General features: G+C 66.9%; 39 protein-coding genes and 2 pseudogenes (2 of these 41 running past the window's edge). 27 read left to right on the top strand and 14 right to left on the bottom strand.

Features of this window, described 5'->3' with window-relative positions:
* On the top strand, positions 1-194 hold the end of the coding sequence (gene rtcR / locus BFF94_RS00780; RefSeq protein ID WP_128850060.1) for an RNA repair transcriptional activator RtcR. 1,426 nt of this gene lie to the left of the window's left edge; the window shows 194 of its 1,620 coding nt (coding positions 1,427-1,620); the start codon falls outside the window, past its left edge; its stop codon occupies positions 192-194.
* Between the two features lie 46 nt (positions 195-240).
* Here the strand turns inward: rtcR and BFF94_RS00785 are convergent, their stop codons facing one another.
* Entirely contained in the window at positions 241-825 is a 585-nt protein-coding gene (locus BFF94_RS00785; RefSeq protein WP_128850058.1) for a nuclear transport factor 2 family protein, read from the bottom strand.
* A gap of 128 nt (positions 826-953) precedes the next feature.
* Between BFF94_RS00785 and BFF94_RS00790 the strand changes: the two genes are divergently transcribed.
* The 3 genes and pseudogenes from BFF94_RS00790 to BFF94_RS00800 form a co-directional block, all read left to right on the top strand.
* Positions 954-1,496, top strand: coding sequence for a MarR family winged helix-turn-helix transcriptional regulator (locus BFF94_RS00790; protein WP_128850056.1), 543 nt, complete (start codon positions 954-956; stop codon positions 1,494-1,496).
* Positions 1,497-1,862: 366 nt separating this feature from the next.
* Positions 1,863-2,006 (top strand): annotated as a pseudogene (locus BFF94_RS00795) (flavin reductase family protein); the annotation flags it as partial.
* 6 nt (positions 2,007-2,012) lie between these two features.
* Positions 2,013-2,156: pseudogene (locus tag BFF94_RS00800) on the top strand (DUF2848 family protein); the annotation flags it as partial.
* A gap of 66 nt (positions 2,157-2,222) precedes the next feature.
* Here the strand turns inward: BFF94_RS00800 and BFF94_RS00805 are convergent.
* Positions 2,223-2,849, bottom strand: a complete 627-nt coding sequence (locus tag BFF94_RS00805; protein ID WP_128850054.1) for a LysE family translocator — start codon at positions 2,847-2,849, stop codon at positions 2,223-2,225.
* 233 nt (positions 2,850-3,082) lie between these two features.
* Positions 3,083-4,003: a LysR family transcriptional regulator gene (locus BFF94_RS00810; RefSeq protein ID WP_128850052.1), complete on the bottom strand. Its 921-nt coding sequence runs from the start codon at positions 4,001-4,003 to the stop codon at positions 3,083-3,085.
* A gap of 108 nt (positions 4,004-4,111) precedes the next feature.
* Between BFF94_RS00810 and BFF94_RS00815 the strand changes: the two genes are divergently transcribed.
* Entirely contained in the window at positions 4,112-5,194 is a 1,083-nt protein-coding gene (locus BFF94_RS00815) for a tartrate dehydrogenase (RefSeq protein ID WP_128850050.1), read from the top strand.
* Positions 5,195-5,371: 177 nt separating this feature from the next.
* Positions 5,372-6,682: an MFS transporter gene (locus BFF94_RS00820; RefSeq protein WP_128850048.1), complete on the top strand. Its 1,311-nt coding sequence runs from the start codon at positions 5,372-5,374 to the stop codon at positions 6,680-6,682.
* A gap of 73 nt (positions 6,683-6,755) precedes the next feature.
* Here the strand turns inward: BFF94_RS00820 and BFF94_RS00825 are convergent, their stop codons facing one another.
* Positions 6,756-7,670 (bottom strand): hypothetical protein, encoded by a 915-nt coding sequence (locus BFF94_RS00825; RefSeq protein ID WP_128850046.1) that lies wholly within the window; start codon positions 7,668-7,670, stop codon positions 6,756-6,758.
* Between the two features lie 447 nt (positions 7,671-8,117).
* Between BFF94_RS00825 and BFF94_RS37710 the strand changes: the two genes are divergently transcribed.
* Positions 8,118-8,567, top strand: coding sequence for a GNAT family N-acetyltransferase (locus tag BFF94_RS37710; RefSeq protein ID WP_246637216.1), 450 nt, complete (start codon positions 8,118-8,120; stop codon positions 8,565-8,567).
* Here BFF94_RS37710 and BFF94_RS00835 read toward each other — a convergent pair.
* On the bottom strand, positions 8,479-8,976 hold the full coding sequence (locus BFF94_RS00835; protein WP_128850044.1) for a nucleoside/nucleotide kinase family protein: 498 nt from the start codon (positions 8,974-8,976) through the stop codon (positions 8,479-8,481). The two genes, BFF94_RS37710 and BFF94_RS00835, sit on opposite strands and share 89 nt — an antisense overlap.
* Before the next feature lie 214 nt (positions 8,977-9,190).
* Between BFF94_RS00835 and BFF94_RS00840 the strand changes: the two genes are divergently transcribed.
* From BFF94_RS00840 to BFF94_RS00870, 7 genes are all read left to right on the top strand, one after another.
* Positions 9,191-11,347, top strand: coding sequence for a two-partner secretion domain-containing protein (locus BFF94_RS00840; RefSeq protein ID WP_128850042.1), 2,157 nt, complete (start codon positions 9,191-9,193; stop codon positions 11,345-11,347).
* 11 nt (positions 11,348-11,358) lie between these two features.
* Complete coding sequence (locus tag BFF94_RS00845) at positions 11,359-13,137, top strand: ShlB/FhaC/HecB family hemolysin secretion/activation protein (protein WP_219138968.1); 1,779 nt, start codon at positions 11,359-11,361, stop codon at positions 13,135-13,137.
* 11 nt (positions 13,138-13,148) lie between these two features.
* Positions 13,149-14,081, top strand: coding sequence for a peptidylprolyl isomerase (locus tag BFF94_RS00850; RefSeq protein ID WP_219138846.1), 933 nt, complete (start codon positions 13,149-13,151; stop codon positions 14,079-14,081).
* Positions 14,082-14,219: 138 nt separating this feature from the next.
* The gene (locus tag BFF94_RS00855; RefSeq protein ID WP_246637197.1) at positions 14,220-29,624 is read left to right on the top strand and encodes a two-partner secretion domain-containing protein; all 15,405 of its coding nucleotides are present in this window, start codon (positions 14,220-14,222) and stop codon (positions 29,622-29,624) included.
* Positions 29,621-30,244, top strand: a complete 624-nt coding sequence (locus tag BFF94_RS00860) for an Imm5 family immunity protein (RefSeq protein WP_128842727.1) — start codon at positions 29,621-29,623, stop codon at positions 30,242-30,244. The genes BFF94_RS00855 and BFF94_RS00860 overlap by 4 nt, the downstream gene beginning before the upstream one ends.
* A gap of 1,294 nt (positions 30,245-31,538) precedes the next feature.
* Positions 31,539-32,471, top strand: a complete 933-nt coding sequence (locus BFF94_RS00865) for a hypothetical protein (RefSeq protein WP_246637198.1) — start codon at positions 31,539-31,541, stop codon at positions 32,469-32,471.
* Between the two features lie 90 nt (positions 32,472-32,561).
* Positions 32,562-33,383, top strand: a complete 822-nt coding sequence (locus tag BFF94_RS00870) for a hypothetical protein (protein ID WP_128842725.1) — start codon at positions 32,562-32,564, stop codon at positions 33,381-33,383.
* Positions 33,384-33,516: 133 nt separating this feature from the next.
* Here the strand turns inward: BFF94_RS00870 and argG are convergent, their stop codons facing one another.
* The 3 genes from argG to BFF94_RS00885 form a co-directional block, all read right to left on the bottom strand.
* Complete coding sequence (argG, locus tag BFF94_RS00875; protein ID WP_128842724.1) at positions 33,517-34,854, bottom strand: argininosuccinate synthase; 1,338 nt, start codon at positions 34,852-34,854, stop codon at positions 33,517-33,519.
* Positions 34,855-35,182: 328 nt separating this feature from the next.
* Entirely contained in the window at positions 35,183-36,253 is a 1,071-nt protein-coding gene (locus tag BFF94_RS00880) for an FUSC family protein (protein ID WP_219138847.1), read from the bottom strand.
* A gap of 147 nt (positions 36,254-36,400) precedes the next feature.
* Positions 36,401-37,948, bottom strand: a complete 1,548-nt coding sequence (locus BFF94_RS00885; RefSeq protein WP_219138849.1) for a sensor domain-containing diguanylate cyclase — start codon at positions 37,946-37,948, stop codon at positions 36,401-36,403.
* 591 nt (positions 37,949-38,539) lie between these two features.
* Between BFF94_RS00885 and BFF94_RS00890 the strand changes: the two genes are divergently transcribed.
* The 4 genes from BFF94_RS00890 to BFF94_RS00905 all read left to right on the top strand — a co-directional run bounded on the left by BFF94_RS00890 (position 38,540) and on the right by BFF94_RS00905 (position 42,615).
* Positions 38,540-40,075 carry an amino acid permease gene (locus BFF94_RS00890; protein ID WP_219138850.1) on the top strand — a complete coding sequence of 512 codons (1,536 nt, stop codon included), beginning with the start codon at positions 38,540-38,542 and terminating at the stop codon, positions 40,073-40,075.
* Positions 40,076-40,337: 262 nt separating this feature from the next.
* On the top strand, positions 40,338-40,583 hold the full coding sequence (locus BFF94_RS00895; RefSeq protein WP_128842355.1) for a DUF3717 domain-containing protein: 246 nt from the start codon (positions 40,338-40,340) through the stop codon (positions 40,581-40,583).
* Between the two features lie 180 nt (positions 40,584-40,763).
* Positions 40,764-41,681 carry a LysR family transcriptional regulator gene (locus BFF94_RS00900; RefSeq protein WP_128842356.1) on the top strand — a complete coding sequence of 306 codons (918 nt, stop codon included), beginning with the start codon at positions 40,764-40,766 and terminating at the stop codon, positions 41,679-41,681.
* A gap of 124 nt (positions 41,682-41,805) precedes the next feature.
* Positions 41,806-42,615 carry an alpha/beta fold hydrolase gene (locus tag BFF94_RS00905; RefSeq protein ID WP_128842357.1) on the top strand — a complete coding sequence of 270 codons (810 nt, stop codon included), beginning with the start codon at positions 41,806-41,808 and terminating at the stop codon, positions 42,613-42,615.
* A gap of 37 nt (positions 42,616-42,652) precedes the next feature.
* Here BFF94_RS00905 and BFF94_RS00910 read toward each other — a convergent pair whose 3' ends face one another.
* Together BFF94_RS00910 and BFF94_RS00915 are read right to left on the bottom strand one after the other, a co-directional pair.
* On the bottom strand, positions 42,653-43,006 hold the full coding sequence (locus BFF94_RS00910; RefSeq protein WP_128842358.1) for a hypothetical protein: 354 nt from the start codon (positions 43,004-43,006) through the stop codon (positions 42,653-42,655).
* Between the two features lie 226 nt (positions 43,007-43,232).
* Positions 43,233-43,853, bottom strand: a complete 621-nt coding sequence (locus tag BFF94_RS00915) for a TetR/AcrR family transcriptional regulator (RefSeq protein ID WP_128842359.1) — start codon at positions 43,851-43,853, stop codon at positions 43,233-43,235.
* A 93-nt stretch (positions 43,854-43,946) separates the two neighbouring features.
* On the opposite strand from BFF94_RS00915, the gene BFF94_RS00920 reads away from it, so the two are divergent.
* Complete coding sequence (locus BFF94_RS00920) at positions 43,947-45,191, top strand: glycosyltransferase (RefSeq protein ID WP_219138852.1); 1,245 nt, start codon at positions 43,947-43,949, stop codon at positions 45,189-45,191.
* Between the two features lie 15 nt (positions 45,192-45,206).
* Here the strand turns inward: BFF94_RS00920 and hutC are convergent, their stop codons facing one another.
* From hutC to BFF94_RS38540, 4 genes are all read right to left on the bottom strand, one after another.
* The gene (gene hutC / locus BFF94_RS00925; RefSeq protein ID WP_128842360.1) at positions 45,207-45,902 is read right to left on the bottom strand and encodes a histidine utilization transcriptional repressor HutC; all 696 of its coding nucleotides are present in this window, start codon (positions 45,900-45,902) and stop codon (positions 45,207-45,209) included.
* A gap of 182 nt (positions 45,903-46,084) precedes the next feature.
* On the bottom strand, positions 46,085-47,212 hold the full coding sequence (locus tag BFF94_RS00930) for a porin (protein ID WP_219138853.1): 1,128 nt from the start codon (positions 47,210-47,212) through the stop codon (positions 46,085-46,087).
* A gap of 177 nt (positions 47,213-47,389) precedes the next feature.
* The gene (locus BFF94_RS00935) at positions 47,390-47,704 is read right to left on the bottom strand and encodes a hypothetical protein (protein WP_128842361.1); all 315 of its coding nucleotides are present in this window, start codon (positions 47,702-47,704) and stop codon (positions 47,390-47,392) included.
* Positions 47,705-47,913: 209 nt separating this feature from the next.
* Positions 47,914-48,279 (bottom strand): hypothetical protein, encoded by a 366-nt coding sequence (locus BFF94_RS38540; protein WP_246637199.1) that lies wholly within the window; start codon positions 48,277-48,279, stop codon positions 47,914-47,916.
* Here BFF94_RS38540 and kdpA point away from each other — a divergent pair.
* The 8 genes from kdpA to BFF94_RS00980 form a co-directional block, all read left to right on the top strand.
* Positions 48,259-49,962, top strand: a complete 1,704-nt coding sequence (kdpA, locus tag BFF94_RS00945) for a potassium-transporting ATPase subunit KdpA (RefSeq protein WP_128842362.1) — start codon at positions 48,259-48,261, stop codon at positions 49,960-49,962. The genes BFF94_RS38540 and kdpA overlap by 21 nt on opposite strands.
* Positions 49,963-49,972: 10 nt before the next feature.
* Positions 49,973-50,674 carry a potassium-transporting ATPase subunit KdpC gene (kdpC, locus tag BFF94_RS00950; protein WP_219138854.1) on the top strand — a complete coding sequence of 234 codons (702 nt, stop codon included), beginning with the start codon at positions 49,973-49,975 and terminating at the stop codon, positions 50,672-50,674.
* 56 nt (positions 50,675-50,730) lie between these two features.
* Positions 50,731-52,779: a potassium-transporting ATPase subunit KdpB gene (kdpB, locus tag BFF94_RS00955; RefSeq protein WP_164497722.1), complete on the top strand. Its 2,049-nt coding sequence runs from the start codon at positions 50,731-50,733 to the stop codon at positions 52,777-52,779.
* A gap of 80 nt (positions 52,780-52,859) precedes the next feature.
* On the top strand, positions 52,860-54,545 hold the full coding sequence (locus BFF94_RS00960) for a DUF4118 domain-containing protein (protein ID WP_219138855.1): 1,686 nt from the start codon (positions 52,860-52,862) through the stop codon (positions 54,543-54,545).
* Positions 54,542-55,294, top strand: a complete 753-nt coding sequence (locus BFF94_RS00965) for a response regulator (protein WP_128842364.1) — start codon at positions 54,542-54,544, stop codon at positions 55,292-55,294. Before BFF94_RS00960 ends, BFF94_RS00965 begins: the two co-directional genes overlap by 4 nt.
* A gap of 303 nt (positions 55,295-55,597) precedes the next feature.
* Complete coding sequence (locus tag BFF94_RS00970; RefSeq protein ID WP_128842365.1) at positions 55,598-56,371, top strand: ABC transporter substrate-binding protein; 774 nt, start codon at positions 55,598-55,600, stop codon at positions 56,369-56,371.
* A 175-nt stretch (positions 56,372-56,546) separates the two neighbouring features.
* Complete coding sequence (locus BFF94_RS00975) at positions 56,547-57,236, top strand: ABC transporter permease (protein ID WP_128842366.1); 690 nt, start codon at positions 56,547-56,549, stop codon at positions 57,234-57,236.
* Positions 57,233-57,671: the 5' portion of an ABC transporter permease gene (locus tag BFF94_RS00980; protein WP_128842367.1), read on the top strand. 275 nt of this gene lie beyond the right edge of the window; the window shows 439 of its 714 coding nt (coding positions 1-439); the start codon lies at positions 57,233-57,235; its stop codon lies beyond the right edge, outside the window. The genes BFF94_RS00975 and BFF94_RS00980 overlap by 4 nt, the downstream gene beginning before the upstream one ends.

A 57,671-nucleotide genomic window follows, 5' to 3' on the forward strand; every position in this document is an offset into this window, starting at 1 on the left:
ACCGTGCGCAGCTCGAACGCGTGCTCGACGTGTGCCGCGTGTCGGCGAGCCTGTCGGAAGCCGGGCGCACGCTGTTCGCGGTGTCGCGGCAGAGCAAGAAGCAGCCGAACGATGCGGACCGGCTGCGCAAGTATCTCGCGCGATTCGGGCTGGATTGGGAGGCGATGCGGCAGGCGCTTGAAGCGGTGCGTTGACGGTCGGCAATGCGAGGCGCGCTGTTGGTCGGCCGCGTTCCAACCGTTACGTCGAAGCAGCTGCCTGCCGGAACGGCGCCAGAAATGCCCAGTCCGGCTGCGCTGCCGCGACATCCGTGAGCCCGCGCGCGAACGCATGCGCCGGCAGCCACGGATACCCGAACGCCGCATGCAGCACGTCGAGCTTCAACGACTGCGGATCGTCGATCGTATCCATTCGCGCGATATGAATGTGCAGCGCGGCAATCCGAGCAACGTCGTCGTCGTCGCATGAGAACTGCCAGCGATACGTGCCATGCCCGATCCGCAATGCGCCGTTGTCCTTCTGCCGCATCACGACGAGCCACGGCATCCCGCTGACGCCGTGCTGGTCGACTTCCGGTTCCGTGCAGAGGTAGTAGGTCCGGCACCGCTCGAACCGCTCGCCGAATTCCTCGACCAGCGTGCGCGCAATGGCGGCCGCGCCCGTCACGCGCGGCGGAAAATCGATATCGTCGTTCGCGAGCGAGAAGCTCAGCTCGGCGTCGGCCGCGAAGCAGTCGGCGATCAGCGCGGGCCGGTTCAGGTCCTTCGCGCGCAGATAGCATTCGAGCAGCGCGCGAACCGGCGCGGGATGAAGCGGGAAGGGCATGGGCAAACCTCCTGTAGCGGGAAATCGGGACGCATGCGGCCGCCGGGCCTGGTCGGGAGCACATGTGCCTTTGTCGTATAATTTCGTTCCAAAGCTAAATTCGCATGACCGCACGGAGCGTCGACGTCATGGCCAAGCAGCAAGAGGAGTCCGTTCTGACCATTACCAACCCGGCCTGCCTGATCGATGGCACGGACACGGAATTCCGTCACCTGATCAACGGGCTGCTGCCGTTCGCGGCGCGCCTGCTGTCGGTACGCGACGGCTTCGGCTCGCTGATCGGCCTCACCGGCATTCAGTATTCGCTGCTCGTGTCGGTCGCGCATTTGTCGCACGACGACGTCGTGACCGTCAACCGCCTCGCCGATCACCTGCACCTGAGCGGCGCTTTCGTCACGATCGAAACCGGCAAGCTGAAGAAACTCGGCCTGATCGACAAACGCTCGGACCCCGACGACAAGCGCAAGATGCGGCTCACGGTCACGCCGGCCGGTTCGAAGCTGCTGAAGACGCTGACGGAAAACCAGCAGCGCATCAACAACGTGCTGTTCGAGGGCGTGACGAAGACCGAATTCAAGGCGCTCTGCTCGGTGATCGACCGCCTCGTTACCAACGGCGACCGCGCGACGCTCGATCTCGCGCACCTGATCGCGCGCCAGGAAAAAGGCTGACGCGCGCCGGCCGCAGGCCGGCTCCTGTCGACCACGCGTGGATCGACGGGCGTCGTCGCGCTGTAGTCCATATAGATCGGACGGGATTGCATCGAAGGGGCTCTGGAAAGCGGTGTCTCTCGCGGGTCGCGAGAGCTCGGGGAATACGGTAGCCGAGTGTACGTGGACATTTTCGGGCGCCGCGCAACATCCATTCCGCCAGTAGGGCTGTCTTTCAAACAAAGCTTTCAAGGTCAAGGTTTACGGCAGCTTGAATTCACCTTCGTGTCTGCATTTAATAAAAACTAAATAACAAAGCTAAATCGCGGTGCTTTGTTGGGCTGGATTCCGTTGCGGAATCCAGCGATGCAACCCAACGAGGACGAAATGAGCGGGAACCCTGCCGGAACCAGCGCGAGCGCCGACGAGCAGCGGTGCTTTCGCACCGCGCTGTCGATGTTCGCGACAGGCGTCGCTGTGATTACCGCACGGCGCAAGGAGGGGATGCCGATCGGCATCACGTCGGCCGCATGACGCGGCACCGCGATGCTGTGCGGCACGCTTGCCGCGATCGGCGGCATCCGGCCGGCCGAGCGGTTCGAGGTCGAGCTGGAGGATCCGGTGCTGGGCCGCACGCTGCGGCATGCGTATGCGGTGGACACGCTGCCCATCGCGGGCTGATGCGCTGGAAGAGCACGTGCTCGAGCGCGGCAGATCGCGACGATCGCCGCGCTCGTCGCGCGTGCATTAGCGCTGCTGCACGGCCACGCGCAGCCCGAGCGCGATGAAGATCGAGCCGATGATCTTGCCCTGCCAGCGCATGAGCCACGTGAGCCGCTTCACGATGCGGCCGAGCGGGCGGATCGAGCACGCGATCAGCGTCGTGTAGAGCGAGCTGAGCACGACGAAGATCAGCCCGAGCACCGCGAATTGCACGAACGTCGAGCCGCGTTCCGGATGTACGAACTGCGGCATGAACGCGAGGAAGAACAGCGCGGTCTTCGGATTCAGCACTTCGGCGGGAATCGCCTGCAGGTACGCCGTGAGCGGCGTGACGGGCGACACCTTCGGCAGCGACGGATCGGACGGCTTCTCCAGCAGCGCGCGCACGCCGAGATAGAGCAGGTATGCGGCGCCCACCAGCTTCACGACATTGAACGCGAGCGCCGACGTCATCAGCAGCGCGGACAGCCCGACGGCCGCGAACAGCGTGTGCACGAAGTCACCGCTCGCGACGCCGAGGCCGGTCAGGATGCCGGTCTTGCGCCCGCCCTGCACGGTGCGGCTCAGCACGAGCAGCACGGCGGGGCCGGGGATCAGGAACAGGCCCAGAACGACGGCGGTGAAGGTGGTCAGCGTGGTCAGGTCGAACATGGGCGGCTCCGGCAGGTTGGCGCAGCGGCGGGGGATCGGGGCATTGTATTCGGTTCGGCGCGCGGCCGCAGACGCGGCCCGGGTACCAGCCCGGCTGCCCCGCCGGCGGTCGTGTGTCGCGATGCGCCGCGCGCGGCGTCTGCAACGGCCGCCGAGGATCTTGAACACGCCGCGCTGGCTGCCGCGAACTAGGCCTGCCATTCACGCGCTGCGACGAACGAATTGCCGGCGCGCTATGCGCCTTTCAACCGCCCCAACTCATCCGCCAGAAAATCGACGAACGCGCGAATCCGCGCGGACATCTGGTGACGCTGCGCGTACACCGCGTAGATATCGGCGCTCGGCGTTTCATGATCGGGCAGCACGACGACCAGACGCCCGTCGGCGAGATAGTCGCGCAGATCCCATTCCGCGCGCATCAGGATCCCGTGCCCGTCGAGCGCCCACTTCACGGCGATCTCGCCGTCGTTCGTCGTCAGGTTGCCGTTGATCCGCACGGCTTCCGTGTGGCGCGCCGTGCCGCGCCCGCTCGTCAGGCGCCAGACGCCGTAACCCTCGTCGCCTTGCCGGATGCCGATGCAGTTGTGCCGCGTCAGGTCGTGCGGCGTGCCGGGAATCCCGTGCCGCGCGAGATACGCGGGCGCCGCGCATAGCAGCCGGCGGTTCGGTGCGAGCCGCCGCGCGACGACGCGCGTGTCGGGCGGCTCGCCGAAGCGGATGCACACGTCGAACGCGTCGTCGGTGAGCGGCGGCGGCATCACCGACAACTGCAACTGCACCGTCACTTCCGGATAGCGCGCGACGAAGCGCGAGATCGCGGGGCCCACGTGGCTGCGCCCGAAGCCGAGCGTCGCATTCACGCGCAGCAGCCCCTTCGGTCGCTGCTTCGCGCTGCCGAGCAGTTCGCCCAGCTCGTCCATCTGGTCGAGGATCCGGCGCGCGTAGTCGAGATACACGTCGCCTTCGGGCGTCAGCATCATCCGCCGCGTCGTGCGGTTGACGAGCGTCACGCCCGCGCGCCGCTCCATCTGCGTGAGCCGCTTGCTGACGGCCGCCGCGGTCAACCCGAGTTCGCGCGCGGCCGCGCTCAGGCTACCCGACGCGGCCAGCGTCGAGAAGAAGCCGAGATCGGCCGGCTGGACGGTATCCGCCATGACGGGATTCGTGAATTGAAGTTAAAGATGCTTTGAGTATAGCCCCGGTTACTGCACTTCCAGTTCGGTAAAGTGCGTTCACGCTCACGATCAATCGAGGATGTCCGCATGAAGACGTACCGTATCGCAACGATTCCCGGCGACGGCATCGGCAAGGAAGTTGTGCCGGCCGGCAAGCAGGTGCTGGAAGCGCTGGCCCGCGGCAGCGACCGCTTTGCGTTCGAGTTCGAGGATTTCGACTGGGGCGCCGATTACTACCGCCGGCACGGCGCGATGATGCCGGCCGACGGCCTCGACGCGCTGCGCGGCAAGGACGCGATCCTGTTCGGCTCGGCGGGCGACCCCGACGTGCCCGACCACGTGACGCTGTGGGGCCTGCGCCTGAAGATTTGCCAGGGCTTCGACCAGTACGCGAACGTGCGCCCGACGCGCATCCTGCCCGGCATCGACGCGCCGCTGAAGCGCTGCGGGCCGGACGACCTGAACTGGGTGATCGTCCGCGAGAATTCCGAAGGCGAATACGCGGGCGTCGGCGGCCGCGTGCACCAGGGCCATCCGATCGAGGCCGCGACCGACGTGTCGATCCTCACGCGCGCCGGCGTCGAACGCATCATGCGCTTCGCGTTCCGGCTCGCGCAGTCGCGTCCGCGCAAGCTGCTGACCGTGATCACGAAGAGCAACGCGCAGCGGCACGCGATGGTGATGTGGGACGAGATCGCGAAGCAGGTCGCGCAGGAATTCCCCGACGTGACGTGGGACAAGGAGCTCGTCGATGCGGCGACCGCGCGCATGGTCAACCGGCCGGCGTCGCTCGACACGATCGTCGCGACCAACCTGCACGCGGACATCCTCAGCGATCTCGCCGCCGCGCTCGCCGGCAGCCTCGGTATCGCGCCGACCGGCAACATCGATCCCGAGCGCCGCTATCCGTCGATGTTCGAGCCGATCCACGGTTCCGCGTTCGACATCATGGGCAAGGGGCTCGCGAATCCGGTCGGCACGTTCTGGTCGGTCGTGATGCTGCTCGAGCACCTCGGCGAGACGGCAGCCGCCGCGCGCGTGATGCAGGCGATCGAGGCCGTGACGGCCGAACCGTCGCTGCACACGCGCGACCTCGGCGGCAGCGCGACGACCGCGCAGGTGACGGCGGCCGTCTGCGAGCGCGTCGCGAACGCGGCGGTCGCGGCCTGACGATAACGGCGGCGCGCATGCGCAACCGGTAGCCGGCCGCCGCCCGTTCAACGCCCCCGGATTTTTCCGCCCGCGACTCGCGCATCCGACGCGAGCCGGGCGCCGGCCTCCTGCTCGATGGTAGCGCCGGCGAGCATTCACAAACAGAGCACGGCTCGACCTCGAAGGAGGAGACACATGCAAGCGGATCTGGAAACCCGCGTCGCGCGGAAACTGATGTGGCGCATCATTCCGTTCGTGATGCTGCTTTATTTCGTCAGCTTTCTCGATCGCGTCAACGTCGGCTTTGCCGCGATGACGATGAACCAGGCGATCGGCCTGTCGCCGACCGCGTTCGGGTTCGGCGGCGGCCTGTTCTTCATCGGCTACTTCCTGTTCGAAGTGCCGTCCAACCTGATCCTTCACCGCGTCGGCGCGCGCATCTGGATCGCGCGCGTGATGATCACGTGGGGCATCGTGTCGGCCGTGTCCGCGTTCGCGGCCGGGCCGACGAGCTTCTACGTGCTGCGCTTTCTGCTCGGCGTGGCCGAAGCCGGGTTCTTCCCCGGCATCATCCTGTACCTGAGCCTGTGGTTTCCCGCGAAGCAGCGCGCGGTGGCCGCCGCGTGGTTCATGGCGGCCGCGCCGATCTCGACCGCGATCGGTTCGCCGCTATCCGGCGCGATCATGCAGATGCCGCCGATGTTCGGGCTCGCCGACTGGCAGATGCTGTACATCGTCGAAGCGCTGCCGGCGGTCGTGCTCGGCTTCGTCGTGCTGAAGTGCCTGACCGATTCGCCTTCGAAGGCCGCGTGGCTGCGGGCGGACGAGCGCGACTGGCTGATCGCAAAGCTGAAAACCGAAGCCGACGCGCGCCACACGCATGCCGGGCACACGGCCGGCGCATGGCAGGCGCTGCGCGATCCGCGCGTGCTGGCGCTCGCGCTGATCTATTTCGGCACGTCGGCCGGGCTGTACACGCTCGGCCTGTGGGCGCCGCTGATGGTCAAGCAGTTCGGCTTCACCGCGCTGCAGACGGGCTTGCTCACCGGGATCCCGAGCATCGCCGCCGTCGTCGCGATGATCGGGTGGGCGCGGCATTCGGATCGCACCGGCGAGCGCACGTGGCATGTCGTGATTCCGTGCGTGCTCGCGTGCATCGGCTTCGTGTTCGCGGGGCAGGCGAGCACCGCGCTGCTGACCGTGCTCGCGCTGGTCGTCGTCAATATCGGGATCAGCGCCGCGAAGGCGCCGCTGTGGGCGATGCCGAGCGCGTTCCTGTCGGGGGCCGGCGCGGCGGCGGGAATCGCGATGATCAACTCGATCGGCAACCTCGGCGGGTTCGTCGGGCCGTTCGCGATCGGCTGGCTGAAGCACGCGACGGGCGGGTATGCGGCGGGGCTCTATGTGGTGGCCGGCACGCTCGCGGTGTCGGCGGTCGTCACGCTGATGCTGAGCCGGAAGGCGTCGCAGCAGGCGCTCGTGTCGGGGGTGCGGCACAACCATTGAGGGCGGTGTGCGGGGGCAGCGGGCTCGACTTTACGCGAGCCCATGCGCCCGCACGAAGCGCGCGATGCAGGCGCTATCGAAGCATCGAGTCGTCACAAATCCTGCCGCCGATCCGCAGAATCTCGTTCTCTTGCGCGGCAGACGCACTTGCGTGAATCAACGTAGCCCCCCGGCAAAAAGTGAACGGAGTGTCCTGTGGATACATGGGATCGTGACCAATGCCATATACGCCGTTTTCCAACAATATTCCCCACTGCTTTTTCGTCAACTGGTCGACCAAAAATTTCCTGTTCTGGTTGATATAGTCAGTCAGCGATGCATTGCAAATTGCCTGGAATTCCTCCACGACTCGGTCAATAACCAATTTTCCATCTGGATTGAGTGCGTCTGTCACCCGTATTGCTGCGAGCCCTCTGCTGAGAGATGAACCATCGGCCTGGAGGCGCTGCTGCAGTTGCTTGGACGCCTCGCGAGTTCGGGTCAGGATCTTCGATGCCGATTTGACTCTTTTGCACTCGACATAGATTCTTCTATTCTCGCAATGAGCCACTAGGTCTGCGATACCGGTCAAGTCCACCGGATATCCGCCCCGGAGAAATCGAGCCGCGACGGTCAGTTCAAACACGAAGTCTCGTGAGCTATCGGTGGGAACATTCCATTTGAACGCTTGGCCGCCAGTGACCTTCTTCAGCCTCGTCAGGAAATCGGTCGAATCCAAGTTTTCCAACGCGCGCCAGATACGTATCAGGTCGCCCGCTTCTCGCAGGGCATGGACCAGCTCATGCAGTTCCTTGTCCCCGTACTCGCTTGCCTCCGTCTCGAGGTATCGGTTAATCGTGCGTTTATAGGCCGCGAAGCGGTTTCCCGGCAAGATGAGTCCGAGGGATTCAAGCCAGTCGCAGGCATCGTCCAGTTCTGCAGCGACATGTTTGCTTTCTCCTGCGACGATATCGAAAGGCAGGATTTGTTGGGGAATTTGATTCGTCATTTTGGACGATGAGAGAAGTGAGCGCGTGGATTTTATTCGAGCATCTGTCGCGTCACTCTATACGATTACGTGTCGCGTCATCTAAACCGACACACGGTTCCGAGTGTGAAAAGGTGATTTGTATCAGAATGCCTATGATGCAATTCGCTCAAATGTTCTCAAAGCCGTCATAGGTGAACTGTGCGCCCGATGCATCGCCCCCCAAAACCTCGATGGCCGTGAGACATGAACCGACGCGATTTCGTCACTGTCGAGCAGGTAAATGCGCTGCCGGCCAACCAGCTGGACGCATGCGATTTCTCGTTCGAGATCGTCAGCGAGCTGAACGCGCCTTATCAGAACCTGCTCGACTGCCGCGCGGTTCCGGTGCGTTGCAAGGATTACGGCTTCGATCCTGACGGCTGGGCGCAGGAAGCTTCGGGCAGGCAGGCGCTGTTTCGCGCGGACATGAATGGGCGGCTCGCCGGGTTCGTCGCGATTTCTGAAAGCTGGAACGGCATGGCGGAGATTGGCGAGATCGCCGTCGATCGAGCGTGCCGGCAGCAAGGCGTCGGGCGCTTGCTGTTGTCGGCCGCGGAAACTTGGGCGCGGAACCAGCGCTTCGATTGCATGAGACTGGAAACCCAGTCGAACAACGTACAGGCGTGCCGCATCTATGCGTGTGCAGGCTTCATCCTCGGCGGCATGCGATCGCATGCTGTACGCAGGCGGGGAGAACGACGGCGAGGTCGCGTTGTTCTGGTACAAGGCGTTGGGCACCTCCGCGATCGACGGGCAGTGAACAGCCGGCACGACGCGCGCGTCGAAGCTATTTGTCCAGCGCGACGACGCGCCACGCGATCTCCGTCGCGCACGCGTCTACCGACATGTGTGACGTGTCGACCAGACAGTCACTGAAGGTTCGCGACGCATAGCCTTCGCGATACATCTGCGCGACGCGTTCCCGCTCCCAGTCCGTCAACACACGCTCCCCTCGATTCGATCGCGCGACCGCTTCCGGCGGCGCCAGCGTCACGACGAACAGACGCGCCGAGCGCGCGTCGCACGCAGCGCGCAGCCGCGCGAATTCCACTTCGCCGATCGGATAGGCGACCACAAGAAAACGTTTGCGCGTATCGGTTATGCAGCGAACGAGGCGCTCCAGCGCGATCGCCCACTGCACGTCGAACGGCGCATTTTCCGGCGCGTCGTGATCGTCGCCGTCGATGAAGCGGGCGTCGGGCAGCGCTTGCGCAAGCGCGGCGCCGATCGTCGATTTACCGCTGTTGATCGGACCGTTGAGATGAATGACGGTGAGGGGAAGCATGGTGGCGCGCGGGATCGACCGAGGCTGAATGCAGGGACACGGCAATTATAAATGTAAGGATCGTGAAAGAAAATTTTCACGTGATTCCTCTAAAGAAAGCCGTCGCGCCGCCGTTAGCGTTCAGCAGAAGCACAAAAAGCATTACGGACTGAAAACCACACGACCAAACAACCGAGGACCGCGCGGCCGGTGAAGCCGCGCGGATGACCACAAGATGGCACGCTGTAATTCGATACGGCGCGCGGGCACTGGGAGCCTGCGCGTGATCTTCTTTTGCCTGGCCGCGGCGGGTGCGCTGCCGCGCGCAGCGTCGGCCGCCGGCATCGTGCCGGACGGCGGCACGTCCACGCACGTGTCGATCGGGCCGAACGGCCGGCAACTCGTCGATCTGGCGCCGGCCGTCGGCGGCGTGTCGAACAACACCTATTCTTCGTTCAACGTGACGACGGCCGGCGCGACGCTGAACAACGTCGGCGTCAATGCGCGCACGATCGTCAACCAGGTGACGAGCACGAACCCGAGCCTGATCGAAGGCCAGATCGCCGTCGCGGGGTCGCGGGCGAACGTCGTGCTGGCCAATCCGAACGGCATCACCATCAACGGCGGATCGTTCGTCAACACCGGGCACGTCGCGCTGTCCACCGGCAGCGTGAGTTTCAACGACCTGCAGATCGCGCCCGGCATCTATCAGCGCAACGTGCTGCTCGACACCGCGACCGGCACGATCGTCGTCGGCCCCGGCGGCCTCGCGAGCGCGCTGATCGGCCTCGACCTGATCGCCAGGAACATTCGCATCGAAGGCCCGCTGAACAACACGTTCTCGTCGCCGACGGCCGGCGTGCGGCTGCTGGCCGGCCGCGGTCGTGTCGAGCTGAACACCGGGCTGTCGCCGACCGACAACGCGAACGACTGGCTCTCGCGCAAGGCGACGATGAACCCCGACACGGCGTCGTCGTATGCGATCGACATCACGGCCGCCGGCAGCCTGACCAGCGGGCGCGTGCAGCTGATCGTCACGGATCGCGGCCCCGGCGTGCGCAGCGCCGGCCCGCTGAACGCGTCACTCGGCGATTTCACGCTGACGTCGAATGGCAGCGTCGAGCTGTCGAACACGAAGATCGACGTCGCGCGCGACTTCAGCGTCACCGCGCAGGGCGGCATCGCGCTGGCCGACACGCAGATCAAGGTCAACGGCGGCAGCGCGAGCGTCGCGTCCGCCGGCGCGATCATGTTCGCCGGCAGCAGCCTGCTCGCGTCCGGCGGCGTGAAGCTGACCGGCGCCGGGATCGCGCTCGCGCCCGACGCGGCGCAGGCGGGCTCGACCATCGCGTCGTCGCAAAGCGGCGTCGTGCTGAAGAGCAGCGCGGATATCGCGAACGTCGGCTCGCTCGTGCAGGGTCAGGCCGCGATCGACGCGGATGCCGATTCGGCCGGTGCCGTCACGCTGAACGCGGCTGGCCGCATCCTGAACCAGTCGCTGCCGCAGACGCGGCTCGGCATCCTGTTCGGCGTGCAGGGCGACGTGTCGCTGACGGCGGGCGCGGATATCGTCAACCAGAATGCGCGGATCCTGTCGAACCAAAACGTGTCCGTCGTCGCCGGCGGCGACGTGAACAACGTCGTCGACCACAGCACCGGCGAGCAGAACGGCGCGGTGGTCGGCTTCTCGGAGCGCGGCGGGCGCTTCCTGTTCCTGCAGCATCGCAGCGACGGCTTCACGGTCGATTACGGCGCGCTCGCGGATGCGACGAAGCTCGCATACATCACCGCGGATGCCGGCGACGTGACGATCCGCGCCGCGAACGTGACCAACATCGGCGGCTCGATCCTGTCGAACGGCGGCGCGATCGAGATCGCCGCACGCGACCGGCTGCTGACGCAGGCCGTGTTCACCGGGCAGGCGTCGTACCGGCGCACGTGCTTCGTGTTCTGCCGCGCGAGTGCGTCGTCGAATGTGCGGGCGCTCGGCGGCATCATCGAGGCCAACACCGACATCACGCTGAAGGCCGGCACGCAGATCACCAACACCGGCGGCACGGTGCTCGCGCTCGGCAACCTCACGCTCGACGCGCCGAAGACACTCGCGCATGGCGTGGCGGGCTACACCGCGATCAACCGCGACCACGACCTGAAGGCGTGGTTCGGCAATCGCTGGGCGGCGATCTATGCGGCCGATACGGGCGGCATCTTCACCGGCGGGTCCGGCAAGGTACGTCTGACCGGCGAGGCCGACATCGAGGGCGGCGCCTTCAACGCGCCTGACGGCGTGTCGGCGGCAGGCGGCGTGGTAACGATTCGTCCGCCGGGCCGCCAACCGGTGACGATCGGCAACGGCAATCACCTGGGGCTCGTGTCTTGGTTCGGGCTGTGACGGCTCGTGCGCTGCTACTGGCCCGCGCGCTCCTGCTGACTGCAGGCGCGGCGTCGCTGCACGCGCATGCGCAGCTCGCGGGCGGGATCCCGCCGGGCATCGCCGCGCCGCGCGTCGAACAGGATCCGGCGCAGCGGCTGCTGCAGGAGCAGCGCGACCGCCAGCGCAGCGAAGAGATCGCACAGCCGCCCGCGCAGATCGCCGTGCCGGAACAGCCGGCGATGCCGAACCTGCCGGCCGATGCCGATGTCGAGACGCTGCCCGATGTCGCGCCGACGTTCCGGATCGACCATGTCGAATTCACCGGCGACACGATTCTCGGCCAGCCCGAACTCGACCGCATCGCCGCACCGTTCATCGGCAAGCAGCTCGGGCGCAACCGCATCAACCTGCTGCTGCGCCGGCTGACGGAAGCCTTCATCTCGCGCGGCTTCATCACGACGCGCGCGTACCTCGGGCCGCAGAACCTCGCGTCCGGCACGCTGAAGATCAACCTCGTGCCCGGCCGCGTGGCCGCGCTGACGCTGAACGGCAAGCCGCTACGGCCGCGCGACCCGGACGAGAAGTGGTACGAGGTGCGCGGCGGGGGCCTGCTGACCGAAGCCGGCACCGCATGGGCGTTCGCGAGCGGCCCGGGCGACCCGCTGCGCCTGCCCGATCTCGAGCAGGGCGTCGACCAGATCAACCGGCTGCGCCGCAATCAGGCCGAGATCCAGATCCTGCCGGGCGAGACGCCGGGCGATTCGATCGTCGCGATTTCGAACCGCGCCGGCGATCGCCTGCATTACGACTTCGGCGTCGACACCTACGGCAGCTCGCAGACGGGCAAGATGCGCTACCGCGCGGGCGTCGAAGCCGACAACGTGATCGGGCTGCAGGAATCGCTGTCGTTCAACTACGTCGGCACGACCGACACGAACGCGGTGGTGTTCTCGGCGGCGGTGCCGTACGGCTACCAGACCTTCAGCTACACGGTGTCGATGTCCGAGTACCAGCAGGCGATCGGCGACGTCGCGCTGCTCGAAGGCCGCACGTTCAGCCAGATGCTTGGCTGGAACGACGTGCTCGTGCGCTCGCCGCGCGGGCGCGTGAGCGTCGACGTGACGCTCAACAAGCTGCGCACCGAACGCGACTTGAACGGCCTGCCGCTGTCGCCGCAGAACCTCACGGTGCTGCGTGTCGGGCTGAACGGGCTCGTGCGCTTCGCCGCGCGCGGCCAGGGCGCCGCGGCGACCTGGGACGTTGGCGTGTCGCAGGGGCTGCCGTGGCTGTCGGCCACTCACGACCCGGCCGACATTGGCATCGACGACGCGCACAGCCAGTTCACCAAGCTCGACGCGACCGCCACGCTGCAGATGTCGCTCGGCACGCTCGCGGGCTCCGTCTGGGCCTATCGCGGCACGTTGCGCGGCCAGTACAGCCGCGTCGCGCTGTTCGGCAACGCACAGATCTTCCTGGGCGGGATGAGCTCGGTGCGCGGCTTTACCGAAGGCGGGATGGCCGGCGACAGCGGCGTTTACCTGCGCAACGAGGCCGCGTGGCAGAACGTGCCCGCGTGGCGCGACGCGCGCATCGAGCCGTACGTGTTTCTCGACGGCGGCAAGGCGCACCTGAACGCGCAGGGCGGCTGGCCGACGCTCGTCGGCGCCGGTGTCGGCGCGCGCGCGCAATGGCGCCTGAAGAGCGGCACCGTGTCGACCGAGGTGCTGCTCGGGCAGGCGCTCGCGCAGCCGGCGGCACTCGGCAGGAAAGCCACCGTATTGCTGGCCACACTCAACTGGACCGATTGAAGGGGAACCTCATGCATCGCTTGTCGAACCGTAGTGCCGTTGCAACCCGCTCGACCCTGTCCGCGCACGTGCGCCACCTGGGCCTCGGGCTCGCCGTCGCCGCGCTCTGCGGCGTGGCCGCGCCGCATGCGCACGCGGCGACCAAGACGGCCCGCAAGGCCGCCGACGCGGCGCTCGCCGCTTCCGCGCCGCTGCCCGCCGATGCGGTGGCGAGCGTGAATGGCGTGCCGATCACGAAGGCGCAGATCGACGACGCCGTGCGCGCGGGGAAAGCGCCGGACACGCCGGCACTGCGCGCCGCGCTGAAGAACCAGCTGATCGCGCGCGAGCTGTTCCGCCAGGCGGCGCTCAAGCTGCACTACGACACGAAGCCGCAGGTCGTCGCCGCGGTCGAGCAGGCGAAGGCGCTCGCGATGACGCAGGTGTACCTGCGCGACCAGGTCAAGCCGGCGCCGGTCGCCGATGCCGACGTGAAGGCGCGCTACGACGCGATCGTCGCGACGCTCGGCGAGAACGAATACAAGCCGAGTGTGATCGCGGTGAACGATGCGGACACCGCGAAGCAGATCGTCGCGCGTCTGAAGAAGGGCGAGGACTTCGGCAAGCTCGCGCAGGAATTCAGCAAGGGGCCCGGCGCTGCACAGGGCGGCGCGCTGAACTGGATCTCCTTCAAGACGCCGATCACCGCCGGCAACACGCAGAACTGGCCGCAGCCGCTGGCCGAGGCGCTCGTGAAGCTGCCGCAAGGCGGACTCACGCGTGATCCGGTGCAGGTCGGCGACGCGTACTGGATCCTGCGCGTCGACGACAAGCGGCCGACGCAGGTGCCGGCGTTCGAGCAGGCGAAGGACACGCTGCGCCAGCAGCTCGAACAGGTCGCGCTGGAGAAGGCGACCGCGCAGGTGGTGGCGGACCTGATCCGCAACGCGCGCATCCAGCAGTAAGCGGCGACGCCGGGCGCAGGCCCGGCCAACCGTCGATGCGGCATCGGGCGGGGAAACCCGGTGTCGCGTCTCGCCATGGCCGGGCCGGCCGGTGGCACGCAACGCACGGCATAAAAATCGAAACGAATCGACCAAGAAATGAACACGTCCAAGCGTAAGGTCTTGCAGCAACTGGCTGCCGCGGCAGCGGCGCGTGTCGGCGCGCGTGCGGAAACGATGATGTCGCGTTTCTTCCGCGTCAACGCGTATGCACTGCGCGAGTACAGCGGGTGGCAACGCGCGATGTGCGCGCTCGTTGCGACGACAATGTTCATTGGCCCGATCACCGTGACGGTCGAGCAAAGCCGCGATGCGGCCGGCACGCTGGGCGCGGGCAATCGCCGGATGGACGACGACACATGGCGGCGGGTTCTCGACCTGGCATCGCTGCGTGTGCGCTTCTCGATGCAGATTGCCGCTGCCGCGCCGATCACCGACCCGACGGCCCCCATCACGTTCCAGCCCGCGATCACGCAATCGACCGGCGCCGGTGGCGGCGTGCCGGTGGTCAACATCACCGCGCCGAACGCGGCCGGTATTTCGCTGAACCAGTATCAACGCTTCAACATCGACCCGGTCGGGCTGATCCTGAACAACAGCCTGATGTCGGGCACGTCGCTGACGGGCGGCGACGTGCAGGCGAACCCGAACCTGAACGGTCGGGCCGCGAGCGTGATCGTCAACCAGGTCACGTCGACGGGCAGCGGCTACGCGAGCTTGCTGAACGGTCCGCTTGAAGTGTTCGGCGCACCGGCGACGGTGATCATCGCGAACCCGAACGGCATCACGACGCGCGGCGCGGGCTTTACGAACACGATCGGCGTCACGCTGTCGACGGGCGCGCCGCAGTTCCTGAACGGTGTTGGCGGTACCCCGACCGATTACGCGAACGCGAAGGCGATCGGCTACAACGTGACCGGCGGCCATCTGCAGATCGAGGGCAACGCGGGCGTGAACGGCCCCGGCGCGGGGATCGAAGGCACGGTGGGCACGATCGACCTGATCGGCGAGACGATCGGGATCAACGCGCCGCTGTATGCGGGCACGCGCATCAACGCGATCGCGGGGCGGCAGTTCGTCACGCCGTCGGCGGCGGACGCAACCGGCACGACCTACGGCACGACATCGAACGGCGCGATCAACTCGGCTGCGGCAATCAACGCGGCGAACGGCGGCGCGAATCGCTCGCTCGCGATCGACGCGACCGCGTTCGGCGCGATGACGGCGGGGCAGATCCAGGTGATCAGCACGGCGGCGGGGATGGGCGTGCGCACCGATGCGCAGTTGGCCGCGAACGCGGGCGACCTGACGCTGTCGGCGAACGGCGACGTATCGATTGCGGGCACGGCGGCCCAGCATCAGGCGACGGTGCAGGGCGCGGGCAACGTGTCGATGACCGGCACGCATATCGGCGTGGGCGGCTACACGATCAACGCTAACGGCGACGTGACGTCGGCCGGCGCGATCCAGTCGGGCGGCAAGCTGGCGGTATCCGCGGGCGGAAACGTGAACGTCGCGAACGCGCAGGCGAACAGCGACATCGCGATCGCGGGCGGCGGCGCAAACGTCACGCTGGGCGACGTGCAGACCGGTGGCACGCTGTCCGTCGCCGCACGGGGCGGCGCCGGCGGAGACGTCACGCTGAATGGCGCGGTACTCGCGACAGGCGGCACGTCCTTGGGCGCATCGCGCGACGTCCGGATAAACAACCGGCTCGACAGCCAGACGATCGACGTCACGGCGCAGCGCAACATCGGCATCGCGGGGCCCGTGAGCGCCACGGGCCACCTGACGCTCATCGCACAAGGCGGCGACATCACGTCGACCGATCGCGTCGCGAGCGGCCAACGCTTGTCCCTCAACGCCGGACACGACGTCGCTGCCACCGGCGCGCTGCAGGCGAACGGCGACCTGAGCGTGCGCGCGGGGAACAGCGCGAGCGTCGGCGACATCCATGCGGGCGGCGCGATCGACGTGAGCGCGCAGGGCACGGCCGGCGGCGGCGATCTCGCTTTCAACGGCGAGACGCAGGTGACGGGCGCGGCGCGGGTGGCATCGGCGCGCGACATCACGGTGAACGGCACGTTGACGGGCGGCTCGACGCTGGCGCTCGATGCGCAGCGCGACGTGACGGTCGGCGCGCGCGGCACGGTGCAGTCGGCGGGTGACCTGGCGTTGACGGCGCGCACCGGCAGCGTGACGTCGAACGGCACGTTGACGAGCGCATCGAACCTGTCGGTGCAGGGCGCGCAGGACGTCGCGCTGCTCGGCACGACGGGCGCGATGGCGGACACGACGCTGAGCGCGGGGCGCGACGTGACGGTGGGCGGCACGCTGTCCGGGCGCGGCGGCGTGCGGATCGATGCGGGGCGCGACATTGCGCTCGGCGGCAGCACGGGTTTCGTGAAGGACGTGCAGGCGCAGGCGGGCCGCAACCTGTCGATGACGGGTTCGCTTGCCGCGACGAACGTGACGCTGGGCAGTGGCCAGTCGATGACGTTGCACGACGTGCAGTCGTCCGCGGCCTTGCAGGCGAACGCGCAAAACGGGGCGTTGACGATTGACGGCACCGTGACGTCGTTGTCGACCACCCAGCTCAAATCAGGCGGCGATACGGCGGTGACCGGCACGCTGCAAAGCACGGGCCGCCTCGATGTCGCCAGCGGCGGCGGCGTCGCGATCGCGGGGCAGGTCAATACCGTGTCGACCGGGACGTTCCGCGCAGGAAACCGGTTCAGCGTGGACGGCACGCTGCAGACGACCGGCACGCTCGATATCGCCAGCGGCGCCGACGCATCGATCGGCGGCACGGTGAACGCGCTGTCGGATGCGATGCTCGCGTCGAGCGGCGGCGCGACGGTCAACGGCCTGCTGCAGAGCGCGGGCCCGCTGACGCTGACGAGCGGCGCGAACACGTCGATCGGCGGCACGGTGCTGTCGACGGGTGACGTGACCCTCAAGAACGCCGCCGGCTCGCTGACGAGCACCGGCACGATCCAGGCGGGCCGCGATCTGCTGATCGACGCCGCGCACGCGGTCGATCTCGGCAAGCAGCAGACGATCGCGCAACGTGACCTGACGGTGCGTGCCGGCGGCGACCTCATCGCGAACGGCACGGTGATGGGTCAACGGAACGGCGTGCTGAACGCCGGCGGCACGCTCGGCGGCGCGGCATCGATCGCGTTCGGTCAGGCGGCGACGCTGCAGTCGGGCGGCGATACACGCCTGACGGGTTCGCTGCGCGGCGATACGGTGCAGACGCAGGCCGGCGGATCGGCGTCGCTGCACGACGTGCAGGCCGCGTCGTCGATGTCGCTCGCCGCGACGCAGGATCTTGCGACGACGGGCAACCTGATCGGCAACGCAACGACGACACTGCAGGCCGGGCGCGATCTTGGCGTCAGCGGCGCGGTTCAGTCGTCGCAGACGCTCACGCTGACAGCCGGTCGCGATGTCGCAACCACGGGCGCAATGCGGACCGACCAGGATCTGCACGTTCATGCGGGCAACAACGCAGCAATCGGCGATGTGCAAGTCGGCACCGCGCTCGACGTGAAGTCGCAAGGCACGGCGGGCGACGGTGACGTGACGCTCAACGGCAACGCGACCGTCGCAGGCGTGACGAACGTGCAGGCGGCGCGCGACATTGTCGTGAACGGCTCGCTCACCGGCGCCACGCAGGTGGCGCTCTCGGCGCAGCACGACGTCGGCGTCAACGGCAGCGGTGCCGTCCGCGCCATCGGCGATCTCGCGATTACCGCGACGACCGGCAGCATCGCATCGGCCGGCATATTGAACGGCGCGGGCTCGTTGACCGCGAATGCGGCGCAGGACGTCGCGCTGACCGGGACGACCGTGTTCACCGGCGACGCCGCCGTGACGGCAGGCCGCGACGTGACGGTGGGTGGGACGCTGGCAGGTCGTGGCGGCGCACGCATTGACGCGGGGCGCGATATCGCGCTGGGGGGTAGTACAGGATTCCTGAAGGATGTGCAGGCGCAGGCGGGGCGCAACCTGTCGATGACGGGGTCGCTCGCCGGAATGAACGTCACACTGGGCAGCGGCCAGTCGATGACGCTGCATGACGTGCAGTCGTCGGGCGCATTGCAGGCCAATGCGCAAAGCGGAACGCTGACCGTCGACGGCACGGTCACGTCGTTGTCGACCGCGCAGCTCCAGGCGGGCAGCGACACGACCGTGACCGGCGCGCTGCAAAGCGCGGGCCGCCTCGATCTGACGAGTGGCGGCAATCTCGGGATCGGCGGCACCGTCAGCGCGCTGTCCGATGCGGCCGTCACGTCGAGCGGCGCGGCGACGGTGAACGGGCTGCTGCAGAGCGCGGGCCCGCTGACGCTGACGAGCGGCGCGAACACGTCGATCGGCGGCACGGTGCTGTCGACGGGTGACGTGACCCTCAAGAACGCCGCGGGTTCCCTGACGAGCACCGGCACGATCCAGGCAGGCCGCGATCTGCTGATCGACGCCGCGCACGCGGTCGATCTCGGCACGCTGCAAACCACGGCGCAACGTGACATCACTGTGCTTGCGGGCGGCGACCTCATCGCGAACGGCACGGTGATCGGCCAGCGAAACGGCGTGCTGAACGCCGGTGGCGCGATTGGCGGCGCGGCGGCGATCGCATTCGGGCAGGCGGCGACGCTTCAATCGGGCGGCGATACACGCCTGACGGGCTCGCTGCGTGGCGACACGGTGCAGATGCAGGCAGGCGGCTCGGCGTCGCTGCACGACGTGACGGCCGCCGCGACGATGTCGCTCTCGGCCGCGCAGGATCTTGCGACGACCGGCACCGTGGTGGCCGGCTCGACGGCGACGTTGCAGGCCGGCGGAAACCTGGGCGTCGACGGCGTGATGCAGGCGGTCGGCGATATCGCACTGACCGCGACGAACGGCAGCATCTCGACCAGCGGGCCGATCGCCGGCAACGGCGCGATCGGCATGCAGGCGGGTACCGACATCCTGCTGAACGGAGCGGTCGGCGCGGCGCGCGGCATGTCGCTGAACGCGGCCCGCGACGTCTCCGCGACGCAGGCCCTGAACGTGCTGGCGAACGACCTGCGGATCACCGCTGGCAACAACATCGGCGTGGCCGATGTGCAAGCGGGCGGGGCGTTGTCCGTCACGGCCCGAAACGGCGATGCGGCGTTCAACGGCACGGCTGCGGCGCTCGGCGAGACCACCGTGAACGCGGGGCGCGACGTGGTCGTGCGCGGCACGCTCGCCGGCGGCGGCGACGGCACGAGTGCGACGCATGCGCCGACGTCCGTGCAGGCCGGGCGCGACGTCCAGGTGACGGGCATGCTCGCGGGCGGCGCGACGCTCGGCGTCAACGCTGCGCGCGACGTGACGATCGGCAACGCCGGTCAGGTCCAGGCGGCCGGCGACATGACGCTTGCCGCCGGCGCCGGCAGTATCACGTCGCAGGGCACGCTTGCGGCAGAACGCACTGCCGCGCTGACGGCGGCCAGGGACGTTTCGCTGACCGGCAAGACGAGCGTCGGCGGCGACGCGGCGCTGACGGCCGGGCATGACCTGACGCTCGGCGGATCGGTCGTCGGCAAGGGCGGCGCGGTGCTGAACGCGGGCAACGATGTCACGATCGGCGGCAGCACCGTCTTCACGAACGACGTCGCGGCCAAGGCCGGCAACGACCTCGCGGTCACGGGTGCGCTGCAGGGGCAGGCGGTGTCGCTGAGCGCCGCACGCGCGATCGCGCTGAAGGACGTGCAATCGAACGCGGCGCTGACCGTCAACGCCCAGGGCGGCGCGCTGACGATCGACGGCACCGTCAACTCGCTCGCAGGCGGCACGCTGAATGCCGCCGGCGACCTGACGCTCAACGGCGCGTTGCAGACGGCCGGATCGCTGAATGCCGCGAGCAGCGGCAACCTGGCGATCAACGGGGCCGTCAACGCGCTTGCCGATGCGACCTTGCAATCGGCTGCGGACCTGAACGTGAACGGCACGCTGCACGCTGGCGGCCCGCTGGCGGCATCGAGCAATGGCACGCTGTCGGTCGGCGGCACGCTCGACGCGGCCACCGATGCGACCTTGAGCGCGGCGCGCGGCCTCGTCGTCGACGGCACCGTCAACGCCGGCCGCAAGCTCGGCATGACGAGCGGCGGCCCGACGACGCTGCGCGGCGTCGTCAACGCGGCGGCATCGGGGGCGCTGCGCTCGGACGGCGACATCACGGTCAACGGCACGCTGCAGGCGGCAGGGCCGCTCGACGTCATCGGTGGCGGCAACACGACGGTCGGAGGCGCGCTGGTGTCGTCGGGCGACATGACGCTGCGCAATGCCGCGGGCGCGCTGACGAGCACCGGTACGCTGCAATCGGGCGGCAACCTGTCGGCCGACGCGGCCGGCACGATCGATCTCGGCCAGGGACGCACGACAGCGCTCGGCGATCTCGCGGTCAACGCCGGCCGCGATCTGCACGCGGACGGCACGGTGATCGCGCAGGGGCGCGGCACGCTGACGGCCGGCGGCGCGATCGGCGGGGCGGGGGCGCTGGCGTTCGGCGGCGCGGCGACGCTGCAGTCGGGGGGCGACATGCTGCTCACCGGTTCGCTGCGCGGCGACAGGGTCGACGTGAACGCGGGCGGTAACGCGACGCTGCACGACGTGAATGCGGGCGCGGCGATGACGCTCGCATCGGCCGGCAACCTGAGCACGACCGGCGCGGTGACCGGCAACGCTGCCGTGTTGCTGCGTGCGGGCGGCGACATCGATCACAGCGGCGTATTGCAGGCCATCGGCAATGCGACGTTCGACGCGCGCGGCGGGCATGTCGCATCGACGGGCTCGATCGAGACGAACGGCGCGCTCGCGGTGAAGGCGGGCACGGATATCGCGCTCGGCGGCAAGACGGCTTCGGCGCTGAACACCACCCTGACCGCCGGCCGCGACATCGCGATCGGCGGCTCGCTGGCGAGCGGCGGCGCGTTCGATGCGACGGCCGGCGGGAACGCGGGCATCGCCGGCGCGGTGCTGGCGATCGGCGACACGCATGTCGGCGCGGCAAACGATGTCGACGTGACCGGCAAGCTCGAGGGCCACGGGGCCGGCGTGCTTGCTGCCGGCCGGGATCTGACCGGCGCCGGCACGATCGCGTTCGCACAGGCCGCGATGCTCGATGCGGGCCGCGATGTCGTGCAGGGCGGGCTCGTGCAGGGGCATACCGTTGCGATCACGGCGGCAGGCAATGCACGCGTGACCAACGTGCAGGCGGACGATACGTTGTCGTTGCGCGCGAACGGCACGCGCACGGACACCGGGTTCGGCAACCTGACGATCAACGGCACGGCCGCCGCCGGCGGGCGCATCGATGCGGTCGCGGCGCAGGACGTGTCGGTGTCGGGCAAGCTGCAGGGCGCGGCCACGGTCGGCATCGATGCGGGGCGCAGCGCCGTGATCGGGGGCGCGGTCCAGTCGGGCGGCGCGATGACGATTGCCGCGCATGCCGGCGATCTTGCCGCGACTGGCGGGATCAACAGCGGCGCGACGCTCGACGTGACGACCGGGCGCGATCTGGCGCTCGGCGCCACGACGAGCGCAGTCGGCGACATGACGCTCACCGCCGCGCGGGATCTGAACACCGGCAGCGGGTTGCTGATCGGCGATGCGAACGGCACGCTGCGCGCGGGGCGCGATATCGTCGGCGCCGGTACGCAGTCGTTCCTGCAAGGTGTGTTCGATGCCGCCGCGCAGCGCAACGCGGTGTCGGGCGGCCTCGTTCAGGCCCGGAGCGTGCAGTTGCAGGGCGGTAACGATGCGTCCGTCAATGACGTCGTATCGGCGACCACTTTCGACCTGAAGGCGCTCGGCAACGCGGGCGGCGGCGATGCCGTGGTGCGCGGCACCGCGCAGGCGGCGGGCGCCGCGACCGCGACTGCGGCGCATGACGTGCGGGTGACGGGCACGCTGTCGAACGGCGCGGCGCAAACGCTGAGCGCGGGCAACGACGTCGTCGTGAGCGGCACGTCGAAGTCCGCCGGCGACATGAAGGTGGCCGCATCGGGCGGCAGCGTGCAATTGAACGGCACGACGACGTCGGGCGGCGCGCTCGACGTCCGCGCCGGCGTCGATGCGCGCTTCGACGGCACGATTGCCGCGGCTGGCATGACGACAGTCCAGGCTGGCCACGATATCGGCATCGGCGGCAGCGTGGCCGGGCAGGCTGGCGGCACGCTGACGGCCGCACGGGATATCGCCGGCGCCGGATCGGTGGCGTTCGGGCAGGATGCGACGCTCGTCGCGTCGCACGACGTCGCGTTGTCGGGGGCGTTGCAGGGCGCGAGCGTGTCGGTGACGGGCGGCAACAATGCCGGCCTCGGCAGCGTGCAGGCGGTGTCGGGCGATCTGTCGGTCGTCGCGAACGGTCTCGCGGGCGGCGGTGACGTGACGCTCGGCGGCGCGGGCACCGCGCTGGGCGCGTTCTCGTTGCAGGCCGCGCGCGACGTCAGCGTGAGTCACGCGATCAACGCGGGGGCGGCAACGGGCATCACCGCTGCACGCAACGTCGCGCTTGGCGACGTGAACACGGCGGGCGACCTGAACGTCACCGCGTCGAACGGAAGCGCCGCCGCGGCGAACGTGACCGCGCGCGGCAACCTGAACGTGACGGCCGGGCAGGCGATCGCGCTGTCGGGACAAACCGTGTCGGGCGGCAATGCGACGCTGGCCTCTGGCGGCGACATGACGCTGGTCGGCAGCATCGCCGCGCAGAACGCCGGCAAGCTGACGGCGGGGGGCTCGATCGATGCGGCGTCGATCGCGTTCGGCAAGCAGGCCACGGTAAGCGCGGCGAACAACATCGCCGTGAAGGGCGGCGTGACGACCGACGGCGATCTGGCGATGACTGCCGGTAACGATCTCGCGATCGGCAGCGCGCAGACGGGCGGTGCGATCGACTTGCGCGCGCAGGGGCACAACGGCGCCGGCGACGTGATCGTGAACGGCGGCCTGATTTCCGGCCAAGCGACGACGATCGCTGCCGCGCGCGATGTGGGGATCGCCGGCAGCGTCGGCAGCGGCGCAAGCCTGACGGCCGGCGCGGGACGGAACCTCGGCATTGCGGGCGCAATTCGTTCGAACGCCGATACGTCGTTGAGCGCGACGAACGGCAATCTCGTCGTGGGCGGCGATTTCGTGTCCGTCGGCAATTTCGGTGCGCGTGCCGGCGGTTCGCTGGCGCTGCTGACGGGCGGGCTGTCCAACGGCGACACCACATTGACGTCCGGTGGCGCGATGACGCTCGGCGGCGCACTGTTCGGCCTCGGCGGCGCGAGCCTCGACGCGGGCGGCGCGATCACGGGCGGCAGTGCGCTGACGTTCGGCAAGGATATCGGCGTGACGTCCGGCGGGGGCGTCGCGCTCGGCGCGATCCAGAGCGCAGGGAAGTTCACGGCGACGTCGACCGGCGACCTGTCGCTCGGTGCGACGACCGCGGTCGGCGGTGTGTCCGCAACGTCGCAGGCGGGCAGTGTTGCCGTCAACGGTGCGCTGCAGTCCGGCGGGAACGTGCAGATCCAGGCGGCGAACAACGTGCAGGTGACGGGCGCGCTGTCATCGATGGGGACGGTGAACGTCAACGGCGTCAACGGCAACGTGACGCTCGCGGGCGTGTCGTCGAACGGCGATGCGACGCTGCATGCCGGGCAGGACCTTACGCTTGGCGGCTCGAGCGTCGTGGCCGGTCAGCTGGGGTTGTCGGGCGGCAACGTGACGCTCAACGGGTCGGTGGTCGGTTCGAAGAACGTGACCGTCTCCGCGCAGGGGACGGTGGATGCCGGCAACGCGACGATCGTCGCGTCGCAGAACCTGCAGGTGAGCGGCGCGAACGTCACGCTCGGCGACGCGACGGTGGGCGGGGCACTGACCGCGCAGGCGTCGAACCAGCTCACGCTGGCCGGCGGGCATGCGGTGAACGTGGTCGGCAATGCGACGCTGACGTCGCAGAACGGGATGTATAACGCGGCCCATGTGCTGGCCGGGTCGCTCAACGTGTCCGCGCCGAATCTCACGAACGCGCCGGGGGCGACGCTCGCGTCGATCGGCGCGACGACGATCAACGCGTCGAACTTCACGAACGCGGGGCTGGTGAACGGCACGACGACGAACGTCACCGTGGGCGGTGGGCTGACGAACGTCGGCGGGTCGCTGATGGCGGTGGATGCGCTCGGCATCAACGCGGGTTCGCTGAACAACCAGAACGGGATCGTCTTTGCGGGAAATCCGAGCGTCGGGACGGGGGCGACCGGCGATGTGTCGTTGACGATCAACGGTGGCGACGGTACGTTCTACAACGCGGGCGGACAGTTGCTCGCGCAACGGAACATGGGCATCAACGTCGCCAACATGACGTTCGACCCGCTGCAGGGGACGATCAGCCAGGGCGGGAACCTGTCGGTCACTGCCGGCTACGTGAACATCGGCGGCACCTGGAACTACGGCGGGCAGAGCGTGGCGCTGACCGGCCTGAACGGCATCGCGAACTACGGCACGATGACCGGGACCGCGGCGCTGACGCTGTCGTCCGGCGGCGGGACGTTCGAGAATCACGGGCAGGTCAGCGGCCGCGACGTGACCTTCAACGGCACGCTCAACAACGCGGCCGGTGCGGTGATGCATGCGGACAATGCGTTGACGCTGAACGGCAATACGACGAACCGCGGGACGGTCGAGGCGGGGAGCGTGCTCAACGTCAGCGGCTGGAACTACGACAACCAGGGGGCGACGACGCAGTCGAGGGGCGACGCGAATTTCAATCTAGGCGGTTCGCTGTTCAATACGGGCGGTTCACTATTCGCCGGCCGGAACATCGGCATCTCTGCTGCGCAGGTGATCAACGACCAGACTGCTCCGCAGGGAGCAGTCACGACCACCACGCAGGTCAGCGACCCTGCGCTCCTGATGTCAGGGTCGGTCGGCACGGTGACCGCCGGCTACGAAAAGATCTCTGGCCATGAGCAAACGGTATCGGCAGCTTACGTGACGTCGTCAGCGACGCTCGGCGGCCTGCTGGCGCCGACGGGATCGACCACGAACAGTGGTTTGTTGTCGGCATCCAATCCGGTCGCGACGTCCGGCACGGTGACGTTCAATCAGTATCGCATCGTGACCGGCACCAACGACCACGGCACTTCGCAGAATTCGAACTACTGGTTCGTTGGAACGGGGCCTGCGGCCGGCGCGCTCCAATCGGCGACGTTCACGTTGCCGACGGTCTATCAAACGACGACGAACCAGCAAGCCGGAACATCGGGCGTGATTTCCGCAGGCGGCTCGATCTCGCTGACTGCCGGCCCCTTGTCGAATAAAGGCGGCCAGATCGCGGCGCAGGGCGACATCGCACTCAACGTCCAGTCGCTGAGCAACGGTGCGGTTGCTCCGACCATGACGGTCAACAGTTCGACCTATGTCGATCAGGCCCAGTACGCTAACTTTCTGGCACAGCTAGCGGCGCTCGGATCAATCGGGGTCAAGGGCACCGGCAACCCGACCGGCGCGTTCAATTGCGACGGGGGCAACTATTGCCAGGTGGGTTCGCCCTACCTGCCGACCACGTTCCAGATCAACAGGGGGGCAGCCGCGCCTACGGCTACCGGCACGGTGACCTTCACAACGCCGACGGGCATGATCGCGGCGGGCAGCAATCTGACGATCGGCGGCGGCAATCTGACCAACCAGGGTCTGCTGTATGCCGGCAACAACGTCGGCATTACGTCCGGCACGCTGACTAACCAGGGCGGCAACCAACAGAACTACGCGAGCCAGGTCGGCTGCGCATCCGGCGTGCCGAACGCTGCCTGCGGCAACGCAGGCCAACCGCGCGGCAACAACCCGACCACGACGACGTTCGGTTACAGCCAGAACGACGCGACGATCTATGCCGGCCACGATCTCGTCATCGCCGCCGGCCAGATCAACAACACGTACGGCAATCTGCTCGCGGGCCACGACATCGTCGTCGGCGGCGTCGGCACGACCGCAAGCTCGACCACGCCCGCACAGAGCCTGAACAACACGTCCGGCAACATCGTCGCGGGCAACAACATCACGCTGAACGTCTCGGGGGCGATCACCAATAACCTGCCGCCGCCGGTTCCCGTACATGAAAACTACGGCAAGAAGGAGCAGTACTCGGGCTGCATGACCGCAGGCGGCTACAAGGAAAGCTACTGCGAGGGTTATGTCGACCAGCAGTCGGGTAGCTCGTCGGTGATCAGCGCGGGCAACAACCTGCAGGTCAATGCCGGCAGCCTGACGAACATCGGCAGCCTGATCGCCGCGGGCAACAACGCGACGATCGCGGTTGCAGGCCCGGTCGTGAACGAGGCGCAGGTGCTGAACGCCTACTGGCACTCGCATTGGGTGCAGGAGACGGGCATGTTCAGCAGTGACAAGCGTCACGACATCTGGGCATGCGGCACGCCGGAGCAGTGCCAGGCGCTGTATGGGAGCGCATACACGAGCACGGGCGGCACGATCGATCCGCCGACGCCGGTCGGCAACATCGCGGCGACGATCCAGGCGCCGAACCTGTCGATCTCGTCGGGCGGGCAGATCCAGAACGTCGGCAACGTGATCGGCACGTCGGTGTCGTTGAGCGGGCAAAAGCTGATCAACGGCATCAAGACACCGAACACCTACACGCCGCAAGTCGGCTCGCCGGAACGCGTGATCACGCTGAGCCCGGTGACGTTGCCGGGGCTGAATCTGTCAATTCCGCGCGCGGTCGGGACGGGTACGCTGCCGACGCCGGTGGCCGGCAAGGCATCGTACGTCAACGAGTCGCTCGGCGCGAGCGGGCTGCTGGGGGCGCAGGATCTGCTCAACAACCTGCCGCCGAATCTCCAGCCGTCGTCGACGTTGTTCTATTTCAATCCGCAGGAAGAGGACCTGCTGCTGCAGCAGGCCGCACTCCAGCAGACGGGCAAGTCGAGCTTCGTCGACGGTTTGTCGTACGACAGCAAGCACAACATGTCGGTGACGGAGCAGGAAAAGGAGTACCTGTACGGGAACGCACTCGACTATTCGAAGTCGCACGGGCTGCAGCTTGGCGCGGCGCTGACGCAGGAGCAGATCAATACGCTCGACAAGCCGATGCTGTGGTACGTCGAGCAGACGGTGCCGGACCCGACGTGTCACGCGACGGGCACGGCGTCGTGCCCGACGATTACCGCACTGATGCCGCAGGTGTATCTGCCGCAGGACACGCAGGCGCTGTCGGCGGGCGGCAACATCTCCGGACACGACGTCACGCTGAAGTTCAATCAGGACGGTAACGGCAGCATCCTCAATACGGGGAGCATCACCGCGTCGGGGACGCTGAGCGTCGACACGCACACGCTGACGAACCAGGCGAATCAGGTCAACGTCGGCGAGATCTGGCAGAAGGTCGATGGCGGGTATCTGAACACGACCGGCACGGTGGTGCAGCCGGGCGGGTTCATGAGCGCGGCGAACATGGAGTTGAATGTTCAGGCGCTCAATCAGATCGGTGGGGCACTGCAGAAGCTCAATGCGGACGGGACAGTTGACGCGGTTTCGACGCAGGCGATGCTTGCATCGCTGCAATGGCAGCTCGGCGGGGACTTCGTGCAGCAGACGCTGACCGACCATCTGCATTCGGATTTCGTGAAGGAGGGAGGCGCCTTCGGCATGGTCCAGCTGGGGGCGCTCGTCGCAGCCATTGCAATATCGCTCGTCACGTATGGCGCGGCGAGTGCGGCCATCGGCGCGACGCTCGGCGAGGCGGGCGGAACGTTTGCTGCGGCGACGGCAGCGACGACGACCGTTGAAGGCATTGCACTGCCGGCAGTTTCCGCCGGTCTCGGCAATATGGTGCTTTCTGCCGGCATCGCCGGTATCGCGTCGAGTGTCGGCAGCCAGCTCGTGGGCACCGGCAGCGTCAAGTGGGGCAGTGCGTTTGAGGCAGGCGCCATCGCTGCGGTGACTGCGGGGCTGACCAACGGGATTACCTATGACGCGAACGCTGGATTAGGTTTTACGACGCAACCGCTGGTTCAGGGCGGCACGACGAGCAGTCTCGCAAGTCTGTCGGGCGTTAATCCGGCAATTGGCAATACGGCGAATCAGGCGACTACTTCGGCCGCGAGCACGCTCGCGACGCGCGGCCTCGCAATGCTCGCAGAGGCCGGAATCTCTGCGGGCGTGCGCACGGCGATCGAGGGCGGAAGCTTCGGTTCCGCGTTGAAGAGCGGGATGGTCAGCGAATTGGCCGCGGCCGGCGCATTTGCCATCGGCGATCAGGCCGATCCGCTCACGCTGCAAAACATCGTCGAGCATGCGGCGCTGGGCTGTGCCGCGGGTGCCGTCGGCGGAACCGGGTGCGGAAGCGGCGCAATTGGCGGCGGCGTGAGCGCAATCGTGTCGCCGTGGCTGACCTACGGCGCGTCGAAGACAGGCGCGTCGGACGATGTCCAGAACGCGATCGTCGCAAGTTTTGCGACGTTCGCCGGGGGCGCAGTCGCGGGGGCGTTGGGGGGCGACATCTCGTCCGGAGCGCTGGCAGCGCAGAACGAGGCGTTGAACAACACGCTTCAACACAAGGAATTGGCGCTTGAAGCAATCGGGAAGGTGCTGAGCCGCAATCATTCCCTTGCAGCCAAATATAGTCCCGAAACCTTGCTCAAGGCGGCAGAGAACGTCTATGGTGCGGGCGGCGGCAAGGACGGGATGAACGTATGGAGCAGTGAGGCCGACGCGAGGGCGGCAACAGCGCAAAGAGGGACGACGTATTACCGAGACGCGTCGGGTCGTTACATCGAGCGCTGGAACGTACCGGACGACGCCGAGTATCAGGCACGTCTCATCATCGACAACGCCGCCCATATGTATGGCGCGCGATATGCATCGCTGTCGGCTGACAACTTCGGTCAGTTGATGTCTTCCTATGTGAAGACGATCGGTGTGGATCCGTCGAACTTCCAGGGCGTGGGCGAAGCTGCGGCAATGGGGCTCGGCGCCTTCGGATCGGTCGTGAAGCGCGACGGCGCCGTTGTAGCAGGAAGCAAAGGGGCCGCAACCGATATCACGGGAAGTGCCCAGAGTCTGTATGATCAGTTGCCGAAGCGATTGCAGACGAAGACTGTCGCAACGGACGGTGAGACGGACACGATAAGCGGCTACGGCACATATCTGCCTGACGGATATAAGTTTGTCGATCCGGCCAAGGTCGCACAGCGCGCCGACGAGATTGGTCACGAGTTGCGTGCAGCAGGCGCAATGGATCAGGGGGTGCCTGGTCAGTACAGTGCGTCTCATGCCGAGAAGCAGGTCATCGTGAACAACCCCGGTGCGGCTCAAGTCGACGTGTCGAGACCGATGTGTACCGATTGCCAGGCATTCTACAAAGCCGAGGCGGCAGCGCAAAACAGGCCGCTCGTTGTGTCTGACCCGAATGCAACCCGTATTTTCCTACCCAATGGAAATGTTATGGTGAATCCGCGTAAATGATGAACGTTCCACAAAAATTGGCCGACGAGTTGTCCTCAGCACAGGCGCTGATTACGCTGGATGGTGAGCTTCCTGCTGCTGTTCGACGAGGTATTCTTCAATTGATCGAGGAATTGTCATCTGCTGAACATGCTGACGCCGGGTACTTGCGTCGGGCGCGGCTCGCGATCATCTGTGCGAGAGAAGTGGTCGATCGGTTGAGCCCCTACGCGGATGTGCTGGTAACTGCGCGGACGATCCTGGCCAGCGGTATCGCCGCGTTGGCCGGGAAATATGATTTATCCGTGCTTCAGCGACACAACGACGAGTACCACACCAAGGTCGTTGATCTGTTTGAACATGGCGAGGTGGCGTTTGTCCCCGTTTACGCGGGAATGACCGTTTTTGCGGCGATCAATACGATTTTGTACGATACCAATTTCGAGGTGGTCGGCGAAAACGAAAAAAGTGTGCCTCCTGATGATTGGGATGTAGGTTACTACGGGGCGCTGGCGGTTTCGGGCAGTGCGATTTGGGAGGCCAAAGGCGGGGCCGAAAGCCGTCGGTTGTACTGGCTATGGTATTTGGAGAGTGCGCTCCCTCGAGCGTGGGATGTTCTCGCACCATTGCAAACAACTTGACGCGATTGCCTTGAGCCTGTCGCACCCACTCACCCAACCGAGAAGCAGTGCTGTTTTTCTGGAGAATCCGGGAATCACACCATGATGCCGATCTCGATGCACTAGGCGCCGCTCTTGGCCTCGCGCCGAACTGGAAACGGCGTTCGGCCGAGCGTGTGAAATGAGCTCGGGTGAACTCGGAGCAAAACACCGGAGCGATAGTGCAGTCGTTCCTTGAAATGAAGGCAATCGGTATTTTTTCGAATGAATTTCGAAAGAAAATTATCGAAATATCACCCTAAAGAACGCGGAACTGGTGCCGTTACTTCGGAACAGAAAGTAAAAAGCAATTCCGAAGTTGCCACACCATCAACAACCGAGGACTGCGGGGGCTGAGCCGCCGCGTGGATGACAATCGAATGGCCTTTCGTTTTCCGATCTGGTGCGCAGGCATTGGCCGACTTAGCATCGTCTGCATGCGCTTGCCGTCGCACGTCGCTCGCTGCGCGTTGCCAGCGATTCCAGCATATCAAGCAATACCTATTCGTCGTTCAACGTCTCGTCGGTCGACTCGCCACTGAATAGCGTCGGCGAGAGCGCGACCTTATCGCGAATGAGGATCTGTGAGCATTTGTCGGACTTGGATGCGCGGCCAATGACGCGACGGGCGGTATCCAGCAGAAGCCTGGCGCGCTTCAATATCAGCGGGGGCCGAGCCGACTTTGAGCGGCCACCTTCACGAAGCATTCGTGAGAGTGGTCGGTTCGTCCGGGATCACGCGGATTAACCTCATCGCCTGACCCTGCGTCCGGGCGAGAACGGGAATGCTCCCAGCGACAAAGCCCCTAGAAAATTCCCTCGATAACCCCCTAAAGAAATCCCCACCACCGCCGTTACCCTTCCTCGGTAGCTCAAAAAAAGTATTACCAAAGCGGTAGAACCAAACCACACGACCAGATAACCGAGGGGGCGCCCGGCCGGCGAAGCCGTGCGCATGACCAGAAGATGGGATGCACCGATTCGATGGGGCGCGCAGGCATCGGGGGCCAGCGCGTCGTCTTCCTTTGCCTTGCCGCGGCATGCCTGCTGCTGCATGTGGTTCTCACCGCTGCGTGCGCGTTCCCGCGCGACCACACCTCCACGCTCGTGTCCGTCGTGCCGAATATCCGGCAACCGACGACCGCCTCATCGTCCTTCCCCGACACATCACACCACGCATCCAACGTCGCTCGAGGAGGCCCACGCAACACACCGGAAAAGTAACGCGATTCGAATCTAGACCACTAAAAAACGCACCAAAAAATCGAGGATTGAATTGAACAAGCATTCTCTTTGTTTGCTGGCGGCAGCCGCGATCTCGGTATTCGTTGTCGCCGGTTGCGGCGGCGGCGACGGCTCGTCGAACGCAAGCAGCGGCACGCCCGCCAACACCGGCGGCGCCAATAACGCAGCCAGCGCACCGGCCGTCGCCTCGACGCCGCTCGCGGCTCCACCCGCAAGCGCCCCCGTCGCATCGTCGCAGCCGGTGACGGTCGGCGAGGCACTGCCCAGCCTGACGACCCCGCAAGCCGGTTCGACGGCCGCAACGGCAACCGGCCCGGTGGGGATCTGGTCGGCATCCGGCAACCTCGGCTACTCGACCATCGCCTTGGTCGACCCGCACAACAACCTGAGCACGCTCAATCTGCTCGGATCGTTCGTGATGTCCGACGATTTCACGAATCTGACCGTCAACGGTTCGACGTGGTCGCTCGCGCCGGGTATCAACTTTGCAGGAACGAGCGGCATCGTCACGAAGATCGATTCGGGCTCGGGCGCATACAGCCCGCAGCAGACCTTGTCCGGCACGATCAGCCGCAACGGTACGGCGTCGAATTTCACGTGGACCTACAACGCCGCAAACGCACTTGCCGTCACGCAGGACAGCGTGGTGGGCGCCTGGGCGACGACCAACGCATCGTTCGCGATTGCATCGGGCGGTACGCTGACCGGCACGCTGAGCGGTTGCAACCTGAGCGGCACGCTGCTGCTTTCCACGCCCGGCTCGAACCAGAACATGTACGACATGACGGTAACGGCCTCCGCGTCGACAGGCTGCAAGCTGCCGGCCGGCGTTCCGCTGTCGGGCAGCGCCGCGATCATGTTCGTGCCGATCACGGGAACCAACGGCTTCAAGCGCTCGATCCTCTACGTGCTGCGCGCGGCTGATTACAGCTTCATCGCGTACGGTCAGGTGATCAAACAATAAACGCACGGTCGCACCGCACACGGCGCGTCGACGCGCCGCGTGCGGCGGCCCGATGAACACGTTCCGTCAACAACGAAAGCCACTCATCCAATGAAGAACTCCTCCCAAGCCGCCCTGTTCGGTTGCGGCCTGCTCGTGACGCTGCTGTCCGGTTGCACCACGTTGCCGAACACGGACATGAAACCCGAAGCGCGTCAGAAGTTGCATTCGATCGCGATGCTCGACGTCACCGAGCCGAAGCGTGTCGGGGTCGTCAATCTCGGCGGCGCGGCGGCCGGGTTCGGGCTGATCGGCGCGCTCGCGCAAGGCGCCGTCAACGCGAGCCATACGAGCACCTACACGGATCGCATCGCGGCCGGCAAGATCGTGTTCGCACCGGACATCGTGGACGGCGTGACGGGCCGCCTCACCGGCAACGGCTATCAGGTCGTGAAGCTGGACGGCCAGAAGGCGAAGCTCGCCGATGACGGCAAGTCGGACGACTACTCGGCGATCCAGACCGACGCGGATGCGATCATGAACGTGTGGTTCACGTCGTTCGGCTATATCTCGCCGCCCAACCAGCCCGACTACATCCCGTGGGTGGTCATTCGCGCGCGCATTCTCGACGCGAAGACGAAGCAGGACATCTATTACAAGACGTTCGCATGCGGCTACGACATCAAGGCGAACAGCGTCCACATCGACAGCGATTTTGCTTACACGTACGGCAGCTTCAGCGATCTCGAGAAGAATTTCGACAAGTCGGTGGAAGGGATCAAGTCGTGCGAGAAGTCGGTCGCGGACATGATCGGCCGGGATCTGGCACGTACGTCGGCGCCGGCACCGGCCACTGCCGCTGCTTCCACTGCTTCGACGGCATTGACGACGACTGCGGCCACCGCGACCGCGCCGGCCACGGCGTCGAAATAACCTTGACGCGCCTGCAGGATCGTCGCGATACGCGTTCCGGATCCGGCAGTGCTTGAAGAAAAAGCGGGAAGGGAAGTGCTGCACGCAGCCGGGCGGTTGTCACACCGCCCGGCCGCTCGCGAAAGCGACTGGCTTACTTGTCGCTATCGCCCTTGATCTGCGGCAGCGCCGACGTCTCACCCGGCGTCAGCAGCCCGACTTGCGAATACACGCGCAGCTTGTCACGCGTATCGGTGATGTCGAGGTTGCGCATCGTCAGCTGGCCGATCCGGTCGCGCGGCGAGAACGTCGATGCGACCTTCTCCATCGACAGGCGTTCCGGCTGGTACGTGAGGTTCGGCGACTTCGTGCTCAGGATCGAGTAGTCGTTGCCGCGGCGCAGTTCGATCTTCACTTCGCCGGTGATCGCGCGTGCGACCCAGCGTTGCGCGGTTTCGCGCAGCATGATCGCCTGCGGGTCGAACCAGCGACCCTGGTACAGCAGGCGGCCGAGACGGCGGCCGTTCTCGCGGTACTGCTCGATCGTGTCTTCGTTGTGGATGCCGGTAACGAGACGCTCGTACGCGATGTACAGCAGCGCGAGGCCCGGGGCTTCATAGATGCCGCGGCTCTTCGCCTCGATGATCCGGTTCTCGATCTGGTCGCTCATGCCGAGGCCGTGGCGGCCGCCGATGCGGTTGGCTTCCAGCAGCAGCTCGACCGGGTCGGTGAACTCGACGCCGTTCAGCGCGACCGGCTGGCCGGCTTCGAAGCGCACCGTCACTTCTTCCGCGGCGATCTTCACGTCGTCGCGCCAGAACGCGACGCCCATGATCGGGTTCACGATCTTGATGCCGCTTTCGAGGCTTTCGAGATCCTTCGCCTCGTGCGTCGCGCCGAGCAGGTTCGAATCGGTCGAATAGGCCTTCTCGGCCGACATCTTGTACCCGAAACCGGCCTTGTTCATGAATTCGGACATTTCGGCGCGGCCGCCGAGCTCGTCGATGAACGTCTGGTCGAGCCACGGCTTGTAGATCTTGAGATCCGGGTTCACGAGCAGGCCGTAGCGGTAGAAGCGCTCGATGTCGTTGCCCTTGTACGTGCTGCCGTCGCCCCAGATGTTGACGCCGTCTTCCTTCATCGCGGCGACGAGCATCGTGCCCGTCACGGCGCGGCCGATCGGCGTCGTGTTGAAGTACGTGACGCCGGCCGTCGTGATGTGGAACGCGCCGCTTTGCAGCGCCGCGATGCCTTCGGCGACGAGCTGCGCGCGGCAGTCGATCAGGCGGGCGCCGGCTGCGCCGTATTCGATTGCGCGCTTCGGGATCGCGTCGTAATCGTCTTCGTCGGGCTGGCCGAGGTTCGCCGTGTATGCGTACGGGACGGCGCCCTTCAGTTTCATCCAGTGCAGCGCGGCGCTGGTGTCCAGGCCGCCGGAGAAGGCGATACCGACCTTCTGGCCGGTCGGGAGGCTTTCGAGAATCGTGCTCATAGGAATTACCGTGGATTGAAGCCGGTGGGATCGTATTTCGCGGAATATGCGAGTATCGGCTGTCCGGGAAGTTGGGGCAAGGGCTGATTTTCGCGCGGAACCGTCGTCCGGCCTGTCGCGGCGGGCCTGGCGGGCGGTTAACCAGGCGGAGAATGCCACGCAGGTCGGCGCGAAATCGCGGCCGAAACGGGCCCGGACGAACCCGGCCACGGACGGTGTTTCCGGGGCCGGATCGGCCGAGGGGCGGGGCCGCCGCCGTCGGGATGCCGGCCTGTCGTGTCGAAAGAAACATGAAAGGCGGCCGCGCGAAGCCCGGTTCCCGCGAACGTCAGATATTCCACGACTGCGCGGTATCGAGCAGCTTCTCGCGTAACTGATCGACTTCGCCGGCCAGCTTGGCCGTGATCGACACGTAGCCGGACAACTGCGGCGGCGGTGCGTCGTGCGGCGGGTCGGCCGGCCGGCGGCGCGGCGCGAGCCGGCTCGGCGTGCCGAACTTGAGCGCGCGGCTCGCGCCGAGCAGCGTGTCGCGGATGCGCCGGTTCAGGCCCTTCATCCCGACCCGCATGTATTCGCGGGCCGCCACGTCGTCGCGGGCCGGTACCGCGCTCGACAGGATCTCCAGATAGCCGATGCACAGGCGCAGGCTGCGCTGGATCGCCTCGAGCTGCGTCATCGACGTCTCGCATTCCTTCGACACCGACGGCATCAGCGAGCGCAACTGCACGAGCAGCGCGCTCAGCGCGGCCATTTCCTTCAGGTGCACGTCGTCGCTCACGTGGCGGTCGCCGGCGAGGCGCGCATGCACGGCCGCGCACGCGCGCAGCGCGTCGGCGAGCTTGTAGCGCCACGAATAGGTTGCATAGAGCGGCAGCGCAAACGAGAACGCCAGCGCGATCGCGATGCCGACCAGCACGTTCACCGCGCGCCAGAGGCCGTCGGCGATCTCGTTGTCGCCGTGCCCGGCGACGATCACCATCGTGATCGCCGACAGCAGCGCGATGTAGCCGGCCTTGCCGATCGCGTGATACGCGCAGACCCCGCATGCGATCGCCATCAGCAGGTAGATCGCGAGCGGCGCGTTCAGGAACGAGTAGAGGAGGATCAGCCCGAGCCCCGCGAGCGCGCCGATCGACGTGCCGAGCGCGCGTTCGGCCGCCTTCTTGCGGATGTTGCCGTGGTGCTGCAGCCCGCCGACAACGATCAGCACGGTGATCGTCGACCACTCGCCGTGCGGCACGCGCAGGCCGGTGGACAGGGCGATCGACGCGAGGATCGCGAGCGCGACGCGCGCCGCATGGATCAGCTTCGCGTGCCGGTAGCGGCGGTACGGGTCGAGCAGCGGTCGGAGCGCGTTGCGCAGCAGGGGCGGCAGCCGGGTAGGGAGCGGGGTGGTCATGACGGAGCAGGGGTGGCCGGAACGCGCACGGCGGCCTGCGCGGGCCGGCGCCGCGCCGCATGCGCAGCAGACGTAACGCTAGCCGAACGCGCGCGGGCTGTCCACGGCGCGGCCTTTTGGCGTGGCCGGCGGCCGCGGGTCCTCACGTCACGCCACGTTACGCGATGCGTCGGCCACGCCCGGCTGCGCGTCCGACACGCGGTTGCGGCCGCCGGACTTCGCGCGGTACAGCGCCTCGTCGGCGCGCCGCAGCAGCGTCGCGGCGTTCACGCGGCCGTCGGCGGCGGTCGCCGCGCCGATGCTGGCCGTGACGCGCCCGTACGGGCTTTTCACGTGTTCGATGCCGAGCTCCGCGATCGCGTGCCGGATGCCTTCGGCGACGGTCGACGCGCCTTGCGCGTCGGTGTCGGGCAGCGTGACGACGAATTCCTCGCCGCCGTAGCGCGCGACGTGGTCGCCGTCGCGGCGCAGGCAACGCAACGCGGATTGCGCGACGCGGCGCAGCACGTCGTCGCCGGCCAGGTGGCCGTAGTAGTCGTTGAACGCCTTGAAGTGATCGACGTCGACGAACAGCACGGACAGCGGGCGGCCGCTGCGCGACGCACGCTGCGCTTCCTTCGCGAGCACCGCGTCGAACGTGCCGCGATTGTCGACGCCGGTCAGCGCATCGGTGTGCGCGAGCCGGTACAGCTTCGATTCGGCGACCTGCCGGCGCTTCAGTTCGCGCGACAGCGCCAGCGACCCCCACGCGATGAACCCGGTAAACAGGCACATCAGCACGACGGTCCAGACCGCGCGGTGGTGCCACGACGTGTAGATGTCGATCTCGGCGGGTGCGACGTCGACGATCAGCGGCAGGCCGGCGAGATGCTTGTAAACATAGATGCGCCGGACGCCGTCGATCGCGCCGGTACCGGTCAGCGCGCCGTCGCGGGCGCGCTGCGACTCGATGAACAGCGGCGAGTCGTGCAGGTCGAGGCCGACCACGCGTGCGTCGTACGGCAGGCGCGACACGAGCGTGCCGTTGTCCTCGACGATCGCCGCGCTGCCGTGCTTGCCGACCGCGAGGCCATCGAGCAGCGCGCGGAAATAGTCGATGCTGAGCGTGCCGACGACGATGCCGCCGAACGTGCCGTCGAGCCGGGTGATCCGGCGGCTGAGCGCGATCGTCAGTGCGCCGCCGCGCAGCCGGGCCGCATACGGCCGGCTGATGTAGAGGCCCTGCGCGAGCCCGTCGCGGTGCACGGAGAAATAGTCGCGGTCGGCGAAATTGCCTTGCCGCGCGGGCGACACGCTCGAATCGATCACGATGTTGCCGTGCGCGTCCATCACGAAGATCGACCCGAGATACTCGCCGGTTGCCGCGCGGTCGAACAGCAGCCGGTGGCGCTGGCGCGGCGGCAATGTCATCAGTTCCGGATCGGTGACGCCGTCGACGACGTTTTGCAGCGACAAATCGTAGAGCTCGATATTGCGCGCGATATCGCGTTCAATCAGCAACATCAGGTTGCGCGCATTTTCGACCGCATGGTCATACGCGTCGCGTCGCGTCTCGATTAGAAGGGACGTGGAAAGCCCCCAACTGAACATCAGCAGCACGATGCCCGCAACGAGCACGCCGCGGGGCGACAGAATGCGTGCCACGATTGACGCGGTGTGGCGGCGCAGCGCGGCGGGCAGCGTGAATGACTTCATCCTCGGGGGTGGATGGGCGGCGGATATTCGCGTTGCTTGCGATTCCGCGCGCTGATTATTTCGAATTGAGCCGCATTATCTCGCGAATTCCGGAAAATTCGCGTGGACATGCAAAACATGCATGCGCAAGCGGCGATTCGAAACGGTTACGCATCATTACCGCTTGCTACACGGGCGATTTGATTTGAATCAATTCTCAGTGTAGATCGTTTTGTCTGAATAATGCCGCGATAACCGGTCGATTTTACGTATCGGTGCGGTATTTGGCGGATGGCGACAAGGCAGCCCGCGCACTACCCGGATCGGAAGACCGGATAACCATCCGGCGTTCGTGGTTTTTGCGCCGGCAGGCGGCCACGGCCGGGTCCGGCGCAGCCAACTCCTTGATTCTGCGAAATCTCCGCCGCGGCGGCGGGCGTGCGCACCTGAGCTGCCCCGGTGGCGAATCAGGTAGAATCCGCGCTTCGCCGCAGGCGCCCGCCGCGCAACGCGTATCGGGGCCGCATCGAATGCGTCGCAGGACGCGCACCGCGCTCCGATTCCGCATGCGCCGGCGACCGATGCCGGCCCGCTCAACGTTCGTCTCGTTTTATGTCCGCAATTCCGAAATCCGACCCACCCGGTTCGTCCGCGAACCCACCCACGCTTCATCGCGCGCTGAAGGCGCGCCACCTGACGATGATCGCCATCGGCGGCTCGATCGGCACGGGCCTGTTCGTCGCGTCCGGCGCGTCGATCTCGCAGGCCGGCCCCGGCGGCGCGATGGTCGCGTACATGCTGATCGGCCTGATGGTCTACTTCCTGATGACGAGCCTCGGCGAAATGGCCGCGTTCATGCCCGTGTCGGGTTCGTTCGCGACCTACGGCGCGAAATACGTGGACGAAGGCTTCGGCTTCGCGCTCGGCTGGAACTACTGGTACAACTGGGCCGTGACGATCGCGGTGGAACTCGTCGCCGCGCAGCTCGTGATGCACTACTGGTTTCCGGACGTGCCGGGCGTGTGGTGGAGCGCGGCGTTCCTCGGCGTGATGTTCCTGCTCAACGCGCTGACCGTGCGCGGTTTCGGCGAAGCCGAATACTGGTTCGCGCTGATCAAGGTCGTCACCGTGGTCGCGTTCATCGGCGTCGGCCTGCTGATGATCTTCGGCATTCTGAAGGGCGCGCCGGGCAACGGCTGGGGCAACCTGACGATCGGCGACGCGCCGTTCGCGGGCGGCCTGCCGGCGTTGATGGGCGTCGCGATGATCGCGGGCTTCTCGTTCCAGGGCACCGAGCTGATCGGCGTCGCGGCCGGCGAATCGGAAAACCCGCGCACGACGATCCCGCGCGCGGTGCGCCAGGTGTTCTGGCGGATCCTGCTGTTCTACGTGTTCGCGATCTTCGTGATCGGCGTGCTGGTTCCCTATACCGACCCGAACCTGCTGAAGACGGACGTGACCGACATCGGCGTGAGCCCGTTCACGCTCGTGTTCCGCCACGCAGGCCTCGCGTTCGCGGCCGGCGTGATGAACGCGGTGATCCTGACGGCCGTGCTGTCGGCCGGCAACTCGGGCATGTACGCGTCGACGCGGATGCTCTACAACCTCGCCACCGAAGGCCGCGCGCCGAAGGTGTTCGCGAAACTGTCGCCGGGCGGCGTGCCGCGCAATGCGCTGTACGCGACCACCGCCGTCGGCGCGCTGTGCTTCTTCACGTCGCTGTACGGCGACAAGACCGTGTACCTGTGGCTGCTGAACACGTCGGGGATGACGGGCTTCATCGCGTGGCTCGGCATCGCGGTCAGCCACTACCGGTTCCGCAAGGGCTACGTGAAACAGGGCTACGCGCTCGACCAGTTGCCGTACCAGTCGAAGTGGTTCCCGTTCGGCCCGCTGTTCGCGTTCGTGCTGTGCCTCGTGATCGCGCTCGGGCAGGACTATCAGGCATTCCTCGCGAACCGGATCGACTGGGCCGGCGTGGTCGCGACCTATGTCGGCATTCCGCTGTTCCTCGTCGTGTGGCTCGGCTTCCGGTTCCTGAACAAGAGCCGTTTCGTGCGCTACGAAGACATGGAGATCGCGCCGTGGATCGCCGCGAGCCGCGGCGCGCAGCCGCAGCCGGTGACGAATCGCGAAACCGCGGGCTGACGCGGGCGCGGCAAACGGCCGTGCGACGTGCAATGAAACGGGAGGCCTCGCGCTTCCCGTTTTTTTTGCCCGGCTTTCGCCTGCACGGGGTCAAAGCCGGTTATATTGCCCGACCCTACCGGGCCACGGCCCGGCCGGCGCGACAGGCGCGGCGCGGATCGGCATCCGGCGCGCGCGGCGCGCGGCGGCCGGCGGCACCCGGCGTTTTCATCGCTCCATCCGGGCCGGTACGGCCCGCGGAGCGCGCAATCCAGAGGAATCCATGAGCGCATCACCCGCCGAGCGGAAGGCCGAACCCGTTTCCATCGTGCGAATCGAAGCCGCGATCAACGCGTGGCGCACCGTGTACCCGCCGGCTCCGGACGGCGAGGACGGCTACGCGCTCGACGCCGGCAGCAATTGCCTCGCCGAGCTGTACGGCGCGATGATCTGCTATCGGCTGCCGGACGTGCCGCTCGACTCGCTGAGCAACGCGCAGCGCGACGCGCTCTACGCGACCGAGGTGTGACGGGCGGTCGTGACGCCGCCGCGATGCGGCGTCGATGAAGCAACGGGAAGCTCGCGGGCTTCCCGTTTTGCTTTGGGCGGCGCGGGGCCGCTCATGTGGCGGTTCGCGCCGCCTGCGGTATCGTGACGACATCATCCGGCCGGGGTTTGACGTCGGAGCGCTGTCAGGGAGGCATCGAACATGGAGTTGAGACACCTCCGCTACTTCGTCGCGGTTGCCGAGGAGCGGAATTTCACGCGGGCGGCGGAACGGCTGCATATCGCGCAGCCGCCGCTGAGCCGGCAGATCCAGCAGCTCGAGGAGGCGCTCGGCGTGCCGCTGTTCGAGCGCAACGCGCGGCCGCTGAAGCTGACCGACGCGGGGCGCTTCTTCTATTCGCACGCGGTGCAGTTGCTCGCGCAGACGACCGAACTCGAATCGATGACGAAGCGGGTCGGCAAGATCGAGCGCAGCATGTCGGTCGGCTTCGTCGGCTCGACGCTGTACGGGATGCTGCCGAAGATCATCCGGCGCTTTCGCAGCGAGTATCCGGCCGTCGAGCTGAGCCTGCACGAGATGTCGACGATGGACCAGATCAAGGCGCTGAAGGAAGGGCGCATCGACGTCGGGTTCGGGCGCATCCGCCACGAGGATCCGAGCGTGCGGCGCGTCGTGCTGCGCGAGGAGCGGATGATCGTCGCGCTGCCGGTCGGCCACGTGCTCGACAGCGCGAAGTCCGTGCTGTCGCTGCACGATCTCGTGAACGACACGCTGATCATCTTTCCGAAGGCGCCGCGCCCGAGCTATGCGGACCAGGTGCTCGCGGCCTTTCACGATCGCGCGCTGCAACCGCGCAAGATCTACGAGACGCGCGAACTGCAGATCGCGCTCGGCCTCGTCGCGATGGGCGAGGGCGTGTCGGTCGTGCCGCACAGCGTGTACGGGCTGAAGCGCGACGACATCAGCTACAAGCCGCTCGACGATCCGAACCTCGTGTCGCCGATCATCATGAGCATGCGGATGCTCGACGAATCGGAGGACATCCGCGCGATGCAGGCGCTGATCTACCGGCTGTACGACGAAGCGCAGATGGAGTATCTGCCGCCGCAGCCCGAATGAGCGCGCGGGCGGCAGGGGCTTGCTTGACGCTGCGCGCGGGCGCGGGCCAACATGGCGGGATTCCGTGCGGCCGCCGAGGTGCGGTTTTCCGAGGCGCGGCCGCTCTCACGCAGACGACAGACACATGACCGATATCGTGACCGAGGAGACAACCGTCGAGACGCCGCAAGGGCGCCTCTTTGCGAAGCGCTGGCGCGGTCGTCCGGCCCAGGAGGCGGCGGCCACGCCGCCCGCACCGATCGTGCTGCTGCACGATTCGCTCGGCTGCGTCGACCTGTGGCGCGACTTTCCCGCGCAACTCGCACGCGCCACGCAACGCGACGTGATCGCATACGATCGCCTCGGCTTCGGCCGTTCGGATCGGCATCCGGGAAAGCTCGGCACGACGTTCGTGCGCGACGAGGCCGACCACGCGTTCGCTGCACTGCTCGAACAGCTCGGCGTCGATGGGTTCGTCGCGTTCGGGCACAGCGTCGGCGGCGGGATGGCGATCGGCTGTGCTGCCGCGCATCCGGCGCGTTGCCGTGCGCTCGTGACGATCGCCGCACAGGCGTTCGTCGAGGATCGCACGCTGGCCGGCATTCGCGACGCGGGGCTGCAGTTCGACGAGCCGGGCCAGCTCGACCGGCTCGCGCGCTATCACGGCGACAAGGCCGAATGGGTGCTGCGCGCGTGGGTCGATACGTGGCTGTCGCCGGCATTTCGCGACTGGAATCTCGACGACGACTTGCCGCGCGTGCAATGCGCAACGCTCGCGATTCACGGCGAAGACGACGAATACGGATCCGACGTGCATCCGAAGCGGATCGCCGCGCGCGTCGCGGGGCCGTCGTCGTTCCTGCTGCTCGGCCAATGCGGACACATGCCGCACCGCGAGCGAGCGGACGACGTACTGGCCGCCGTGGCGACGTTCCTGCGCGACGCGCTCGCTTGAGTGCCCATGCAACCGGCGGGCGGGCGCCCGCCGGCCGTCAGAACGCGAGCTGAATCGCGAGATCGATCGCGAGCAGCGCGATCGAGCAGCCGATACCGAGAATCACGTTCGGCAGCCGGTGCTCGAAATCGCGATTATCCTTGCGCATCGCGGCGCCGAGCAGGAAGATCGCCTCGACGACGATCTGCAGCCCGACGAACAGCAGCATCAGCAGATACTCGTAACCCATCTGCTTGAACGCGGCGAATTGCATCCCGTGATCGTGGATCCACTGGCCGACGCGCAATAGTTCGTATACGAGCAGCAAGGCGGGAAACAGGTAGCTGATGAAATAGGTCGGCGCGGTGGCGTGCCGTAGTTCGAGGTGGAAGTGCTGATGCGTGCTGGCCATCACGAATCCCTCCATGCAATGCAGGATTGCGGTCGCGACGGCGGCGCGACGACGGGCGAATAAGGGATTGCCCGATGCACAGTGCGCAGCCGTACGACATCAGCATACTGCTGCGCGGGGAATTTGGCTTGCGGCGCGTGCGTTTGTCGTAAAAATGTGTGTGTGGCGCGCGACGCGCTCAATGTGCCGCACTCGCCGGAAGCGGCGCGGCGACCACCAGCGTCGCTCAGCCTTTCGCTTCCGCGCCTTCGACAAACAGTTTCGCGATCGCCTGAAACTCCCGTTTCAGCGACAGCCCCGGCACGGTCAGCCAGCGCAGCATCGCTGCGAGATACAGGTGATGGAACCACGTCGCGAGCTGGTCGGCCCGCAGCGTTCCGTTCAGTTCGCCGGATTGCTGCCCCGCGGCGATCAGTTGTTGCCACACTAGCGCGATATCGCTGCCGTCCTCCCCGCCGCTTTCCGGTTCGACCGCGCCGATGCTCAGGAAGCGGTGCCGCAAATACGCGAGCAGATACACCGGATGCTGTTCACACCACGCGGCCGACGCATCGAGCACGCAGCCGACGCGCGACGCGAAGGTCTTGCGCCGTGCGACGTCGCGCTGCAGATGCGCGAGATCGCGCGCGAGTTCCCCTTCGAGCCAGTGCGCGAGCACGGCTTCCTTCGTCGGAAAGTGGTTGTACAGCGTGCGCTTCGCGACATCGGCCTGCGCGGCGATCTGCTCCATCGTGACGGCTTCGTAGCCGTGCGTGTCGAACAGGCGCGCGCCGGTGGCGGCGAGATGCGCGAGCATCTGGATGCGCTTGCGCGCGCGGCGGCCCGGATCGTCGGTCGGAATCGGCATGGCGGGGATTGACTGAAAGTGCACGAGTTGCATTAGTATACGACGTGCATTTTTATGAATCCACCCGTTTCCGTCGTGCACGAGGAGTCACGCATGAAGCTCGTCATCGCCACCTACGGCACCGAAGGCGACACGCGCCCGCTCGCGGCGCTCGGCCGCGCGCTGATGGATGCCGGCCACGAGGTCCGGTTGCTGGCCGACGCGGCGACGCTCGGTTCGGCCGGTGCGCTCGGCGTGCCGTCGGCGCCGTTGTCCGGCGATATCCGCCGTGCGATTGCGCCGGACGGCGCATTGGCCGATGCGGTGCGCGGGCGCGGCGGTTTCAACGACACGTCGAAGGCGCTCGCGGCGATCGCGAATGCGAACACGGCCGCGTGGATGCGCGAAATCGCGGCCGCGTCGGCCGGTTGCGACGCGATCCTCGTGTCGGGGCTTGCGTCGTTCGTCGGCTTGTCGGTTGCCGAGTATCGCCGCGTGCCGGCGATCGGCACAGGCATGATCCCGATCACGCCCACCGCCGAATTCGCGTCGCCGTTCCTGCCGCCGGGGAAGTTGCCGCGCTGGCTGAATCGCGCGAGCCACCGGTTCGTGAATGCGCTGCTGTGGCAGGCGTTCAGGACGGCGACGAACGCGGCGCGCGCAAGCGTGTGCTGCGGGTTGCCGCCGCGCAAGCGGGTGTGGACCGATCATCCGATGCTGTACGGCGTGTCGCCGGCGCTGCTGTCCGGCCCGGCCGACTGGCCGTCGCAGGTGCTTGCCTGCGGCCAGTGGCGGATCGATGCGCGTGCATGGGCGCCGCCGCGTGAACTCTCGGCCTTCCTCGAAGCGGGCGATCCGCCCGTGTACATCGGTTTCGGCAGCATGGCCGGCTTCGACCGCGCCGCGATGGCCGACGCGCTGGCGCATGCGCTGGCCGGACGGCGCGCGTTGTTCTATCCGGGCTGGAGCGGCATCGACGCGTCGATGCTGCCGGCGCACGTGTGCGTGATCGGCGATACGCCGCACGACTGGCTGTTCCCGCGCGTGTCGATGGCGGTCCATCACGGCGGCTCGGGCACTACCCATTCGGCCGCACGGGCCGGCATTGCGTCGGTCGCCGTGCCGTTCGCGGGCGATCAGTTCTTCTGGGCGAACCGGTTGCGGCGGCTCGGCGTGGCGGATGCGCCGGTCGCGGGGCGGCGCGTGGACGCTGCCGCGCTTGCGCGCGCGATCGCGTTCGCCGAGCGCGGCGACACGAAGGCGCGTGCGGCGGAACTCGGCGCGCGCATCGCGCAGGAGGATGGTTTGAGGCTGGCGGTCAGTGCGATCGAGCGATGGGGGCGAACCGCCGCGCGGTGAGCCCGCACATCGGCATCAGAAATGCCCGGTGAACCGGTAACGGCTGCCCGGGTGCCACAGGTTGGCCACCGACGCGACGATCCCCTGCGACCACGTGCGCCGATGCAGCAGCAGGCACGGCTCGCGGTCGTCCATCGTCAGGTGGCGGCGCGTTTCGGCGTCGGGCATCGCGGCCTCGATCCGGTATTCGACGCGCTGCAGCGGCGCGACGCGCGTCAGGTACTGGTTCGGCGTCGTCGTCGTGAAGTCCTGCAACGCATATTCGGGCGCGCAGGCCGGATTGACCCAGCGTTCCTCGAGCTGCACGGGCGTGTCGTTCTCGAAGTGCAGCACGCGCGAATGGAAGATCGGGCTGCCCGTGTCGAGCCGCAGCTCGTCGGCGAGCTTCGCATCGGCGACGGCCGCGCCGACTTGCAGCACCTGCGCGCGATAGCCGTGGCCGCGCGCGGCGACTTCGTCCGAGATGCTGCGGATCGCGACGAGCGTCGATTCGTATTTCGGCGATGCGACATACGTGCCCGAGCCGCGCGTGCGCGTGAGCACCTGCTCGGCCGTCAGCTCGCGCAGCGCGCGGTTGACGGTCATTCGCGCGACGTTGAATTCGCGCGCGAGCTCGTTCTCCGATGGCACCTGGTCGCCTTCCGCCCATTCGCCGGCATGAATGCGCGCGAGGATGAAGTCCTTGATTTCCTGATAGATCGGTGTGGTCATGGGATCACGATTCGAGAGTCGGCAGCGGCCCGCCGCCGAATGCCGATCCGGCGCGCGCCCGGCGCCGAGTGTACCGGTTTCGCGGGCGCGCGGGCCCGGATTCCCCGAATGATCCCTTTTCGGCCGACGCGCGTCCATGCGGGATTGCACAGGGCGGCCGGCCTTCGACGGCCGGCGCGCGGTCAGAACCGATGCCGGATGCCGACCGTCGCGACCACCTGCGTGTTGCTCGACGAAGCCGCGAGCCCCGTGACGTTCGCGAACCCGAGCGTCGCGCCCGACGGCACGCCGAACTGGTGCTGGTAGACGGTTTCCGCATACACGTCGGTGCGCTTGCTCAGCGCGTAGTCGGCCATCAGCGTCACCTGATGCCATTTCGGCCGGTGGCTGCCGGTTGCGTCGTCGTAGCGGCCGTCGGTGAACGTATAGGCGCCCGCGAACGAGACCGCCGGCGTCAGCGCATAGCGCGCGTTGACCTCGTAGTTGTCGAAGCGCAGCGCATGCAGCGCGCCGGGCAGCGACGATGCGGCCGTGTCGTCGAACATCGAATGTGTCCACAACGCGCCGACCGTCAGCCGTTCGAACGCATAGCTGCCGCCGACGCCCATCACGCGCTGGCGCACGGCCGGGAAGTTCGCGCCGTCGTTCGTCGACAGCGCGCCGCCGGCCGTCAGCCCGCCGCGATCGAGCTGCAGGTACGCGGCGCCGAGGCTGACCGGCCCGTTCGCATACGACACGCCCGCGCTGTACGCGCGGTTGTTCGCGAAGCCGCCAGCCGCGTTGCTGAACCCGTACAGGCCGCCAAACTGCCAGCCGGCGAGCGTCGGGCTCGTGTATTTCACCGCGTTGTCGATGTAGAACGAATCGTCGATGTTGTCGTTGTCGAACGGATGCGATGCGAGGTTGTTGCCGTCGCCGTTGTTCGCCATCGCGAGCGGGCCGAGGTAGTCGACCACGGCGTCGTACTGGCGGCCGAGCGTCAGTGCGCCGTACCGGTCGCTCTGCAGGCCGACGTACGCACGGCGGCCGAACATCGTGTTTTTGTAGGACTGCGTGCCGTTGTTCAGGTTGAAGCCGTTTTCGAGGCGGAACAGCGCATGCAGGCCGCCGCCGAGATCCTCGTTGCCGCTCAGGCCGAAGACCGTATTCGACAGCAGGCCGCTGCCTTGCTGCCACGCGCTTTTACCCGACTGGTTGTTGGTATAGGCGATACCCGCATCGAGCATCCCGTAGAGCGTGACGCTGCTTTGCGCATGCGCGGCGGCGCTGAGGAACGCGAGGGAGAGGGTACCGGCGACTGCTTTTTTCATTGTGTGCTTCCTGGAAAGGCCCGTAGCGACGGGAACGACGATCCGTTGCGTGTGCTGGCGGCGAACCGGCGCGGCTCGTGACGAACCGCGCGCGTTCGCACCGGAGACGCGCGTTCGAATCGATGAAAGGGGAGCAGGCGCGTGACACGAGTCACGCGCGGCCGCAATGGAGGCCGGCTAGTGCTGCAGCAGGCGGATCGTGCCGAATTCGGCGGCCGGGAACAGGCGGAGAATCGACAGGATCGCCGGCGACGCCTGCGACCGTGCAACTTCGAGCTCGATGCACGCGCGCCCGGTGCGGTTGTCGATCGCGGCCGTGTAGAAATTGAGCGCGGCGCCGACCGCCTGGTGCAGCAGGCGCCGCACGACGGCGAGGTTGTCCGATTCGACGCGGATCGACAGCAGCACGAGTTCGTCGGCGGGGTACCGGCGCCGCGCACGAACGGGCGGCAGATCGCGTGAAGCGGCGGTTTCGGTTCTGGTCGGTTTCATGCTGGCACCCCGGGTCGCATCGTGCTCCGCACCGCGGAGATCTCGTCTTGGACATGTCGCCCATTCTAGAAATCGCGGTGACGATATGGTGTATAGACTCGTATTGGCCCTGAAAAGAACGTATAAAAACCCCATCGCCACCGGCTTTCGTCTTTACAGCTTTTTTATTCCGCGTAAAGAAATTGAACACCGCTTTGATACGCGGATTTCTACACTGTCGCATCCCATTCGACAGATGAGCATGGGGGCGTCACATGGGCCTGCGCCGGCACGGCAGGGCCCGATACGCCGACGATCGCGCGGCGTTGCCGCGCATACGAAAAAAGGGGAAAGCCATGTTGTGGATCACCGGCGCGTTGTCGCTCGCGCTCTTTATCTATCTCTTTCATGCATTGATCAAGCCCGAGCGGTATTGATCGGCGCGATTCAACAGGAATTCGAAAATATCGGTGAATGTCATGAGCGATCTGATTTTTATTTTGTTCACGCTCGCGTTCTTTGCATTGACGGCCGGTTTCATCACCGGCCTCGACCGGATCTGAGCGAGCGTCGACATGTTCAATAATCTCATTCAATTCGCGATCGTTCTCGCGATCATGCTGGCGCTGGTGCCCGTCGTCGGGACATGGCTCGCGCATGCGTTCACGAGCCCGCGCCACGCGTGGGTTGAACGCCGCACCTATGCGCTGCTCGGCGTGAATCCCGACGAAGCGATGTCGTGGCAGCGCTACGGAATGGTGCTGCTGCTCAGCAATGCCGGGATGATGCTGCTCGGCTACCTGCTGCTGCGCATCCAGGACACGCTGCCGTTCGATGCGCTGCAGCGCGCCGCGCAAAGCCCCGACCTCGCGTTCAATACGGCCGCATCGTTCATCACGAACACGAACTGGCAGGCGTATGCGGGCGAGAGCAGCCTGTCGAACTTCTCGCAGATGGCCGTCATCACGTTCCTGATGGTGGTCAGCGCGGCCACCGGCGTCGCGGCCGCGGGCGGCTTCATCCGCGGGCTGAGCCGCAAGAGCGCGGCCGACATCGGCAATTACTGGGTCGACTTCACGCGCGTCACCTATCGCGTGCTGCTGCCGCTCAGCTTCGCGATGGCGCTCGTGTACGTGTGGCAGGGCATGCCGCAGACGCTCGCATCCGACGCGTGGGCGACCACGCTCGAAGGCGCGCGTCAGCAGATCGTGATGGGGCCCGTCGCGAGCCTCGAATCGATCAAGCATATCGGCACGAACGGAGGCGGCTTTTTCAGCATGAACGCCGCGCATCCGTTCGAAAACCCGACGCCGCTCACCAACACGCTGCACATGCTGTCGATGCTGCTGATCCCGTCCGCGCTGACCTATACGCTCGGCACGATGATCGGCCGGCGCCGCCAGGGCTGGGTGATTCTCGGCGCGTTCGTGGTGATGTTCGTCGGCTTCCTCGCAGTGATTTACTCGGTCGAGCAGCACGGCAATCCGCTGCTGACCGCGCTCGGCGTCGACCAGCAGATGAGCGCCGCGCAGCCGGGCGGCAACATGGAAGGCAAGGAGATGCGCTTCGGCATCGCGCAGACGAGCCTGTTCGCGACCGTCACGACGGCCGCGACGACCGGGTCGGTCGATGCGATGCACGACTCGCTGACGCCGCTCGGCGGGCTCGTGCCGATCGCGCAGATGATGCTGAACAACGTGTTCGGCGGCGACGGCGTCGGGCTGATCAACCTGTTCACGTTCGCGATCCTCACGGTGTTCCTCGTCGGGATGATGATCGGGCGCACGCCGGAGTTCCTCGGCAAGAAGATCGAGGCGCGCGAGATGAAGCTCGTGATGCTCGCGGTGCTCGCACATCCGTTCAGCATCCTCGGCTTCACCGCACTGGCCGCGACGCTGCATTCGACGCTGGACAGCCTCGCGAACCTCGGTCCGCACGGCTTCAGCGAAGTGCTGTACGCGTACACGTCGGGCACGGCGAACAACGGGTCCGCGTTCGCGGGCCTGAACGCGAACACGCCGTTCTTCAACACGACGATCGGCTTCGCGATGCTGATCGGCCGCTACCTGACGCTGCTGCCGATGCTCGCGGTCGCGGGCAGCCTCGCCGCGAAGCAGCGCGTGCCGGAAAGCGCCGGCACGCTGTCGACGTCGACGGGCCTGTTCGCCGGCCTGCTGGTCTTCGTGATCCTGGTGGTCGGCGGTCTTACGTTCCTGCCCGCGCTTGCGCTCGGCCCGGTCGTCGAGCACCTGCTGATGTCCGGCGGCCAACTGTTCTGAGGAAAACATCATGATTCAACCCAATCGACCGGCAGCGGCCGCCGCTGCGCCGGCCCCCGGTTCTTCGTTCGGCGCCGCGACGCGCGGCCTCGTGCGGCCGGTGATCGCGTCGTCGGTGCTGTTCATGCTCGTCACGGGCCTCGTGTATCCGCTGCTCACCACGGGCGTCGCGAACGTGCTGTTCCCGTCGCAGGCGCGCGGCAGCCTCGTACAGCGCAACGACACGACGATCGGCTCGGCGGTGATCGGGCAGCACTTCACGCGCGCCGGCTACTTTCATTCGCGGCCGAGCGCGACGGTCGGTACCGATCCGGCCGATCCGTCGAAGACGGTCGACCAGCCGTACAACGCGGCCGGCAGCGGCGCCAGCAACCAGGGCGCGACCAGCAGGAAGCTGCTCGCGGATATCGGGCAGCGCGTACGGGCGTACCGGCAGGAGAACGCGCTCGCCGACGGCACGCCGGTGCCGGCCGATGCCGTCACCGCGTCGGCGTCGGGGCTCGATCCCGAGATCTCGGTCGCGAACGCGCGGCTGCAGGCGGCGCGCGTCGCGCAAGCGCGCGGCGTCGATGCCGCGCAGGTCGCGGCGCTGGTCGACCGTATCGCCGCGCCGCGCCAGCTCGGCGTGCTAGGCGAACCGCGCGTGCGCGTGCTGGCACTGAATCTCGCGCTCGACCGCGCGTTCGGCCACGCGGCCGGCGCGAAGCAATAGCAGCAACCACGGAGTCACTCATGTCCCATATTGAAACCCCGATCAACCCGGCGGCGATGCCGGTCGGCGGCTTGCCGCCGATGCGCTGGACGGCCGTGCTGCGCGACGCGTTCCGCAAGCTCGCACCGCGCGTGCAGTTGAAAAACCCGGTGATGTTCGTCGTCTATCTCGGCAGCATCGTCACGACCGTGCTGTGGCTGCAGGCGCTGACCGGCACCGCCGACGCGCCGGCCGGCTTCATCTTCGCGGTCGCGTGCTGGCTGTGGTTCACCGTGCTGTTCGCGAACGCGGCCGAGGCGCTGGCCGAAGGTCGCGGCAAGGCGCAGGCCGACGCGCTGCGCGCGGCGCGCAAGCGCGTGTATGCGAAGGTGCTCGACGAGCCGAAGCGGTACGGCAGCACGAGCCATCGCGTGCCGAGCGACGAGCTCGCCGCCGGCAGCGTCGTGCTGGTCGAGGCCGGCGACACGATTCCCGCCGACGGCGAAGTGATCGACGGCGTCGCATCGGTCGACGAATCGGCGATCACCGGTGAATCCGCGCCGGTGATCCGCGAATCGGGCGGCGATTTTTCGTCGGTGACGGGCGGCACGCGCGTGCTGTCCGACTGGATCGTCGTGAGGATCACCGCGCAACCGGGCGAAGCGTTCCTCGACCGCATGATCGCGATGGTCGAAGGTGCGAAGCGCGGCAAGACGCCGAACGAGGTCGCGCTGACGATCCTGCTCGTCGCACTGACGATCATCTTCCTGCTCGTGTGCGTGACGCTGCTGCCGTTCTCGCAATTCAGCGTGCTGCTGAACGCGTCGGGCTCGGCCGTGAGCCTGACCGTGCTGATCGCGTTGCTCGTGTGCCTGATCCCGACGACGATCGGCGCGCTGCTGTCGGCGATCGGCATCGCGGGGATGAGCCGCATGATGCGCGCGAACGTGCTCGCGACGTCGGGCCGCGCGATCGAGGCGGCCGGCGACGTCGACGTGCTGCTGCTCGACAAGACCGGCACGATCACGCTCGGCAACCGCGAGGCCGTGCAGTTCCGGCCGGCGCCCGGCGTGGACGAGCGCGCGCTGGCCGAGGCCGCACAACTGTCGTCGCTGGCCGACGAAACGCCCGAGGGGCGCTCGATCGTCGCGCTCGCGAAGCAGCGCTTCTCGCTGGACGTGGCCGCGATCGACGGCAGCATCACGGTGCCGTTCAGCGCGCGCACGCGGATGAGCGGCCTCGATATCGGCGAACGTCAGGTGCGCAAGGGCGCGGCGTCCGCGATCCGCGCGCACGTCGATGCGCTCGGCGGCGCGTTTCCGCGCGCGGTCGAGACGGCCGTCGACGACATCGCGCGGCGCGGCGGCACGCCGCTCGTCGTCGCCGACGGCGCCCGCGTGCTCGGCACGATCGAGCTGAAGGACATCGTCAAGCACGGGATCGGCGCGCGCTTCGCCGAGCTGCGCAAGGTCGGCGTGAAGACGGTGATGATCACCGGCGACAACCGGCTCACCGCGGCCGCGATCGCGGCGGAAGCCGGCGTCGACGACTACCTTGCCGAAGCGACGCCCGAAGACAAGCTGCGGCTGATTCGCGAGCACCAGGCGAATGGCCATCTCGTTGCGATGACGGGCGACGGCACCAACGACGCGCCGGCGCTCGCGCAGGCCGACGTGGCGGTCGCGATGCACAGCGGCACGCAGGCGGCGAAAGAGGCGGCCAACATGGTCGATCTCGACAGCAACCCGACGAAGCTGATGCAGGTGGTCGAGGTCGGCAAGCAGATGATCATGACGCGCGGTGCGCTGACCACCTTCAGCGTCGCCAACGATCTCGCGAAGTATTTCGCGATCATCCCGGCCGCGTTCGTCGCGACCTATCCGGCGCTCGGCGCGCTGAACGTGATGGGGCTGCACAGCCCGACGTCGGCGATCCTGTCGGCGGTGATCTTCAATGCACTGATCATCGTCGCGCTGATTCCGCTCGCGCTGAAGGGCGTGAAGTATCGCGCGGAGCCGGCCGGGAAATTGCTGGGGCGCAACCTGCTGATCTACGGGGTGGGCGGGATCGTCGCACCGTTCATCGGCATCAAGCTGATCGACATGCTGTTGACGCCGTTTATCTGACCGAACGCGCCGTCGCGGCCCCGCTCACGCCTTCGCGGTGTGCGCGGGGCCGTTCGGCGTTTCAATTATCGGAAGCGATCATGGATGTGAAAGTGAACGTGAACGAAGCGCTTCGACGGACGAGGGTGCCGCCGGGAACCGGTGCGCGCCGCGACCGCTGGCGCCGCGTGCTGCGCGCGTGCGCGGCGGTGGCCGACCGCATCGCGGGCGCCGGGCCGGACAGGCGGCCCGCACTGGCTGTGCGCGAAGCGCATCCGCGCACGCACGTGTGGGTGTCGCAATATGCGGTGCCGCTGCTGCTGGCCACGCTCGTCTGCGCGCTGGCGACGCTCGCGGCGAGCGCGCTGCTGCGCGTGTTCGACCTGTCGAACGTCGTGATGCTGTTCCTGATGACCGTTGTGCTGATTGCGCTGCGGCTCGGCCGGCTGGCCGGCGCGTGGGCCGCGTTCGTCTGCGTCGGCTGCTTCGACTTTTTCTTCGTCGAGCCGAGGCTGTCGTTCGCGGTGTCCGATACGCAGTACGTGTTCACGTTCGCGCTGATGCTCGCCGTTGCGCTCGCGATCGGCCAGCTCGCGGCGCGCTTGCGCGCGGAGGCCCGCGCCGCGCGTGCGAACGAGAAGCGCTCGGCGGCGCTCGCGCGCGTCGCGCACGACCTGTCGGCGGCGATCGAGACCGAGCAGATCGCATCGATCTGCACCGGCACGATCGCGCCGCTGCTCGGCGTGCGTGTCGCGCTCGTGCTGCCCGATGCGGACGACCGGTTGATGCCGGCACAACACGCGGCGTTCGTCGAAGCGCCGATCGCACGCTGGGTCTACGAGCACGCACGCGGCGCCGGATCCGGGATGCCGCCGTTCGAACGTGCGGCCGCGCAGTACTTGCCGCTGAAAGCGCCGATGCGCGTGCGCGGCGTGCTCGTGCTGTTCGGCGACGCACAGCCGGTGCCGACCGATCCCGACGATCGCCGCCTGATCGACGCGCTGTGCTCGTCGATCGCGATGGCGCTCGAGCGCGTGCACTACGTCGGCGTTGCGCAGCACACGCTGGTCCGGATCGAAGGCGAGCGGTTGCGCAACGCGCTGCTGGCCGCCGTGTCGCACGACCTGAAGACGCCGCTCACCGCGATCCGCGGGCTCGCCGAGACGCTGGAGCTGCCCGAGCGTCTCGCGCACGGGCAACCGGCCGCGCTCGCGCACGGTATCCGCAACCAGGCCGAGGCGCTGCACGGGCTCGTCGTGAACCTGCTCGACCTCGCACGCATGCAGAGCGAAGGGGTGCGGCTCAATCGCGAGTGGCACATGCTCGACGAGATCGTCGGCAGCGCGCTCGCGCATTCGGCCGGCGTGCTGGCCGGTCGCGCCGTGAGCGCCGACTTGCCGGCCGACCTGCCGCTGATCGACGTCGACGCACTGCTGATCGAGCGCGTGTTGATGAACCTGCTCGACAACGCCGCCAAATACGCGGGCGCGGATGCCGCCGTGGCGGTACGGGCACGCGTGTTCGGCGAAACGCTGTACGTGTTCGTCGAGGACGACGGCCCCGGTTTCATCGCGCGCAACACCGAGCCGCTGTTCGAGCCGTTCGAGCGCGAGCGCAAGGAATCGTCGATCAGCGGCGTGGGGCTCGGGCTCGCGCTGTGCCGCAGCATCGTCAACGCGCACGGCGGCTCGATCCGCGCGGTGCCGCTCGACCCGCACGGCGCGCGGTTCGAGATTCGCCTGCCATTGGGCGCGCCGCCCGACATCGAACACGAGAGCCGAGCATGATCAGATCGCGCGTACTCATCGTCGAGGACGAATCGGACATTCGCCGTTTCGTGCGGATGGCGCTGGAACAGGAGGGGCTCGACGTGTGCGAGGCGTCGACGGCCCGCGAGGCGCGGATGTATGCGTCGAGCAGCAAGCCCGATCTCGTGATCGTCGATCTGGGGCTGCCGGACGACGACGGCAAGGCATTCATCCGCGAGTTGCGCGGCTGGTCGACGGTGCCCGTGATCGTGCTGTCGGCGCGCCGGCAGGAGGTGGAGAAGGTCGCGGCGCTCGATGCCGGCGCGGACGACTATCTGGCCAAGCCGTTCGGCGTGCCCGAGCTGCTGGCGCGCGCACGTGCGCAGTTGCGGCGCGCGGCGTTCGTGTCGGCCGACGGGCAATCGTCGTCGATCGTGCGATTCGGCGACGTGACGGTCGATCTCGGCAGGCACGAGGTCGCGCGGGCCGGCGAACCGCTGCACCTGACGCGCCTCGAATTCCGGCTGCTCGCCGCGCTGATCCGCGCAAGCGGCGGCGTGGTCGCCGCGCGGCAACTGCTGGCCGAGGTCTGGGGCATTCACGACGCGGATCGCGCGCACTACGTGCGCGTGTACATGACGAACCTGCGCCAGAAACTCGAACCGGTGCCGGCGCGGCCGCGGCATCTGCTGACGGAGCTGCAGTTCGGCTACCGGCTGGTCGGGCTGGAAACGGTCGGCGCGGCGGACGGGCGGCCCGGCGGTGCCTCGGCAGGTATAGACAGGTGACAGCCCGCTGCCGGGCGCGCGCAGCCGTGCGAAGAAAGCCGTTGTTTAGCTTGGTGTAATGCGTAATTAATTGAAAAACAAGGAAAAATTCCATCCGTGAAACAATCTGCCGGCAACTAGAGATAAACACGGATTGCTGGCGAACCCCTGGAAAAGGCAAAGTTGTATGTACAACTTGGGGCGTCGCCGGATACGAGGGCGCCCGGGTTGGAAGGGTTCACGGCGGCGAGTCGCCGTGCCGGCAACGCCGGTACGGGCCGCCCGGCGGGAGCCCGAGCCCAGCTTGCCTCTCACAGGAACGCCATGAAGAAACTCGCGCTCAGTATTGCCCTTGCCTGCATCGCGGTCGGTGCCCATGCCAAGGATTGGTCGACGATCCGGTTCGGCGTCGACGCCAGCTATCCGCCGTTCGAATCGAAGGATGCAAGCGGAAAGGTCGTCGGCTTCGATGTCGATCTCGGCAACGAGATCTGTGCGCGCCTGAAGGCGAAGTGCGTGTGGATCGAGAACGACTTCGACGGGATGATCCCGGCCCTGAAGGCGAAGAAGTTCGACGGCGTGCTGTCGTCGATGTCGATGACGCCGCCGCGCGCCGAGCAGATCGCGTTCTCCGACAAGCTGTTCAACACGCCGACGCGCCTCGTCGCGAAGAAGGGCGCGAACCTGCAGCCGACGGCCGAATCGCTGAAGGGCAAGTCGGTCGGCGTCGAGCAGGGCACCATCCAGGAAACCTACGCGAAGGCCTACTGGGCGCCGAAGGGCGTGCGGGTCGTGCCGTACCAGAACCAGGACGGCGTGTACCAGGACCTGATGTCCGGCCGCCTCGACGCGGCGCTGCAGGACGCGGTGCAGGCCGACATCGGCTTCCTGAAGACGCCGCGCGGCGCGAACTTCGAATTCGCCGGCAAGGACATCGACGATCCGAAGACGCTCGGCAACGGCGCCGGCATCGGGCTGCGCAAGGACGACGCCGACCTGAAGGCGAAGATCGACCACGCGATCGCCGACATGATCAAGGACGGCACGTACAAGAAGCTCGAGAAGAAGTACTTCGCGTTCGACGTCTACGGCGGCTGACCGTCCATGCTGCGCGCATCGGCTGCGGTGCGCGCAGCATCGGTTCCCGGGTGCTACTTGCTTCGCATGATGCGTCTGGCTTGATGAGCGGACGGCATCAGGTAGTGCGCAGATATCGTTTGATGCGCAGTTAATGGCTATTGACAATCCAGCCACATCGTTCTGGATCCCTTACATGATCTTCCAAGGATTTGGCCCGCTGCTGTGGGCCGGCACGGTGGAAACCGTGAAGCTGGCGGTGCTGTCGCTCGCCGCGTCGCTCGTGCTGGGGCTGGTCGGTGCGAGCGCGAAACTGTCGACGAACCGCGCGCTCAAGGCGCTCGGCACCTTCTACACGACACTGATCCGCGCGGTGCCCGACCTCGTGCTGATGCTGCTGCTGTTCTACGGGATCCAGATCCTGCTGAACATGGCGACCGACGCACTCGGCTGGGACCAGATCGACATCGACCCGTTCGTGGCCGGCGTCATCACGCTCGGCTTCATCTACGGCGCGTACTTCACCGAGACGTTCCGCGGTGCGTTCCTCGCGGTGCCGCGCGGCCAGCTCGAAGCGGGCTTCGCGTACGGGATGGGCGGCTGGCGCGTGTTCCGCCGCATCCTGTTCCCGCAGATGATGCGCTTCGCGCTGCCCGGCATCGGCAACAACTGGCAGGTGCTCGTGAAAGCCACCGCGCTCGTGTCGATCATCGGCCTCGCCGACGTCGTGAAGGCGTCGCAGGACGCGGGCAAGAGCACGCTCGATTTCTTCTTCTTCACGCTGGCTGCGGGCGCGATCTACCTCGCGATCACGACGGTGTCCAACGTCGTGCTGCATCACCTCGAGAAGCGTTATTCCGTCGGCGTCCGGAGGCTCGCACTGTGATCGAACTCGTCAGCCAGTACTGGCAAAGCTATCTCTATACCGACGGCTACCGCTTCAGCGGCCTCGCGATCACGCTGTGGCTGCTGGTCGTGTCGATCGCGCTCGGTTTCGCGCTCGCGGTGCCGCTCGCGATCGCGCGCGCGTCGTCGAACCGCTGGATCTCGACCCCCGTGTGGCTCTACACGTACGTGTTCCGCGGCACGCCGCTCTACGTGCAGCTGCTGATGTGCTACACGGGCATCTATAGCCTGCAGGTCGTGCACGACCACGTGCTGCTCGACACGTTCTTCCGCAACGCGATGAACTGCACGCTGCTCGCGTTCGTGCTGAACGAATGCGCGTATGCGACCGAGATCTTCGCGGGCTCGATCAAGGCGACGTCGGCCGGCGAGATCGAGGCCGGGATGGCCTACGGGATGTCGCGCTTCAAGCTCT

The sequence above is a fragment of the Burkholderia catarinensis genome (assembly GCF_001883705.2).
Taxonomy (GTDB): Bacteria; Pseudomonadota; Gammaproteobacteria; order Burkholderiales; family Burkholderiaceae; genus Burkholderia; species Burkholderia catarinensis.

Bases quoted from the DNA above. Each gene is read 5' to 3' on its own strand.
- BFF94_RS00835 (WP_128850044.1), bottom strand. From the start codon at position 8,976: ATGCTTCCCCTCACCGTCATTCATCTCAACGGTCCGATCAACAGCGGT.
- hutC (WP_128842360.1), bottom strand. From the start codon at position 45,902: ATGACCACACCGATCTATCAGGAAATCAAGGACTTCATCCTCGCGCGC.
- BFF94_RS00935 (WP_128842361.1), bottom strand. From the start codon at position 47,704: ATGAAACCGACCAGAACCGAAACCGCCGCTTCACGCGATCTGCCGCCC.
- kdpA (WP_128842362.1), top strand. From the start codon at position 48,259: ATGTTCAATAATCTCATTCAATTCGCGATCGTTCTCGCGATCATGCTG.
- BFF94_RS00850 (WP_219138846.1), top strand. From the start codon at position 13,149: ATGCATCGCTTGTCGAACCGTAGTGCCGTTGCAACCCGCTCGACCCTG.
- kdpC (WP_219138854.1), top strand. From the start codon at position 49,973: ATGATTCAACCCAATCGACCGGCAGCGGCCGCCGCTGCGCCGGCCCCC.
- BFF94_RS00890 (WP_219138850.1), top strand. From the start codon at position 38,540: ATGTCCGCAATTCCGAAATCCGACCCACCCGGTTCGTCCGCGAACCCA.
- BFF94_RS00785 (WP_128850058.1), bottom strand. From the start codon at position 825: ATGCCCTTCCCGCTTCATCCCGCGCCGGTTCGCGCGCTGCTCGAATGC.
- BFF94_RS37710 (WP_246637216.1), top strand. From the start codon at position 8,118: ATGAATGGGCGGCTCGCCGGGTTCGTCGCGATTTCTGAAAGCTGGAAC.
- kdpB (WP_164497722.1), top strand. From the start codon at position 50,731: ATGCCGGTCGGCGGCTTGCCGCCGATGCGCTGGACGGCCGTGCTGCGC.
- argG (WP_128842724.1), bottom strand. From the start codon at position 34,854: ATGAGCACGATTCTCGAAAGCCTCCCGACCGGCCAGAAGGTCGGTATC.
- BFF94_RS00960 (WP_219138855.1), top strand. From the start codon at position 52,860: ATGGATGTGAAAGTGAACGTGAACGAAGCGCTTCGACGGACGAGGGTG.
- BFF94_RS00965 (WP_128842364.1), top strand. From the start codon at position 54,542: ATGATCAGATCGCGCGTACTCATCGTCGAGGACGAATCGGACATTCGC.
- BFF94_RS00905 (WP_128842357.1), top strand. From the start codon at position 41,806: ATGACCGATATCGTGACCGAGGAGACAACCGTCGAGACGCCGCAAGGG.
- BFF94_RS00805 (WP_128850054.1), bottom strand. From the start codon at position 2,849: ATGTTCGACCTGACCACGCTGACCACCTTCACCGCCGTCGTTCTGGGC.
- BFF94_RS00920 (WP_219138852.1), top strand. From the start codon at position 43,947: ATGAAGCTCGTCATCGCCACCTACGGCACCGAAGGCGACACGCGCCCG.
- BFF94_RS00870 (WP_128842725.1), top strand. From the start codon at position 32,562: ATGAAGAACTCCTCCCAAGCCGCCCTGTTCGGTTGCGGCCTGCTCGTG.
- BFF94_RS00820 (WP_128850048.1), top strand. From the start codon at position 5,372: ATGCAAGCGGATCTGGAAACCCGCGTCGCGCGGAAACTGATGTGGCGC.
- BFF94_RS00855 (WP_246637197.1), top strand. From the start codon at position 14,220: ATGAACACGTCCAAGCGTAAGGTCTTGCAGCAACTGGCTGCCGCGGCA.
- BFF94_RS00910 (WP_128842358.1), bottom strand. From the start codon at position 43,006: ATGGCCAGCACGCATCAGCACTTCCACCTCGAACTACGGCACGCCACC.
- BFF94_RS00840 (WP_128850042.1), top strand. From the start codon at position 9,191: ATGGCACGCTGTAATTCGATACGGCGCGCGGGCACTGGGAGCCTGCGC.
- BFF94_RS00815 (WP_128850050.1), top strand. From the start codon at position 4,112: ATGAAGACGTACCGTATCGCAACGATTCCCGGCGACGGCATCGGCAAG.
- BFF94_RS00895 (WP_128842355.1), top strand. From the start codon at position 40,338: ATGAGCGCATCACCCGCCGAGCGGAAGGCCGAACCCGTTTCCATCGTG.
- BFF94_RS00930 (WP_219138853.1), bottom strand. From the start codon at position 47,212: ATGAAAAAAGCAGTCGCCGGTACCCTCTCCCTCGCGTTCCTCAGCGCC.
- BFF94_RS00975 (WP_128842366.1), top strand. From the start codon at position 56,547: ATGATCTTCCAAGGATTTGGCCCGCTGCTGTGGGCCGGCACGGTGGAA.
- BFF94_RS00790 (WP_128850056.1), top strand. From the start codon at position 954: ATGGCCAAGCAGCAAGAGGAGTCCGTTCTGACCATTACCAACCCGGCC.
- BFF94_RS00880 (WP_219138847.1), bottom strand. From the start codon at position 36,253: ATGACCACCCCGCTCCCTACCCGGCTGCCGCCCCTGCTGCGCAACGCG.
- BFF94_RS00810 (WP_128850052.1), bottom strand. From the start codon at position 4,003: ATGGCGGATACCGTCCAGCCGGCCGATCTCGGCTTCTTCTCGACGCTG.
- BFF94_RS00860 (WP_128842727.1), top strand. From the start codon at position 29,621: ATGATGAACGTTCCACAAAAATTGGCCGACGAGTTGTCCTCAGCACAG.
- BFF94_RS00915 (WP_128842359.1), bottom strand. From the start codon at position 43,853: ATGCCGATTCCGACCGACGATCCGGGCCGCCGCGCGCGCAAGCGCATC.
- BFF94_RS00900 (WP_128842356.1), top strand. From the start codon at position 40,764: ATGGAGTTGAGACACCTCCGCTACTTCGTCGCGGTTGCCGAGGAGCGG.
- BFF94_RS00970 (WP_128842365.1), top strand. From the start codon at position 55,598: ATGAAGAAACTCGCGCTCAGTATTGCCCTTGCCTGCATCGCGGTCGGT.
- BFF94_RS00825 (WP_128850046.1), bottom strand. From the start codon at position 7,670: ATGACGAATCAAATTCCCCAACAAATCCTGCCTTTCGATATCGTCGCA.
- BFF94_RS00885 (WP_219138849.1), bottom strand. From the start codon at position 37,948: ATGAAGTCATTCACGCTGCCCGCCGCGCTGCGCCGCCACACCGCGTCA.